A 50941-nucleotide genomic window follows, 5' to 3' on the forward strand; every position below is an offset into this window, starting at 1 on the left:
CCAATCTGGAATTCTTATATTGTGATGAAAATTTCTTGACAGAGTTGGATATCTCTCAAAATCCGAACTTAATTGAGGTTTATTGTGATTGGAACTTTTTGACATCATTGGACATTAGCCAAAATCCTGATTTATATTTGTTGTGGGCTGACCATAATGTCATTAGTGGATTTTTTGATACTTCAAACAATATTTCACTCACATCTTTAACCATTGCATATAACAATATTACTGCTTTGGATCTCTCACAGAACGTGGAACTCATAAGCTTTGGAGCAAGCGACAATCCTTTGGAGTCTCTTGACGCCCGTAATGGCAACAATGAGAATATTGCTATATTTGTAGCAACCGAAACCATGGGGCAATTAAAATGCATCCTCGTGGACGATGCCAGCGCCAGCTATCTGGACGATTGGCTAAAAGACCCGGGGACAACCTTTGTAAACAACCAAGCAGAGTGCGATGCGCTGGGCGTGGCAGCGGCAAGACCTCAAGATTTTACCATGTATCCTAACCCGGCAACCATCGAGGTTATCTTAAACCTTCCCAATCCCCGGTTTGATGGGTTGGTCGTTACCGTGGCCAACAACTTAGGGCAGGTTTTGGAAAGGAAAGAGCTATTGGAAAACACAACGCTTATAAAATTGGATGTTTCGGGCTATGCAGCAGGCGTCTATTTTGTAACCCTAAAAGCCGGCAATGGTATTGCTACCAAAAAGTTGGTGGTGCATTAAGGTTGTGATTCTTTAAATTATTAAAAGGAGCTGTAACAGGCTCCTTTTTTATATAGACGTTTTAAAAGAATAATTTAAAAACGTTTTCAAATTTTCAGAATCAACCTGCTTAAAAATTTCATTGGTAGCTGTTTCCTTAAATGCTGGAGGCACCAAACCAAGTTCTTTTGCTTTTTCAATGTAATAATCGGCTTTTGTGGGATGGTTTGGGTATACAGCATTAAATACTTTTCCGAAGGCATCTCGCTTTAAAATTTCAACCAAAATATTAATACAGTCGTCGCGATGAATTAGGTTTACCGGCGCATTACCATTGGCCAAATCTTTACGGCCCGCCAAGTATTTTGCAGGTTGTCTGCTTCCGCCAATTAAACCACCAAAACGAATCACAGTGGTTTTAATTTCATCGCTGTTAAGGAATAATTCTTCCACTTGCCGAAGCTGTTTTCCGGCAATTGTTTGTGGTTGTGGGTCATTTTTTTCGGTTACTTTGCCTTGGGCATCGTCGTACACAGAAGTACTGCTTACCAAAATAACTTTTTTAACTGCAGATGCTTTCACAGCTTCTAGTAAATGCGTCATTTTTAAAACATAGTCGGCACCCGTGTTTTTCCGAAGTCCGGGCGGAATCATAATTATATAACTGTCTGTGTTGTTTAATAAGGCTTGTATTTCGCCTTCAATGCCTTTTTCAGAAATTTCAACCGGAAAAGCATTAAAGCCGTTTTGCTGAAGCATTGTGGCTTTTTGAATGGTTGAAACCGAACCTTTAACAGTATAATTTAATGCAGACAAACGATAGGCCAAGGGTTGTCCGAGCCAACCCAAACCTGTAATTGCGATAGTTTTACTCATTTTGTGGGGATATAAAGTTGATTGAATCTAAAACTTTTGGTTTAAGCGAATCTACAGAAAATGTTCGTTTAACCATAATTGCATCGGTAATTACAAAAGGCTTCGGCATCGTGTAAGTTGGTCTTTCTGCAATTTCAAATTTTGGGTTTGTCATTAAATCGAACGAATACTCCATTACTTTAAATGAAACTGCCGCATCTTTTTCAACTGAAAAATCCACTTTTAAGGAATCATTTTTTGAAACGTAATAATTAACAAGCGCATTATTCTCTGTGCCGCGATAGTCGTTAGATACTTTTGAAATTGGCATCGTCTGCCCATTAAATTCCAAAGATTTAAAAACCGTATTGCCCACAGGATATAAATCTATTTTATTTACACTTCGCTTAGGAACAATTACAAATTTCATGTTCCGAAGGTTTTCAACTAAAGTGTCTTTTTCCAAAATTATTTCGAAATCTGCAATGTTTTTTTCGGGAGCATCAGCCGCATAACTGAAATTTGCTCCGTATTTATTATACGCTGTTTCGTTTACAACTTTGGAAGCATCTTCGGGATTTTCGCCCAAATATTGCTGCGTCCATTCGTCAATTTCTCTATCGTAAGTAAGCCAATACGTTTTGTTTAAATCTGCATTTTTGTAATAAACGAGGCTGTTTGGCTTTCTTCGTTCTTCGGAATAATCACTTTTTGAATGCGCTATTCCGAAGAAAAGTACAGCAAACAGCAAACACAGCACTGAAAGCAACCCTTTGCGATTATAATACCCGAAAACTGGCCATAGCAGCGCAAAAAGCAAAACCGTAAAAACACAACTAATAACCAGCATTTTTAAGCCCAACCCTACGGGGAAAAATTGAATGAGCGGCGCAAATAAAAAGAGTGCGGGAATTGCCAAAAGCGTCATCGCCAAAAGATTGGGGCGCTCCGTCCGAAGCATTATAAAAAACGACAACAATCCAAAAAACACAGGAATAATGAAGTACGCGGCGCCTTTCAGAATTATAAATACCACTACATTTATAAGTAACCAAAACAGTAGCGGCGCAACATAAAATGCAGGTTCGTTAAATTTTTGAGTGAATTTTTTATAAACTGCAAACGTAATAGCCAGCGAAAGAAACACGAAAAACGCAATATACCAATGTCCGTTATAGGTAAAACCTTGTTGTATTTCGGTGTATTGTGGGTAAAGTGCCAAAATCAATTTCCACCCAAAATAACCCAAAATGCCACAAACAATCAATGAAAGTAAAAATGGAACAAAGCTCAAACCGATTGATTTCCCGTTTAACTTTTGTTTCTTTAATCCGTAAAAAATTAAAGCTATAACTAACAAAGTTGCCAAAATGAGCATCGGTAAAATCCACGAAAACGGGTAGCTTATCATTTTTACCAACGGAAAATTTACATAAACATCGTCTGTTTCAGACTTTAAAGTAGAGAGATCGGCATCGGCAAAATAATGAATTAACGGCAGCAGATAACTGCCTTGATGCATTAAACTATTCCAGTCTAAATGATACATATTATCATTGGCTGTGTGATAGTTAAAATGGTTGTCAATAAAGGCGAAGAAGAAACTATCAATGTCGCCATCTTCTCTAAAAATAGTAGAATCAGTATCGTTGGGCAGCATTTTGTAAACGCTGTACATTAACGAAGAAGCTACAGGAAAATCTGGGTTAGCAGCGATAAATTCTTTCACCAAATTTGAATTTCCACGGTTGGTTTCTAAAATCATATTGCTTGGGCCACTTGTGCCACGTGCTTCAAAATTGAGCACCAAACCTACGTTTTCTGTCCAAGGATGTTTGTTTACGAATAGTTTAGCACCGTCCAACCCCAGCTCTTCTGCATCGGTAAAAAGAATAATAATATCGTTTTTTGGTTGCTTACGCGAAGCCAGATATGCACGCACACTTTCTAAGATTGTTACCAAACCACTACCGGCATCGCTGGCGCCAAAAGAAGGTACAAGTGCGCTATCGTAATGTGAGAGCAATAAAAGCGCCTTACCAGCTTCGGCACCTTTAATTCGGGCTACAATATTTACAGGTTGGTCGAGTGTTTTAGATTCTGGGTTAAGGCTGTATCCTGCCTGAATATGTGGTTCGAGTCCTAACTTTTGCAATTCAGCAATTAAAAATTTTCGCACATCTTCATGTGCTTGAGAACCCACATAATGTGGTGCTGCTGCAATTTTTTCAAGAGGTATGAGCGCTCTGTCAACGGAGAATTGGGTAGCCGATAGTTCTTCACTCTCGTCGTAGTGCGGAGTTAATGAATAAAAACTGTAGAATATGACGCTAATAATAAGCAGAAGCGAAAGGATGGCACCAACTTTTTTCATGGTTAAAGGTTTATGCTGTTAAAAGTACAATTTTAATATCGTTAAGCTTAATGTTACAGATTATTGATGCCCCTGCTTAATACCTTTCCATTATTCATATTTAATAATTTTCTGCGCCGAGAAGTTAATTTGATAAAAATGATTATATTAGAAGTTCGCAAAAATTTGATATTATGGGAATTAAAAGTTTTATTGGCAGAAGGGCGAAGCCCAAAAAAGGTTCATCGGAAAAGGTGAAGGTTTCAGATTATATGACCCGCAACCTAATTACCTTTAAGCCCGAACAATCTATTTTAGAAGTAATGGAGGTTCTTTTGAAAAAACGAATTTCTGGCGGCCCAGTGGTTAACGATCAAAATGAACTGGTGGGGATTATTTCGGAAGGAGATTGTTTAAAAGAATTGAGCGATGCTCGCTATCACAACCATCCAATGGAAGATGTAAAAGTGGAACAACACATGATTAAAAATGTAGATACCATAGATGGCGAAATGAACGTGCTTGATGCAGCTAATAAATTCTTGGAATCAAAACACCGTCGTTTTCCTATTTTGGAGAACGGAAAACTCGCTGGGCAAATTAGCCAAAGTGACGTACTGCGCGCCGCAATGAAATTAAAAGGTCAGACGTGGTAATTAAGCTTCTTCTTTAAAAATAATTTCTATTCGCTTATCTGGAATCAACCACATTAAAGCAACCAAAATATAGAGTACACCAGCAATCCATGGATTTAAGAAAGATCCAATGATTGCAACGGTGTAAATTATTGGTGATGCCTTTCCTTTTATATCTTTTCCCAAAGCTTTATTCAAAATTGAATCCTTCCCCTGTACAGCCAAAATACTTCGTTGTAAAATAAAATAGGCAATGGCAGCCATTAAAAGTACGCCGCCGTAAAGTGCCATTGGCAATTCGGCAAAATTATTCTCGCCTATCCATCCCGTAACAAAAGGAATCAACGATAACCAAAACAACAAATGCAGATTTGCCCAAAGAATTCCACCGTTCACTTTATGTACGGCATGCATCATATGGTGATGGTTGTTCCAATAAATTCCCACGTAAATAAAGCTTAAAACATAACTAAGAAATACGGGCAACAGGGGTACCAAATCACTTATTTCAGTTCCGTGCGGCACCTTCAATTCCAAAACCATAATTGTAATAATTATGGCGAGCACCCCATCGCTAAAGGCTTCGAGTCTGTTGCTATTCATTTTTTAAACTTTTATGGTTTTCATAAAGATAACACCAAAATATTTTAAAATTAATAATATAAGATTGTCTTAATTATTAATATTTTAATATTTAACACTTTCCGTTCCGTCATTAGTAAATATTTAACTTCAATTTTAAAACCGTAGACGGTAAGCTTACGTAAATCTAGTAATAAACAATAAAACTAATACCGTTATGAAAAACAAAATGAACAATCGAGATGTTAACCCTGCTCCTAATGGACGCAGACGATTTCTAAAAATTGGAGGAGCTGCCGTAATTGGTACTGGGCTATTTTTTATGACCGGGTGTAGCGATGATGATGAAATTTTAATGGAAAACACCCCACCAGATGCCTTTGATTTAGGAGGCGGAAATCTAGGAATTTTAAATTATGCGTATGCGTTAGAACAATTGGAGGCAGCCTTTTATACTAAGGTTATCCAAGGCAGTTATTATAGTAATGCACCCGCAAGTGAAAAAATCTTATTTAAAGATATTTATAATCACGAAGTAATCCATAGAGATTTCTTTAAAACCGCTATCAGCGCAGCCGTAGACCAAAGCAAGGTTTTACCTGAATTAGAATTTGATTTCTCCGCAGTTGATTTTAGTAGTAGAGATGCGGTTCTTGGACTTTCACAAGTTTTGGAAGATACCGGTGTAAGAGCTTATAATGGCGCCGGACAGTTAATTGACGCAACCGATTCTGCCGGACAAACATATTTATTGCTAGCCGGGAAAATTGTTTCCGTAGAAGCCAGACACGCCTCTGCAATTAGAGATTTAATAAATCCCGGATCTATGGATTTTGCGGGCGATGATGTTTTAATAGGTTTGGGCGGAACAGGTCCTGCTTTTGATAAAGCCGCAGCACCAAAGACAATTTTAAATGAAATAATAGCCACTGGTTTCTTAAAAACTGCTTTTACAGCATTTAATTTACCGAACTTCTAAAATTAACTATCAATCTTAAAAAATAATATTATGAATTTTATAAAAATCTTAGACATCCTTTCAAACGACAAGCTTTTAAATGAAAAAAGCTCGAGAAGGGATTCATTTCAACAGTTTAAAAATGTAGGTAAAAATGTTGCAATGGCATCTATACCTTTCGCACTAGCCGCCACAAGTTCAAAAACAAAAGCAGCAACCAACGCAATGCCTTCCGCAGCCATGATGGCGTCTAATGAAGACGTGTTAAAATTTGCTTTAACCTTAGAATATTTAGAGCGCGAATTTTATCAATTGGGGTTAGACAGCGGCGTTATTCCAGAAGCCGATCAAACGGTATTTAACACAATTTCTAAACACGAAGATGCACACGTAGATTTTCTACTCGCCGCTTTAGGTTTAATGGATGGTGATTTAAAACCAACCTTCGACTTTACCGGCGCACCCGGTGGATTAAACTTAGACCCGTTTAACGACTACCCCACTTTTATGGCGCTTGCGCAAGGTTTTGAAGATACCGGCGTTCGCGCGTACAAAGGACAAGCGGGTGCCTTAGCAAACGATGGCGCATTATTGACTTATGCATTACAGATTCATTCCGTAGAAGCAAGACACGCCGCACAAGTACGAAGAATGCGCGGTGAAAAAGGTTGGATTACAAAATCGCAAAATACCTTACCAGCTCCTTTTGCCGCTATTTATGGAGGTGCTACTCCTGAAAGCAATACCGTCCAAGGCGGCGTAGATTTAAGTGGTTTATTTGGCGCAGCTGGTGGAGATGATGCCGTAACAGAAGCTTTTGACGAACCATTAACTATGAATGAAGTACTAACCATTGGCGGTATTTTTATAGTTTAAAAACATCAGAAAACTTTATCATTAAATATGAATCCCGGAAATCCCGGGATTTTTTTATTCGAATAAATGACAAATAAAAATTTTGTTTGAAATAGTTGAATTGTAGTGGCAGCAACCAACAAAGTCGTTTTTAAACGTTTACAAACAACTATAAACGAAAGTAAATAAGTAACAACCAACTACTATTTGGAAGCCAATGTAAGTTTGTCCTGTCGAATAAAACGAAGTTCGATAGTATCAATTGTTTAACATTAAAATTTAGAAATTATGAACGCACTTAGAAACAAAGTACAGTTGATTGGAAGATTGGGACAAGACCCAGAAATTGTAACATTTGCCGATGGCAACAAAATGGCAAAATTCTCCATGGCCACGGATGACAGTTACAAAGACAAAGATGGTAAAAAAGTAGAACGCGCCTACTGGCACAACGTGGTTGTAAAAAGACAAGGCCTTGTAAATGTAGTTGAAACATACATTACCAAAGGCCAAGAAATAGTAATTGAAGGAAAACTTACAAACCGTTCGTGGGATGATAAAGAAGGCAACAAGCATTATATTACTGAAGTATTTTGCAACGAGCTAGTCATGCTGGGGGGCAAATAAATTGACTGGCTAATCAAGCCCTCACTTTTTGTGAGGGCTTTCTTTTCTTAAAGTTTGAATCGTTATTTTTACAAAAAATGGAAACAACCACCCAGCACAATATTCTCGATTTGCTCAAAACGCATTTCGGCTACGATAAGTTTCTTCCCAATCAGGAAGAAATTATAAATAATGTATTAGACCAAAAAGACACCATTGCAGTTATGCCCACAGGCGGCGGTAAATCGCTATGTTTTCAACTGCCAGCTTTGGCTTTGGAAGGAACGGCGATTGTAATTTCGCCACTCATTGCTTTAATGAAAGATCAAGTAGATGCGTTAAAAGCAAACGGAATTTCTGCGACTTTTTTTAATAGTTCGCAGCCTTTTGAAGAACAGCAACAAGTTTTAAAAGACCTGCAAAACGGAAATCTAAAGTTGTTATATGTAGCCCCCGAAAGTCTTCCGCAGTTAAATTTTATTCTTAATTCAATTAAAATAAGTCTTTTTGCAGTAGATGAAGCACACTGTATCTCCAGTTGGGGCCACGATTTTCGACCGGCATATACGCAGCTTAAAAGTTTGAAAGAACAATTTCCAAAAGTTCCTCTCATTGCTTTAACTGCTACGGCAGATCGTGCCACACAAGTAGATATTGCAACCCAACTTGCTATTCCGAATGCCAAAAAGTTTATTGCTTCCTTTGATAGGCCAAACCTTTATTTAGATGTTCGCCCGGGTCAAAATCGCAATAAACAAATTTTAAATTTTATTGCAAAGCGCGGTAAACAAAGTGGAATTATTTACTGTTTAAGCCGAAAGAGTACTGAAAAACTTGCAGCCACACTCAAGTCTCAAGGCCACGAAGCCGAAGCTTACCACGCCGGACTTACTTCTGAAGAAAGAAATACCATTCAAGATAATTTTTTAAACGACCGAACACCAATTATTGTAGCTACAATAGCCTTTGGAATGGGCATCGATAAAAGCAACGTACGCTGGGTTATCCATTACAATATGCCTAAAAATATTGAAGGTTATTATCAGGAAATTGGGCGTAGCGGAAGAGACGGTTTAACCGCACATACCCTGCTTTTTTACAGTTTTGCCGATGTTATTATGCTTCGGAAATTTGCCGAAGGCACCGAAACGGAAACCTATCAATTGGCTAAACTAGAAAGGATGCAGCAATTTGCCGAAGCGCTGAGTTGCAGAAGAAAAGCCTTGCTTGGGTATTTTGGAGAACATATTACAGAAGATTGCGGCAATTGCGATATCTGCAAAACCCCACCCAAATATTTCGATGGCACGCTCATCGCTCAAAAAGTGTGCTCCGCTGTGGCAAGATTGCAGGAGCAGGAAGCATTGGGAATGGTTTTAGACGTGCTCCGCGGCGCACAAAATGCACAGGTTTTTGATAAAGGTTACCAAAACATAAAGACCTTTGGCGCCGCAAAAGATATTGCTTGGCGCGACTTGCAGCAATATGTTATTCAACTTTTAAATCAGGGGGTTTTACAAATTTATTTTCACGAAAATGGTCGATTGTTGCTTACCCCACTTGCAAAAAAGGTTTTGTTTGAAGACAAAAAAGTACAATTGGCAAACATCATTAAAGAAGTGGAAAAAGTGAAACTTGAAAGAGCTCCACGAAAACGCGCCGATCTTTTCGAAAAGCTAAAAACACTTCGCTCAAAGTTAGCACAAGAAATTAGTATGCCTGCATATATCGTGTTTAGCGACGCAGCTTTGGAAGATATGGAGCACAAAAAACCGCGAACTCGCGAAGAATTTGCAGCCATTTCAGGGGTTGGGGAGGCGAAACTTGAAAAATATGCAGACGATTTCCTAAAGGTTATCAATCGGCATTTAGACAGTTTAGAAAGTAATTTGCCCACCCACGAACGCAGCTATAAAATGTTTATTGAAGAAAATCTTTCACCTTACGAAATTTCACAAAAACGCGGACTTTCAGAAGATTCTATTTATAGTCACTTTATAAAAATGCACAAAGCTGGAACAGAAATAGATTGGTTTCAATTTATTTCTTCGGAAGAAATTCAGAAGATAAAAAAGGCAAAAGAAACACTAGCAAACCCCGATGCATTAAAACCCTATTTTGAATATTTTGAAGCTGAAATGCCGTATTGGAAGATAAAATTGGGTTTGTATTTATAAGCATTAAAAAAAGTGTAGTTTTAAAAGAAAATTTCCTGCGCCGCCCTAAAAGTATTCGCATGCGCCTCAATAATCGTTTTTATTTCGGGAGAATAGCCGCCACCCATACTTACTTGAACGGGAATATTTAAATCTTTGCAAATCCCCAAAACAAAACGATCGCGTTTTTTGCAGCCTTCCACAGTACAGTTTAATCTGCCTAATTTATCGGTTTCTAAAATATCTACTCCGCTTAAATAAAAGATAAAATCTGGCTGCTGTTTTTCTATCAGCTTGGGTAAAATTTCGGTTAGTTTCTGAAGATAAACTTCATCACCACTTCCATCGGGAACGGCAATGTCTAAATCACTTTTCTCTTTTTTAAACGGATAATTCCCTGCGCCGTGCATTGAAAAAGTAAAAATAGAATCATCATTTTCAAAAATTTCAGCCGTGCCATTGCCTTGATGCACGTCTAAATCAACAATTAATATTTTCTTAGCAAAGCCCTTTTTTTGAAGATATCTGGCCGCAATTGCTTGGTCGTTTAGCATGCAAAATCCTTCGCCGTGGTTAGCATACGCATGGTGCGTGCCGCCGGCAATATTCATTGCAATTCCATGTTTCAACGCATATTCGCTTCCTTCAATCGTGCCTTGTGCAATGCGGAGTTCTCGTTCAACGAGTGTTTCAGATAAAGGAAAACCTATTTTTCTCGCAGCTTTTTTATCGATTGTTAAATTTATTAAACTTTCAAAATATTCGGAAGTATGAACCGCAATAATATCTTCTTCAGAAGGCATTTTTGGCGCAAAGAAATTTTCGGATGTACAAGTTCCTTCGTGTAATAACTGCTGCGGCAATAGCTCATATTTCTCCATAGGGAATCGGTGACCTTTGGGCAAGGGGTATTTGTAAATGGGATGATAAGCAATTTTGAGCATGCTAAAATTTAAGTGAAACGATTAGCCAAAAAGTTTAAAACCTAACAAATATCATATTTTAAAAAGAACAGTTGCCCGACTTTTGTAACGATTTTTAAATTTTGTGAAATGACTATTTCCGGAAAAATAGAATTGATGGCTCCTGCGGGAAATTTTGAATCGTTGCAAGCAGCTTTAGACAATGGCGCAGATTCGGTTTATTTTGGCGTTGAACAATTAAATATGCGCGCCCGAGCGAGTATAAATTTTACAATTGACGATCTTTCTGAAATTGCAAAAAGGTGTAAAAAGAAGGGTGTTAGAACGTATATTACTCTAAATACAATAATTTACGATCACGATCTTTCAGTAATAAAAACTATTTTAAACGCTGCAAAGAAAGCCGAAATTACCGCCGTTATTGCAATGGATCAAGCCGTGATTGCGTATGCAAGACAGATTGAAATGGAGGTTCACATTTCAACACAAATAAATATTACGAATATTGAAACGGTTAAATTTTACGCACTGTTTGCCGATACCATGGTGATGAGCCGCGAATTGAGTCTGCGACAAGTGAAGAAAATAACCGATGAAATTGAAAAAGAACAAATTAAAGGGCCTTCGGGAAATTTGGTTGAAGTTGAAATTTTTGGTCACGGCGCACTCTGTATGGCTGTTTCGGGAAAATGTTATCTGAGTCTTCATTCGCATAATTCTTCAGCCAATCGCGGAGCATGCAAGCAAAATTGCCGAAAAAAATATACGGTTATCGACCAAGAAACTGGTTTTGAAATTGAATTAGACAACGAATATATGATGTCTCCAAAAGATCTGTGTACAGTAGATTTTCTGGATCAGGTAATTGAAACTGGTGTAAAAGTCTTAAAAATAGAAGGCCGCGGTCGCGCTCCAGAATATGTAGCTACCGTTATAAAAACATATCGTGAAGCGATTGATGCATTTTACGACGGCACTTATTCCGAAGAAAAAGTTGCGCAATGGATGACCCATCTTGCAAAAGTGTATAACCGTGGTTTTTGGGGCGGCTATTATTTGGGTCAAAAACTGGGCGAGTGGAGCAATACCGAAGGGTCTCAAGCTACGCAGAAAAAAGTGTATATTGGCAAAGGAGTGCATTATTTTCCAAAATCGAAAATTGCCGAATTTAAGATTGACGCCTACGATTTAAACTTGGGCGATAAAATTTTGGTTACTGGTCCAACTACCGGCGCCAAGGAATTTGAACTTTCCGAAATGTTGGTGAACGATGAGCCACTTACCACTGCAAGAAAAGGTGATTCCTGTACTATTCCTACTCCTTTTAGAGTGCGTCCATCAGACAAATTGTATAAAATAGTTGCTTCATAAATGGTTGTGATAACGCTTCAACGGAACAAATGTATTGGCTGCAATTACTGCGTGGAGCTGGCTCCAGCCTATTTCAGAATGTCTAAAAAAGATGGCAAAACAGTACTAATTCATTCCGAAGAAAAAAGAGGATTTTATACATTGAAAATTACAGATAATACCGAATTTGAAACCTGTGAACTTGCCGCAAATGCCTGCCCAGTGAAAATTATTTCAACTAAATTAATTTAACTCTTTGAAACAACTTCGGTGGTTTTAACATCTCTTCCTATAACAGGAATTTTCTTTGTGTAGAAAGTCACCCGAATTCCAAATAAAAGAATAATACCGCCAATAATCATTTGTAGCGTTACTTCTTCATTTATAAACATCCAAGCAAAAATTGTCGTTAAAACTGCTTGTCCCAGTAAACTTACCGAAACACGGGTTGCACGCATGTGTTTTGTAGCATAGCCTAAAAGTAGCCACGCTGCCAATTGGCAAACCAATCCTTGAATTATTAACGAAATCCAACCCATTTCGCCAAAACCTGTAAATGGTTCATTCATAAAAAAGCTCAATATTCCCAAGAAAACCGCAGAAGTTAAAGTACTTAAAGTTATAAACGGAAACACCTCAACATCGTAAAGCACAAATTTACTCACCAACATATAAACGGCATAAAACACACCCGAAAGAATTGCAAATACAAAAGCCAAATTGAAATCTAAATTCACAAAAAAGTGAAATCCAACTAAGGTTATCATCCCAAGAATTGCGATGACCGTTCCAATCCAAAAGTTGCGTGTTGGTTTATTTTTTAAAAAGAAAAACGCGCCAATTCCTACCCAAACGGGAGAGAGATTTGTGAGAAGTGTGGCTTGTGTAGCTGTAGATTCTTGAATGGCGATGTTCCAGACTGCCACGTCTAAGGCGAATATAGCGCCACATAACATGGTGAGTAAAAGCAATTTTAACGAAGGAATTTTAAATTTTCCCGATAACAGAGCGAAAGGTACCAAAGCCGCTGCGGCAATTGCCATTCTATAAAAAGCGGAAACGATGGCTGGCGACAACTTAAGTTTCACCAAAATTGGAAAAATAGAAATACAAATAATTCCAATGACAAGGGCAACTCTAGGCTTTGTCATAAAAATAAAATTGAAGAGATTAATAATAAAGTCGGCAAAATTAATCTTTATAAATCGATAAAAGTCAGTTTATAAAGTGAAGAATAGCACTTTTAACTTAAAATTAATTTTAACGAAGAAATTTATAAAAGTGAAGAAATTTAAATATTCACAATTAAATTATAACAAGCTGATTTTCAGCTTTAAAATTTTTCATTATATTTATAATCCTCCCCAATAAATTGATAATCAAACAAATTATTTAAATGAAATTATTATGTTAGGAGAAACTATCAAAATTGCATTGGGTGAATTGGGTCAAAAAGAAATTAAAGGCGCCGATCACAACGAACGTATTTTAGAATATCAAGAAATGACGGGGTTAGACTTTGGAAATGATGAAGTTGCTTGGTGCAGTATTTTCGCTAATTGGGTGGCGCTACAAGCTAATTTACCCAGATCTAATAGTGCTATGGCTAGAAGTTGGTTAAACGTTGGTGAAAAAACCGACTGGCCGCAACCGGGTGATATTGTAGTTTTTTGGCGAATAAGTAGAAGTAGCGCATTTGGCCATGTAGGATTCTTTTTAGGATACACCAAAAGCGGAAAATCTATCTATTGCATAGGAGGTAATCAAGATGATGAAGTAAATATTCAAACCTTTCCAATAACAAAAGTCGTTGAGTTTAGAAGTCTCAAAGATAGTTTTGAAAAAAGTTTAAATATTCCTTCGGGTTATTTACGAAAAGGTGATAGTAGTGAGAATGTAAAGCTTTTACAGAAAATTCTTATAAAATTAGAGTTCTTAAACGGCAGTGCAGATGGTGTTTTCGGGCCAAAAACGGAAGCTGCCTTAATAGCCTTTCAGCAAAGTAGAAATATTACCGTAGATGGAATTTACGGCAGTCAATCTAGAAATGCATTCAAAGACGCACTAAATCTTTAAACTATTTATGCAACTTTAATTGAATACGTTTTCTGTCAACATCAACATCCAACACTTTTACAATTATTTGCTGGTGTAAGTGCACGTGTTCACTTACATCAGAAACATAGGCGTCGGCGAGGTTGGAAACGTGAATTAAACCGCTTTCTTTAATCCCAATATCTACAAAACAACCAAAATTGGTGATGTTATTTACAATTCCGGGCAGCAGTTGACCTTCCTGCAAATCGGTTATTGTTTTAATATTTTGGTTGAAAGTAAACACCTTTGCTTCCTCGCGAATGTCTAGCCCCAGCTTTTCGAGTTCTTTTATGATATCTTTTAAAGTGGGAAGCCCTGTTTTTTCTGAAGTATATTTTTCGAGATTAATTTTTTGAAGTAATGCTTTATTGCCAATCAATTCTGAAACTTTTACACCTTCATCCTTCGCCATCTTTGAAACTACCGAATAACTTTCAGGATGCACTGAAGAATCATCCAACGGGTTTTCACCATTTTTTATCCGAAGAAATCCTGCTGCTTGTTCAAACGCTTTTCCGCCCAAACGAGGAACTTTTTTAATTTCTTCCCTTGTAGAAAATGCGCCGTTTTCATCGCGATATTTAACTACATTTTCCGCCAATTTGGAGCCAATTCCAGATACATAACTCAACAAGGGAACACTGGCAGTATTAATATTTACACCCACCGCATTTACACATAAAGCAACCGTTGAATCCAACGAACTTTTAAGTTTTGATTGGTCCACATCGTGTTGATACTGCCCTACGCCAATGGATTTGGCATCAATTTTTACAAGTTCAGCAAGTGGATCTTGCAAACGGCGACCGATGGATACAGCACCCCGAACGGTAACATCGAAATTCGGAAATTCATCCCGAGCAATTTTAGAAGCTGAATAAATAGAAGCTCCTGCTTCGCTCACCACAAAAACCTGCATTGGATTTTTAAAGTGAATTCGCTTAATAAATTGTTCCGTTTCCCGTGAAGCTGTTCCGTTTCCTATCGCAATTGCTTCAATTTTATGGGCATCGGCTAGCGAGCTTATTTTTTTCATCGCGCCCTTTACATCATTTTTCGGAGCGTGGAGAAAGATGGTTTCGTTGTATTCTAAACCACCCTGCGCATCGAGACAGACAACTTTACAACCACTTCTAAAACCTGGATCAATCGCCAAAACGCGCTTTTCCCCCAACGGAGAACCGAGTAATAATTGTTTTAAATTTTTGGTAAAAACATTAATCGCCGTTTCATCGGCCTTTTCTTTAGCGGCAGAAAGGGCTTCGTTTGAAAGTGCTGGAAATAACAATCGTTTGTAACTATCTTCAATCGCAAGTTTTATTTGTTTTGAAGCGGCATCGTTAGACTTTACAACGCGGTCTTCAATTTTAGAAAGTGCTTTTTCATTGTCAAGTTCTATTTTTAAACGAATAAATCCTTCGGAAACAGCACGTAAAATGGCAAGCAGCCTATGCGAAGGAATTCGATTTAAAGGCTCATTCCAATCAAAATAATCACGAAATTTTTGTGCTTTTTCATCGTGGGCCATTTTCTTTGCAACCTTTGTTGAAATCGCCGCAAAACGTTCCAGCTGCTTCCGAAGCATATTGCGAATATCGGTTCGTTCGTTAACCCATTCAGCAATTATGTGGCGTGCCCCTTCCAGTGCATCTTCTTCAGACTTTATTTCGCCTTTTACATATCTTGAAGCGAGCGAAGAAATTTCAGAATTTGAAATACTACGGGTCTGCGCCATTATTATTTTTGCCAATGGCTCCAAACCGTTTTCGCGTGCCGTATCTGCTTTGGTTTTTCGCTTCTTTTTAAAGGGCAGGTACAAATCTTCCAAAGTAATTAAGTCTGTTGCTGCTTCAATTTTCTTTTGAAGTTCGGGCGTCAAATTCTCTTGTTCTTCCAAAGTTTTTAGGATAGCAGCTTTTCGTTTTTCAAGTGCTTCAAATTGTTCCTTAAATTCTACAATTTCGCCAATTTGCACCTCATCGAGATTTCCTGTCAACTCTTTTCGGTAGCGAGAAATGAAAGGAATAGTACAGTCTTCGTTTAAAAGTTTGACGGTATCTTCAACACTTTTTTTTGGGAGTTGAGTTTGGGAGGTTATAAAGTTAAGTAGGGCCACGTGCATTGTTTGGGTTTTCCGCAAAAGTAGTTATTCTACACTCCATGACCAACGAAGGACTACGTTCACTCATTGTAATATATCGCCCTTTCAGGGCTTTTTCATTCTGTGACTAACATCAAGGGGCGGTGCCCCTTGTTGGGATATTACGCCCCTTTGGGGCTAGACTTGAATGTGTCTTGTTAGAACATTACAACTTTCTTAGGTGTAATAATCCCGCCGTATCTCTGACAATACGTCTTACGTTGCATAGACCTTAAAAGAGTGAATACCTCATCGATGTCGAAGTCTAAGAGACGATGCCCATTTGCGATATTACGCGCTCTTTGGGACTGGACTTGCATATGTCTTGTTAGGACATTAGCACTTTCCGAAGTGTATAAATCCCACCGCATCTCTGGTAATATGCTCTACGCTGCATAAGCCCTAAAGGGACGTAGTGCCCCATCGATGCGGCAAAGCCCATCGACTAAGGGCTCAGCCCCCAAAGCCCTGAAAGGGCGCAATACAAGCATCCGGTGTCAACCTATTCCCACACATACCGTTCATCATAATTCACCTTATACTTTTTCAAAAATGTTCGAAATTCATTCTGAAATGTTTTCTTTTTATGATGTTGATGCTGATTGGCAATATATCTTATTACGATATCAACTTGAGATGGGTTTACCGAAAAAGCACCATACCCATCCTGCCAGTAGAAATTTTTATATTCCGGCCCCTTAGTTTTAATCCATTTAGAGGAATGTGATTTTACTTTTTCAACTAACTTCATAAGCGGTATTTTTTTAGAGAGCCTACAAAGAATATGTACATGGTCTGTGTAACCACCTACTTTGATTACTTGAGAGTCAAATTTGTTGCAAATACCACCGAGATAGCTATGTAGTTCTTCCTCGACTGGCGGAAATATTAAAGGTTGTCGATGCTTCGTGCTAAAAACAATATGAATGTAATTTTTTACTAGTGATTGCCCCATAATAATATATATTTACTTTTCAGAAGTCTTATTTTTAGCATGCCAATTATATAATCAACCAATTTGCATGTTGGAAAAAAGGATTTTTTAAAACCAACATTGTGATTTCGAAAAAAACCTAATTATTCCTAGACTTGAAAAGGGCAATGACGTTTTACTAAAACAGGTTGGGCTTAGTTTATAGTCGCCCCATTCTCAACCCCATCAGTATCGGGATTCATAAATACTAGTTTCCCTTCTGCGTCTTCTGTCATTAGAATCATTCCTTGACTTTCTACGCCGCGAAGTTTTCTTGGTGCTAGATTTACTAAAACGGTAACTTTTTTACCAATAACTTCTTCAGCTGTAAAACTTTGTGCAATGCCAGAAACAATAGTACGCACGTCGATTCCGGTATCAACTTTTAGCACAAGAAGTTTATCGGCTTTCGGCATTTTTTCGGCTTCAATGATTGTTCCCACTCGCATATCGAGTTTCATAAAATCATCAAATTGTATTGTTTCTTTTTGTGGCTCTACTTTTTTATTGGCAGCAGCCTGTGCTGAGCTTGTCGAAGCATTCATCTTTTTACTAGCTTGTAATTTATCTAATTGGGCTTGAATTTGTTCGTCTTCTATTTTGCTGAAAAGCAATTCGGCTTTGTTTATTTTATGACCTGTTTTTAAAAGCTCTGTATTTTTTGAAATATCATTCCAACGAAGTGAAGTCTCGACTGCGCTCGACTTGACATTCAACATTAGTTTTAATTTCTCTGAAGTAAACGGCAAAAACGGTTCGCTTAAAACTGCCAATGCCGAAGCAATTTGCAACGCAACATACATAACCGTTTTGGTACGCTCTTCATCGGTTTTAATGGTTTTCCAAGGCTCTTCATCGGCTAAGTATTTATTCCCGAGTCGAGCTAAATTCATCATTTCTGCTTGCGCTTCGCGGAAGCGATAACGCTCCAGTGAACTAGCAATTACAGAGGGATAAGCAGTTAATTCGTTTAAAGTTTGTTTGTCTATTTCAGAAAATGAGGCGGGTTGTGGCACAACGCCTTCGCAATATTTATGTGTTAAAACTACTACACGGTTTATAAAATTTCCGAAGATAGCTACTAACTCACTATTATTTCGAGTTTGAAAATCGGCCCACGTAAAATCGTTATCCTTTGTTTCGGGGGCGTTTGCAGTTAAAGTGTAGCGCAACACATCCTGCTGATTTGGAAAATCTTCCAAATACTCGTGTAACCAAACTGCCCAGTTTTTACTGGTTGAAATTTTATTGCCTTCAAGATTTAAAAATTCGTTTGCAGGCACATTTTCTGGTAAAATATAACTACCCTCAGCTTTTAACATCGACGGAAAAATGATACAGTGAAATACAATATTGTCTTTCCCGATAAAATGAAGCATTTTGGTATTCTCGTTTTTCCAATAATCTTCCCAATTTTTACCTTCTCGGGCGGCCCACTCTTTGGTTGAAGAGATATATCCAATAGGCGCATCAAACCAAACGTAAAGCACTTTTCCTTCGGCACCTTCAACAGGAACGGGTATTCCCCAGTCCAAGTCGCGCGTTACAGCACGCGGACGCAAACCATCGTCTATCCAACTTTTGCACTGCCCGTAAACATTGGTCTTCCAATCTTTTTTATGGTCGACTAAAATCCATTGTTTTAAGAAATCTTCGTATTCATTTAAAGGTAAAAACCAATGCTTGGTTTCTTTTAAAACAGGCACATTTCCAGAGATTGCACTTTTCGGATTAATTAAATCGGTAGCGTTTAAACTCGAACCACATTTTTCACATTGGTCGCCGTAAGCTTCCTCATTGCCACATTTTGGGCAGGTACCTGTAATATACCTATCTGCTAAAAACTGATTGGCTTCTTCATCGTACAGTTGTTCGGTAACCTCTTCGGTAAATTTACCGTCTTCGTATAATTTCTTAAAAAATTCGGAAGCGGTTTTATGGTGAATTTCGGCAGAAGTACGAGAGTAATTATCAAAAGAAATCCCGAATTCTTCAAAACTTTTTTTAATTATTCCGTGGTATTTATCCACCACCTGTTGTGGCGTAATTCCTTCTTTCTTCGCTTTTATAGTAATTGGCACCCCGTGTTCATCGCTACCACAAATAAAGGCTACGTCTTTATTTTGAAGTCTTTGGTAACGTGCGTAAATATCGGCGGGTACGTAAACACCGGCTAAATGCCCTATATGCACTGGGCCGTTGGTGTATGGTAATGCTGCGGTAATTGTATACCTATTTGGGTTCTGCTCCATATTTTTTTTTGAAAGTACAAAAGTACATATAAATGTAGTAATTTGTGGGTTTAAATAGCATCATGATAACACCTATAACCTTAAAAAAAGGTGATACAATTGGTATTGTTTCAACCGCACGAAAAGTTACCAAAGACGCGTTGCAACCAGCAATAAAATTTCTGGAAAATTGGGGCTTAACTGCAGAATTGGGAAAAACCATTGACGCCGAAAATCACCAATTTGCTGGCAGCGACAATTTACGAGCCGAAGATTTCCAAGCTATGTTGGACAATCCAAAAATTAAAGCTATTTGGTGTGCCCGTGGCGGTTACGGTACCGTTAGAATAATTGATAAAATTGATTTTTCAGAATTTAAAAATAATCCAAAATGGATTATTGGGTATAGCGACATGACGGTTTTACACGCGCACATTAACAATTTAGGGGTTGAAACCTTACACGCTCAAATTTTTTTAGGAATTGAATCGAAATCAAAAGAAGCGGCCCAATCCATTAAAAAAGTGCTATTTGCTGAAAGTTATAACATTCAGTTTAAACCTACATCACCTGTTGAAAATAGTAGTTTTTCTGGAGAATTAATTGGAGGAAATTTGTCGGTTTTATATTCTCTTTTAGGAAGTCCTTCGGCTATTGAAACGGATGGAAAAATTCTTTTTATTGAAGATTTGGATGAATACTTGTATCACATAGATAGAATGATGATGAATTTAAAGCGAAGTGGAATACTAAAAAATTTAAAAGCACTTATTGTTGGCGGAATGACCGATATGAATGACAATGCCATTCCCTTCGGAAAAACTGCGGAAGAAATAATTTTTGACACTGTAAAAGACTATGATTACCCAGTAATTTATAACTTTCCCGCCGGACATATTAATGATAATCGAGCTTTAATTATGGGAAGGAAAGTAACTTTAGAAATTCAGAATTCTCAAGTAACTTTAAGTTTTAATTAAAAAAATCCTCGCAATTTCGGGAAATGATATGGCCAGTCACAACGAATTAGGAAAATTAGGAGAAGAATTAGCCGCTCAATATTTACTTCGAAACGGTTATAAAATTTTACGTCGCAATTTTTATTTTGACAAAGCTGAAATTGATATCATTGCCCAAAAAGAAGAAAGTACTGTGGTAATTGTAGAAGTAAAAACAAGAAACAGCGATTTTTTTGGCGATCCGCAGAGTTTTGTAACGCCTGCAAAAATTAAACTTTTGGTAAAAGCAGCAAACGAATATATTGTTTCAAACCAACTTGATGTTGAAGTTCGTTTTGATATAATTGCCATTCTGAAAAATAAAAAACAAGAACGATTAGAACATTTTGAAAATGCTTTTTATCACTTTTAAACCAATTCCATATAGACCTAACAGGTTTTCAAAACCTTGTAGGTATTTATAGAAACTTACCAGAATCGTATTTGTTCCACTTCATCAATCTATTTCTCGTGTGCTTTCATCCTTCAAAAATTCTTCAATTTTATAGAGCAAAATAATTTGTAAAATCATAGCCGGGATTAGAAATGCAAGTCCCAACCACGCCATAAAGACAAGCGTAAACAATATTCCACTTACTACTTCAAAGCCCCCGGCAATTTCCGGAATTTTCCCGAAAGGTTCTTTCAATCGCATCAATGCCAAGCCAAAAATAACACTGCCAATGCCACAGAAAATAGATTGTGTAACAATTACGTATTCTATATTAAACAACTCAAAATATAGCGAAACCATATCGTAACCGTAAAACAAAATGGTTGTGCCAATCAAAAAGAAACCGCCTATTTTCAATAAATAATTATTGAAGATTCTTCCGCTCAAAACAAATCCCCATAAAAAATAAATAAACACCAGCATCACAATAAATTTCAAACTTATATATGCGCCTTTGGAAATAATCAATTCACCTTCCTGAAATCTGGCATAGTCAACGGCAAATTCAACAAAGCCGGAAAGAAAATAAATGATCCCGCAAATCCACGCAAGTCTTATATAAAACGCTGAAAACGCTGCATCTTTTAAATTGAATTTTTCAAAAAGAGAAGCCTCGGATTCTTGCAGATTTTCCAAATCTTCACCCAGCGCATTTAAAATAGTTTTCAAGGTAAAACTTCGCGGGGTAACTTCGCCAGCTTCAATTCGCTGAATGGTTCGCACATTAATGTTGCACTGCTTCACAAGTTCTTCCTGCGTAAAACCTTTTTGCTTTCGGAGTTCCAAAATTTTTCGACCAAGTTCGGGTTGTTTCATTATTTAAAATTTTATGAAGCAATAGTACGGTGCTAGTAAAGATAGTGCAATATTTTCAAGTGAATTAAACCCGACATTTACCCGACATTCGTTGATTTTAAAGGAATTGGTTTACTTTCGAACAATAGTAAATTTACTTTCAGGATTCATATTTGTTGGAAAAACCCGCAATTTTTTTACATTATCCGGATCAACTTTATACAGAATAACGAAAGGAAATTTTTTAATAGGAACTTGACGAAAATATTTATAAACCAATTGGAAAAGAAAAGTATTTCGCGATAAATAATCCATTATTTTCTTTATTTCAAAAAGTAACGATTCAGATATTTTAATTGATATTTTTGAATACCAATCGTATCCTTCGGCAATGTCGAATTTGGCATCTTCTTCTATCAAAATTTGATAGTTACTCATTGGGTCGATGCTTCACATAATTTTCAACCTCATCCCAAGTATGAAATACTTCTCTGCCTTGATTTTCTTTTTCTGAAGCAAAATCCAAAGCTTGTTTTTGAATTTCAGATAATTCACTTCTATTTTCAAACCAATCTTCTGGCAAAAGCGCAGCAAGTTTCGCTCTTTCAGAAATACTCAATTCTTGAAAAGCTTCGGCAAGTTGTTCAATAGAAAGATTTTGTGTTGTCGCCATAAATCAAATATACAAAATGAAATGCTACTTTATTCCGAAAACGGCTCCAAAGCCCGAAGCGCTTTATCTACCGAAGAAATTCCTTCAAAAGTTAACAATAACCGCAAGCCGTTGCGGGTTTGTTTTTCTTTCATCGTTACTTTTTGTGGATGGCTTTGCACGTATTGCAGCACTTTTGTGAAAGTTGGACTTTGATAAAAAGCACTTTGTTGGTCCGCTACAAAATAACCAACCATTTTTTTCTGTTTCATTATTAGGCGTTCCAAGCCCATAGAAATCGCAAGCCATTTTATGCGAACGCTGTTTAATAAATCGTCGGCTGGTTTGGGTAATTCTCCAAAACGATCCAGCAATTCTTTTTCAAATTTCTGAAGTTCGGCTTCGTTTTTAAGCTCGTTCAGTTTTGTGTAAAGATTTAATCTTTCTGTAATATTATTGACGTAATCGTCTGGAAACAGCAATTCAAAATCGGTATCGATTGTCATTTCTTTTACGAAACTTTTCTTCGGCCCTTCCGTTTCTTCGTATAGATTCTTAAATTCCTTATCTTTTAACTCTTCAATTGCTTCAGATAGAATTTTTTGATAGGTTTCAAAACCAATTTCGTTGATAAATCCGCTTTGTTCGCCACCCAACAAATCGCCTGCGCCACGAATTTCCAAATCTTTCATCGCAATGTTGATTCCGCTTCCCAATTCTGAAAATTGTTCCAAAGCCGTTATTCGCTTTCGCGCTTCGTCTGTCATCGCAGAATATTCTGGAGTGATAAAATAACAGAATGCTTTTTTATTGCTTCGCCCAACGCGACCCCGCATTTGATGAAGGTCTGAAAGGCCGAAATTATTAGCATTGTTGATGAAAATGGTGTTCGCATTTGGAACGTCCAATCCGCTTTCAATGATTGTTGTGGAAACCAAAACATCAAATTCATTATTCATAAACCGAAGCATCAAATCTTCTAGTTTTTTACCGTCCATTTGCCCGTGCCCAATACCAATTTTGGCATCTGGCACTAATCGCTGAATCAATCCTGCGACTTCTTTAATATTTTCAATTCTATTGTGAACAAAGAAAACCTGACCCCCGCGTGAAATTTCATAACGCACCGCATCGCGAATACTTTCTTCCCCAAAACGAATAACGTGCGTTTCCACAGGATAGCGGTTTGGCGGCGGTGTAGTAATTACCGAAAGGTCGCGCGCAGCCATCAAACTGAACTGCAACGTACGCGGAATGGGCGTCGCCGTTAACGTAAGCGTATCTACATTTTCTTTTATGGTTTTCAATTTATCTTTTACTGCTACGCCAAACTTTTGCTCTTCGTCAATAATTAGAAGTCCCAAATCCTTAAATTCCACTGCTTTATTAACCAATTGGTGTGTGCCAATAACAATATCGAGTTTGCCATTTTTCAATTCCTCCAAAACCGTTCTACGCTCTTTTGCCGTTCTAAAACGATTTAGATAATCCACTTTAACGGGCATTTCAGAAAGTCGTTCAGAAAAAGTTTTAAAATGCTGAAATGCCAAAATAGTTGTTGGCACCAAAACCGCTACTTGTTTATCATTATCAACCGCTTTAAAAGCTGCGCGAATTGCGACTTCCGTTTTTCCGAAACCTACGTCGCCACAAACCAAACGGTCCATTGGGCGCTCGTTTTCCATGTCCTTTTTTACGTCTTCGGTCGCAGAGCTTTGGTCTGGCGTGTCTTCGTAAATAAAAGATGACTCCAATTCGGCTTGCAAATAACTGTCGGGATCAAACGCAAAGCCTTTTAATGTGCGACGTTTCGCATAAAGTTCAATTAAATTGAAGGCAATTTCCTTTACACGCGTTTTTGTTTTTTGCTTTAACTTTTTCCACGCATCGCTGCCCAATTTGTAGATTTTGGGCTCCTTTCCATCTTTACCGTTGAATTTTGAAATCTTGTGAAGACTGTGAATACTGAGATACAAAATATCGCGGTCGCCATAAAAAAGTTTGATGGCTTCCTGCATCTTTCCTTCAACTTCAATTTTCTGCAAACCGCCAAATTTTCCAATCCCGTGGTCAATGTGCGTTATATAATCGCCCACCTCAAGATTGGTAATTTCCTTTAAAGTAATTGCCTGCTTTTTGGCGTAACCATTTTTAAGCTGAAATCTGTGATAACGCTCAAAAATTTGATGGTCGGTGTAACACGCTATCTTTAAATCGGTATCAATAAATCCTTGGTACAGTGGAAAAACAATGGTTTCAAATTGCTCAACATTTTGTTGGGCATCTTCAAAAATATCTTGAAAGCGTTTTGCTTGCTGTTCGCTACTACAAAAAATATAATTTTTTATTCCCTTTTCAGTATTGTCATTTAAATTTTCAATTAGCAAATTAAATTGCTTATTGAAAGACGGTTGTGGCTTTGTTGAAAACGAAATTGTATTAGGATTTGAAATAGAACTATTCCCAATTCTAATTGTTTTAAAACCTTCCAATTGCAACTTCAACAAATCTGAAGTTGCGAATAATTCCGAAGGCTCTGCGCGTTTTATTTCAGAATCTATAGCGTTATAGGCTTCGGTAGCTTTTTTAAATAAATTGTCAATTGCACTACTAAAAAGTTCTTCATTTTTTAAAAAAACCACTGTTTTAGAGGCAATGTATTTTAAAAAACTTTCGCGATTTTCATCTATTCTTTTATTCTCAACATTCGGAATGATTGAAACCTTTTTTACTTGTTCCAAAGAAAGCTGTGTTTCCACATCGAAGGTGCGAATGCTATCTACATCGTCACCAAAAAATTCTATTCGGTACGGTTCATCGTTACTGAAACTGAACACATCCAAGATTCCACCACGGACAGAAAACTCGCCGGGTTCGGTTACAAAATCGGTTCTTTTAAAACGGAACTCAAACAAAAGCTCGTTTACAAAATCTATTGACAATTGGTCATTAACGGCAATTTTTAAAGTATTTCGCTCCAATTCTTTTCGCGTAACCACTTTTTCAAAAAGTGCTTCGGGATAGGTAATGATAAATGCCGGTTTTTTGCGCGAATTTATTCGGTTTAAAACCTCGCTTCGCAACAAAACGTTGGCATTATCGGTCTCCTCTATTTGGTATGGGCGGCGATAGCTTCCGGGATAAAAAAGCACATTTTTATCTCCCAACAGATTTTCTAAATCGTTTAAATGGTAGGCTGCTTCCTCTTTATCGTTTAAAATTAGTAGAAAAGGAACTTCAGTATTCCGAAAAGTTTGCGCCAAAACCATTGAAAGCGCTGAGCCTACAAGGCCTGAAACCGTAATATCGCGGCTTCTACTCCGCTCAGCCACCGAACTTTTTTGGTCATTGAGCGGAGCCGAAATGGCAATAGTTTCCCCCAGTTTTCGTGTTTGCGAAGACCGTGAATAAAATGAAGTAACAATTTTTTTATGCATTGAGCTGCAAATTTAATCCAAACCTAACAGGTCTCAAAGATCTGTTAGGTTTTTAATAGCAACTTTATCATTTTGCTAACACACAGCTCTCAGTTGAATCTGTAATTTTAGTTGAAATTGAATAAAAACAATAAACCTCGAAGATTTATAAAACCTTTGAAGTTGAAGAAATCTCAAAGAATGGCAATAAAAGAATACGATGTTTTTGTAATAGGAACCGGAACCGCGGGGAAAACCGTGGCTTTCGACTGTGCTGCCGAAGAAATGAAAGTAGCAATTGCCGATAACCGTGAATTTGGCGGCACCTGCGCCAATCGCGGTTGTGACCCTAAAAAAGTTTTGGTGGGAATAACGGAAGCTATTCACCTTTCAGAATGTTTGGAAGGTAAGGGAATTGTTACCGTTCCAAAAATAGATTGGGCGGCGCTGCAGGAATTTAAATCTACGTTTACAGATGCGGTACCCGCTTCCACAGAAAAGAAAATAAAAGAAGCTGGAATTGATATGTTTCATCAATCGCCAAAATTTCTCGATGAAAACACGCTTTCAGTTGAAGGCAAAACGGTTAAAGCGAAAAAAATAGTAATTGCAACCGGGCAAAAACCAATGGAACTAAAAATTCCCGGGAGAGAACATTTAATGATAAGCGATGATTTTCTGAATTTGAAAGAGTTGCCCGAAAGCATTGTATTTGTTGGTGCGGGTTATATTGGAATGGAGTTCGCGCATATTGCGGCGCGTTGTGGTGCAAAGGTTACTGTTATTGAATTTGGCGACAGACCACTTCATCTTTTTGAAGCAGCTATTGTGTCGCATCTTACAAAAGCTTCGGAAGAACTGGGTATAAAATTTATTTTTAACGCAAAGGTTTCCGCAGTTGAAAAACTTCAGAAAAATTATAGGGTTTCATTCCAAAAGAACGGCAAAACAGAATCTGTTGATACGCGTATGGTTTTTAATACCGCCGGCCGCGTGCCATCAATTGACAAACTCGATCTTGAAAAAGGATATAAAATTACAGTGGAATATAAAAGCGTTCCCAAATGGTTTAATGCAAAACGCATTAGCGAAAAAGTGTATGCTTATAAAACCATAGTAGATAAGGACCGTAACCTGATTTTAGGGGCGCATATTATTGCTTCGGAAGCTGGAGAAATGATAAACCTTTTTGTTTTGGCAATGTGCGGAAAATTAACCACTGAAAATTTAAAAGCCATGATTTTTGCGTATCCAACTTGGGGAAATGATATTAAGGGAATGGTTTAAAAATGTGAATGAATTTATTTTGTAAAATTCTACGCACGTTTTTACACGATTAGCTCAAAAAAAAGAGGCTACCCTTTACAGATAGCCTCTTTAATTTTATAGTATTCAGAAAAAATTATTGCTTCACAAATCGAACAACGCTCGATTTGCTATCAGAATTAAGTTTTACCAAATACGTTCCGGAAGCTAAACCAGAAACATCAATTTGCCCAACTTTTTGAATTTCGGAAGCGTAAACTTTTTTACCCAAAACATTAAAAATAGTAACCTCATAGTTTGAAGAAACATCGTTTAATGCAATAGTAATTTGCTCTTTAGCTGGGTTTGGATATAATCGGAAATCTATATTTTGAAATTCATCAGTTCCCAAAATAATATTGTCGTAACGAGCTACAAGAATATCAGAAGCGCCGCTATTAAAAGAGTTTCCTGCCAAAATAATTTTATCGTCAGGCTGAAGTGCAATCGCACTTGCGTAATCTTCGCGACCGTTAAAATCTGTGCTTACCATTCCGTCTGTACCAAAAGTGTTGTCCAAACTTCCATCTGTATTAAAACGTGCCATAGCTAAATCGTACACATTATTAAGAATAGTGTAACCAGCAATAATTACTTTTCCATCTGATTGAATCAGCATATCGTCTGAATAGTTAGAGCCATCTACAATACGCGCAATAGCTACACCATCGGTGCCATAGGTAGTGTCTAAAGAACCATCTGCGTTTAAACGCACAACCGCTAAATCATGTTTTAGACCTATATTGCTAATCCATTTATGACCACCGATTAAAATCTTGCCATCGTCTTGTACTGCAACAGCTTCACCGAAATCGTTTCCGCTACCAATGTTAAAAGCAACCATTCCATTGGTTCCAAAAGTATTATCAATAGTACCATCTGCATTTAAGCGAGCAGCAGCAAATTGATAAACAGATCCAATCGCGAATCCACCCAAAACAATCTTACCGTCGGCTTGAAGCGCCAAATCTCTATTATAGCTTGGGAAACCAAATTGAGCCATAGACCAACCATTAACACCAAAACTTGTGTCTATTGTTCCGTCTGTATTAAATCTTGCCACTGTAAAATTATCATCTGTATATCCACCAACTAATATTTTACCGTCATTTTGAATAGCTACTGTTTCAGAAACATCTGTAGAATTGTCGGCGATAGAAATACCATTTGTGCCAAAAGTATTGTCAAATGTTCCATCAGCATTAAAACGAATTACAAATATATCGCCAGTCACATTGTCCCAAGTGTAACCACTTACAACAATTTTTCCGTCGTTTTGTAGTGCAACATCTGTAGCAAATGATTTTACAGGACCTACAGCAACTACCTGCGAGCCGTTGGTTCCAAAAGATGTGTCTAATGTGCCATCAGTGTTGTAGCGAGTGGCAAAAGCCTTGTAATTTGATGCTTCACCGGCCTGACCCACAACAATAATTTTACCATCTGGTTGCACAATAGAACCTTTGGAGTAGTTGTACGTACCATTAACCACGGTGGTTACAAAACCATCGGTGCCAAAAGAAGTGTCTAAAACTCCCGACTGGGCATAAGAAAGGGATGTTACTGCCAAAAGCAGAACTAAAGAATAAAGTTTGTTCATTTTATTAGGTTTTAAAATTTTCGCCGAAGATATCATTTTTTAGTTACCAAACTTCACCAATTCTGGCTTTAATCTCTGTGCCTCAAAGGGATGAGCACAGTTAAAAAATTCGAAAAAAGTAGAAAACAATAATTTTTGAAATACGCTTTCAGAATTATTATCTTAATATTTTAAAGGTTTCTCTTTTTTAAAATGCTTCTTTTACGAATTTTTGAATATGTTAAAAAACACTTCAAAATTAATTTAACACAAATTTAATACAACGTTGGTTCGGTTATGTCCGAACCAATCGTATTTTTGCCGCTTAAATTTTTTGAATTAATTCATATTGTGAGTAAAAAAGAAAAGTTAGTAGAGAGATTAGGGGTGCACCTTGAAAATAAGGAGCAGATAGCACCGTTGGCTGCCCGCATACTTTCAAAACTTATTTTAACCGGAAGAAGAGGGATTACCTTTGAAGATTTGGTTTGCGATTTATGTGCAAGCAAAAGCACAATTTCTTCGCACTTAACCAATTTACAAGCTACTCAACGAGTTACTTACTTTACAAAACCTGGCGACAGAAAAAAATATTTTATCCTTTCGCCAGATGCCATGATTAAGTCGATGACAGAAATGTTACAAAATTGGGAATTAGAAAGTGTACTGCATCGTGAAGTGATGGTTTACAAAGAAGAAATTAATAGTTCATTACCTGAAAATTCCGACGAGAAATTTGAACTTGACTTTCATAAAGATTACATCAGTTTTCTGGAGCAAGCAAGTGCTTCTATTAAAAAATTACGAGAAAAATTAGCCGAAAAAGAATAAAAAATCAACTTATTAAAATCAACAATGAAAAGTAAAAATCTATATTACGCACTTCCCCTAATTTTTGGGTTTTCGTTATTATTAGCTTCCTGCGGAGACAAGAAAAACGCACAGCAGGCACAATTTGGGCAACAAGCTCCAACCTTGCCTGTAGTAAGTGTGCCTACAAAAACCGTGACAGCTTATACTTCATATCCTGCAAGTATTGAAGGAATTGTAAACAGTGAAGTACGGGCTAAAATTTCGGGTTATATAACAGATGTTTTGGTAGACGAAGGTCAAAAAGTAAACAAAGGTCAAACCCTTTTTAGGTTAGAAACCCAAGTTTTAAACCAAGATGCCGCTGCGGCTCGTGCCAATGTTAACGCTGCCCAAGTTGAGGTTGATAAATTGAAACCTTTGGTGGAAAAAAACATTATTAGCAATGTGCAATTGGAAACGGCAAAAGCCAAATTGCAACAGGCCAAAAGCAGTTATAATAGTATTGCTGCAAACATAGATTTTGGAAACATAAAAAGCCCTGTTGATGGTTTTGTGGGATCTATAAATCTTCGGAAAGGTGCTTTGGTAAGTCCATCGTCGCAAATACCTATGACGACGGTTGCAGATATTAGTAAAGTATATGCCTATTTTTCAATGAATGAAAAGGAATATTTAGACTTTATGCAGAATGCCGAAGGAAAAACTATAGAAGAAAAAATAGCAAAACTTCCTAAAGTGCGATTATTATTGGCAAACGGAAGCTTATACGAAGAAGAAGGAACCATTGAAACTATTAATTCACAGGTTAATGCCAATACGGGTTCTATTTCGTTTAGAGCCATTTTCGACAATCCATCTCGAATTTTAACAAGCGGCAACAGCGGAAAAATTCAAGTGCCAAAAACCTATACCGATGTAATTGTAGTGCCACAGGAAGCTACTTTTGAACAGCAAGGGAATATTTATGTGTATAAAGTAGGAAAAGATAGTACGGCTACTTCTTCAAAAATTGGTACTTCAGCGGCAGTTGAAAATCTTTATGTGGTAACTTCTGGATTAGAAAAAGGCGATGTAATTGTTGCAAAAGGTGCAAATAAATTACGTGGTAATTCAAAAATAAATCCACAGGAAATGCCTTTCGATAGCATTGCAAAACCTACCGAAACTTTATTTAGATAACCGTTTCAGAAATAAAAAACCATGATAAAAACATTTATAAATAGACCCGTACTTTCTACGGTTATCTCAATAATTATAGTGATTCTAGGTATTTTGGGACTTACTAATCTTCCCATTACCCAGTATCCAGATATCGCTCCGCCCACTATTCAGGTAAATGCATCGTATCCCGGTGCCAATGCTGAAACAATTCTTGAAAGCGTGATTATTCCGTTGGAAGAACAAATAAACGGGGTGGAAGGAATGACCTACCTTAGCTCTACCGCCACCAATAATGGAACCGCTTCCATTAGTGTATTTTTTGATCAGGATATTGATCCAGACATTGCCGCGGTAAATGTGCAGAACCGTGTGGCACGCGCCAACTCTTTGTTGCCACAAGCCGTACTACAAACTGGGGTTACTGTTTCAAAACAGCAAACTTCGGCATTGATGTTCCTTTCTTTCTATAGCACCAACACAGATTACGACGATACGTATCTTCAAAATTATTTAAAAATAAACGTTATTCCAGAATTACAAAGGGTTAACGGGGTTGGAGATGTAAGCGTTTTCGGTGGAAAGGATTATTCTATGCGAATCTGGTTAAACCCACAAAAACTTGCAGCTTATAGTTTAATGCCATCCGATGTTGTAGCAGCATTGAAAGAACAAAGTCTTGAAGCTGCTGCTGGTTCGTTGGGTGAAAATAACGGAGAAGCTTTTTCGTATACCATAAAATACCCAGGGCGTTACAAAACCGAACAACAATACAGCGACATTATTATAAAAGCTTTGGGCAATGGCGATTTCTTAAAATTGAGCGATGTAGCTAAAATTGAACTCGGTGCACAGTCTTACTCAGGTGGTTCGGTAACAAACGGCTATCCAGCGGTAAATATGGGTATCTTTCAAACTAAAGGTTCTAACGCACAGGAAATTATTGATGCAATTAAACTGGAGCTTGTAAAGGTAGAGCGCGATTTGCCTCAAGGCATTACGTATTATATTCCGTATGATACCAATAATTTTTTGAACGCTTCTATTCAAAAAGTGGTTACTACTTTAGTTGAAGCCTTCCTTTTGGTTTTCCTCGTTGTTTTTATCTTTTTACAGGATTTCCGTTCTACGTTAATACCTGCAATTGCGGTTCCGGTTTCAATTATTGGTACGTTTTTCTTTTTAAATTTATTCGGGTATTCCATAAATCTACTTACACTTTTCGCACTTGTATTGGCAATTGGTATTGTGGTGGATGACGCAATTGTGGTCGTTGAAGCCGTCCACGCAAAGATTGACGATGGCGAAAAAAGTGCCAAAAGAGCATCTGTGAATGCAATGCGCGATATTACGGGAGCAATTGTTTCCATTACCTTGGTGATGTCTGCGGTATTTATTCCCGTTACTTTTATAAAAGGACCAACGGGTGTATTTTATGAACAATTTGGTGTAACCTTAATTGTTGCAATATTAATTTCTGCCGTCAACGCTTTAACCTTAACACCTGCATTATGTGCCTTGTTTTTGAAAGGTCACGACGAAAAACAGAACAGCAACAAACCTGGATTTATTCAGAAATTTTTCAACAGTTTTAACAGAGGGTTTAAAGCTACCGTAGATAGATACGGAAGATCGGTTCATTTTCTGTACAGACATAAATGGATTACCGTCCTCATTTTACTTTTAACAGTAGGTGGTATTTATTGGTCTTCTTCAGTTACAAAAACAGGATTCGTTCCCGATGAAGATCGTGGTATTATTTTTATGAATATGGAACTTCCGGCGGGTTCGTCTATAGACCGAACGCACGAAGTAAACCAAATTCTATATTCTAAAATTAAAAATCTACCCGGAGTTCAAGGTGTATCGCTAATTGACGGACGTAGTTTAATTAGTGGCGCCGGAAGCAACTATGGACTAGGATTTATTAGACTTGACAATTGGAACGATCGAAAAGAAGATTCACTTTCGGCACAAGCAATTACGGGAATGCTTTTCGGGGTTGCAGCACAAATACCGGAGGCACAAATTATTTTCTTCTCGCCACCGAGTATTCCTGGATTTGGTAATTCAGCAGGTGCAGAAGTAAATCTGTTAGACCGTTCCGGCGGAAGTTTTACAGATTTAGATAAAGCCAATCAAGAATTTATACAAAAACTTACCGCACGTCCCGAGATTCAATATGCGCAATCCTCGTTCAACACGCGTTATCCACAATATGAAATGACACTCAATGTGCCATTGGCAAAGGAAGTAGGCGTTTCTGTGCAAAGTATTTTTAATACACTGCAAGGTTATATAGGAAGTATTTTCGCAGCAGATTTTTCCCGCTTCGGAAAACAATACCGTGTTTACGTGCAAGCATTGCCGGAAGATAGAGCCACAGAAAGCGATTTGAACAGTATTTACGTGCGTACTGCCAGCGGCGAAATGACGCCAATAACGCAATTTGTTTCATTAAAAAGGGTTTACGGGCCGCAATCGGTAACGCGTTTCAACCTGTTTAATTCAACAAAAGTAACCGCCGCTTCGGCTCCGGGTTATAGTTCGGGTGATGTAATTAAGGCCGTTGAAGAGGTTACCAAAACCCTTCCGAGTAATTTTGATATTGCATATTCCGGTCTTACTTTAGAAGAAAAAAACGCGGGCAATCAAACAACAACCATATTTATATTATCGTTGGTTTTCGTTTACTTTTTGCTAGCGGCACAGTACGAAAGTTATTTATTGCCTTTCGCTGTTTTACTTTCTTTACCAGTCGGGGTTTTTGGCGCATACATTTCAACACAACTCATGGGCTTGCAGAACAATATCTATTTCCAGATTGCTTTAATAATGCTCATTGGGCTATTAGCCAAAAATGCTATTCTTATTGTTGAATTTGCCCTACAGCGAAGAAAACACGGCGAGTCAATTCTCGATGCTGCGATCGATGGAGCCGAAGCCAGACTGCGACCAATACTAATGACTTCCTTTGCCTTTATTTTTGGGTTGATGCCTTTGGTGTTCTCAAGTGGCGTGGGTGCAGCAGGAAACCGATCTATTGGTACCGGTGCGGTTGGCGGACTATTTATTGGTACTGTTTTAGGCGTATTTGTGATTCCAATTCTCTTTATTCTCTTTCAATGGTTGCAAGAAAAAATGTCTGGCGCACCAACAGATAATCAAGAGATTTCCGAAGAACATTTAGTTGTTGAAACAGGTGATAAATTAATTGAAAATAACGAAAACAATGAATAATCAAATAAATTCATTTTTAAAAGATTCAAAAATCAAACAGATGAAAACAAATAGAATTTATTCATTCCTGTTGGTTCTAAGTATTCCGTTTATCTTAGTTTCATGTTTTGCGGCAAAAGATTACGAACGACCACAAGTAGTAAACGAAGCCAATTACAGAACCGATAATCTTCCAGTAGACACCTTAACTATTGCTTCACTTTCTTGGAAAGAATTGTTTACAGATCCCATACTTCAAAATTATATTGAAGAAGGACTGCAAAACAATATGGATATTCGCGTTGCGCTTCAGCAAATTCGAATAGCTGAAGCATACGTAAAACAGGGCAAGGCTGGTTATTTTCCTTCGTTAAGTGGCAAAGCGCAATACACCCATCAGGAATTGCCAGCTACAAATCAATTTGGCGATATTTCTTCAATTGGACAATACGAATTAAGCGCCGGTCTTTCTTGGGAAGCCGATATCTGGGGAAAAATACGCAGTAATCAACGTGCTTTTCAAGCCTCGTATCTGCAAAGTTTTGCAGCGCACCAAGCCGTAAAAAGTAGATTGATTGCAAATATCGCATCGGTTTATTACCAATTGCTGGCTTTGGATGAACAAATAAAAGTTACCGAAGAAACCATAAATACGCGTTCCAGAGGTTTGGAAACAACCCAAGCTTTAAAAGAAGCCGGAAACGTTACCGAAGTAGGTGTAAAACAGACCGAAGCACAATTGTACAACGCCCAAGGAATTTTAATCGATTTAAAAAACCAAGCGCGTTTATTAGAAAATACAATGTCCATATTAATGGGAAGCGCGCCGCGAATGGTTGAACGCGGGAGTTTAGAAAATCAAAACTTAGAAGTGGCTTTAAAAACCGGTGTTCCCGCTCAATTACTTCGAAATAGACCCGATGTAATTGCTGCCGAATACAGTTTGATGAATGCCTTTGAGCTTACAAATGTAGCGCGTGCTAGTTTTTACCCATCGTTAACGCTTTCGGCGACGGGCGGATTTCAAAATATGGAAATTGATAAACTTTTTAGCGCTAACTCGTTGTTTGCAAGTATAATTGGTGGTTTAACGCAGCCTATTTTCAACAAGCGTCAAATTCGTACACAATACGAAGTTTCGCAAGCAAAACAAGAACAGGCATATTTAGATTTTAGATATGCCATTATCAATGCCAGTAAAGAAGTTTCGGATGCACTGTACAGCTACGAAGCAGCCACCGAAAAAATTGCGGTTAAGGAGAAAGAATTTAAAGCCTATACCCTCGCGACCGATTTTTCTGAAGAGCTTTTAAACAACGGTTTCGCAAATTATTTAGAAGTATTGACAGCGCAGGAAAACGCGCTAAATTCCAGTTTAAATTTAATTAATGCAAAGAATAGCCAACTGCAATCCATCGTAGATTTATACGAAGCTTTGGGCGGCGGCTGGCAATAGTTTTTTCATAGTTTTTTTATTGTTGATAGTTGAAAATCTGTCTTGAATTTTTCAAGGCAGGTTTTTTTTTAGCATAACGGAAAACCCTTCCCCGCCCATCATTAATAGAGTGCAGGGTGCTTGGTCAGAAAGCTTGTACGTTTATCGACGAAGTAATAGTTCAATGATTTAACTTTGACAAAGTTTAAAACATTATCAAAGTTGAATTATATACAAATTGAAATCTGCGCAAATAGTTTTGAAAGTGCCAAAGCCGCGCAACTTGCAGGCGCAAACCGAATAGAACTTTGCACCGAACTTTCGGTGGGCGGTCTTACGCCAAGCCACGGTTTAATTGAAAAAGTGATTTCAGAATTAAATATTCCTACCCACGTTTTAATTCGTCCGCGAAGTGGAAATTTCACCTATTCCGAAGATGAATTTGATGTGATGCTGCGCGATATTGCATTCTGTAAAAAGTTGGGTTGTGCAGGAATTGTAAGCGGATTTTTAACTTCGGAAAACAAAATTAATTTAAAAAAAACGAAACAAATGATAACCGCTTCCGAAGGAATGGAATTCACTTTTCATCGAGCGTTTGATTGGGTTGAAAATCCTTTGGAAGAACTTCAAAATCTAATGGATCTAAAAGTGGATAGATTACTTTCTTCAGGTCAAAAACCTACAGCAATCGAAGGGATTTCACTGCTGAAAGAACTTCAAAATATTTCAAAAGAAGAAATGGAAATTATGCCCGGCGGCGGAATCAATGTAGAAAATGCCTTGAAATTTAAAGAAGTTGGATTTAGAAGTATTCATCTTTCGGCAACAAACAAAAAGCAAGTACTTACGAAAAAACCGAAAGTTTCTATGCACAGCGATTCTTTTTTTGAAGAGGGAATTATTGCAACATCAAATGTCGAAACAATTGTGAAAATTTGTCAACTTTTGGATTAGCAAACTGCCAACTGTTACTTTCTTCAAATCCAATTTTTAAAAGGGTTTTTACTCAATTGCGAATTGTAGTATTTAATATTGCCGGTAACTTCCTCACCCAGCCATTCGGGTTTTGAAAAAGGTTCATTTTCTGAACCTAGTTCTATTTCGGCTATAATTAATCCTTCGTTTTCACCTTTAAATTCATCCACTTCAAAAGTATGGTCTCCGCTTGAAACTTCGTAACGTGTTTTTTCTATAATGCCCGGTTCACAAAGGTGAAGCAAATCTTCGGCTTCAGAAAGTGAGATTTGTTTTTCCCATTCAAAACGCGAAAGACCCGACTTGTTAGCTTTGCCCTTTACAGTTAGAAAACCGTCATTTGCTCGTGTTCGAATTCGTACCGTGCGCTCCGGATTTGCATTTAGAAAACCTTGTACAATGTGCGTGCGTTTGTGGGCTTCATTTTTAAAAGCTTCTGAAGTCACTAAAAATTTACGTTCTATTTCCTGCATTTATTTTGAATATAAAAACGTTTCAATTAACAATCCCTTTAATTTTTTCTGATGTAATAATTTGTTCAGAATAACCATCTTTAGCTAAAACAAGCATCGCTTTGGCAATGGTTTCGGCTTTAATCATTTTGTATTTCTTCGGAATTAAAAATCCAATAGTTTTCATAAAAAAAGTCGCAATTTCTTCGCCCAATCGGCTTTCGTTTCGGTCACCAACAATTAATGAAGGCTGAAGAATATACGTGTTTTCAATGTTTTGTTGTAAAACATCACGTTCCATTTCGCCTTTTACTTTATTGTAAAATATACTGCTTTTTTCATCTGCCCCCAATGCTGAAATTACGATAAACTTTTCAATCCCGTTTTGTTTTGCAAGTTTTGCAGCGGCAACGGGTATGCCGTAATCAATCTTTTTATAGATTTCTTTGTCGGGTGTTTTGGCTTTTGTGGTGCCAATACAGCAGAAAACAACATCTGCTTTAAATGCTTCGGAATGAGCTTCCAATTGAAACATATCTATTAGATGTTCTTCAATTTTTGGGGAATTGTTTTCTACGGAACTCCTAGAAAAAAGTTTTATTTTTTCAAAGGAAGCATCTGTTAAAAGCTTCTCTAATAAAATACTTCCTGTGAGTCCTGTGGCGCCTAAAATGATTGCTGATTTCATAGTCTAAATATACCAACAAGGTTTTGAAAACCTTGCGGGAAGTTAATAAAACCTCAAAGGTTTTCAAAACCTTCGGGGATAGGAATTCAGGTTTTTGAAACCTGTTAGGTTTTGATTACTTAAAAGACAGTAAATTTACCGTATGCTAAACGAAATGCCCTTGCGCAAAATTATCCACATAGACATGGACGCTTTTTATGCGTCTGTTGAGCAGTTGGACAATCCTGAATTGCGCGGAAAACCGTTGGCGGTGGGCGGAAGTTCTGCCCGCGGGGTGGTGGCAGCTGCAAGTTATGAAGCTAGAAAATTTGGTATTAGAAGCGCGATGAGCGGCGCGATGGCTATAAAACTTTGTCCCGAATTAATTTTTGTAAAAACCAATTTTGACCGCTACAAAGAGGTTTCAAAACAGATTAGACAAATATTTTTAGAATTTACCGATTTGGTGGAGCCACTATCGCTAGATGAAGCCTACTTGGACGTAACCGAAAACAAGAAAGGCAATCCCAGCGCCACGATGATTGCTGAAGAAATTCGAAAAAGAATAAAAGAAGTAACTGGCTTAAATGCCTCTGCGGGAATTTCCATCAATAAATTCGTTGCAAAAATAGCAAGCGACATCAACAAACCCAACGGGCAAAAAACATTGGGACCGGAGGAGGTTGAGCCGTTTTTAGAAACGCTGGATGTGAAGAAATTTTACGGCGTAGGGAAAGTAACGAAGGAAAAAATGTATCGTTTGGGCATTTTTACCGGGAAGGATTTAAAAGAAAAATCGCTCGAATTTTTGGAGGAAAACTTCGGAAAAAGCGGTGGCTTTTATTATAAAGTGGTTCGCGGAATTCATAACAGCAAAGTAAAACCCACACGAATTCAAAAATCATTGGCAGCGGAACACACGTTTTCTGAAAATATCTCTTCGGAAATTTTTATGATGGAAAGACTTGATGAAATTGCTTCCGAGGTTGAAAATCGTTTAATTCGAAGCAAAATTGCAGGAAAGACTGTAACCTTAAAAATTAGATATCGCGACTTCACATTACAGACGCGCAGTAAAACGATTCCACAGTTTATTTCTTCCAAAGAATTGATTTTAAATGTAGTTAAAGAATTGTTATATCAGGAAAAAATGAAGGAGTCGGTACGGTTGTTGGGAATTTCAATTTCGAACCTAAACAACGAAACTTCAAAGAAAAAGGAAGTTTTAAAAGAATCAATTGATGTGCAATTGAAGCTCGAATTTTAGTCCCACCTTGAAAAGAGAGGAACTCAGCTCCACTTCTAGATTATTGAGCGTAGCCGAAGAATGGAGGGGTTGGAGAGGACATAAAACCGAAAATTTTATATGAAAAAAAGACTACGTATCTTTAAACTAATTTAAAACTTCAGCTTATGAAAACCGTAGCTTTTTCCATCCTTGCCCTTGCAGGTTTCACCTTTCTATTTTCCTGTAAAAACGACGCCAAAACTAACGAAGAAACACAAACTGTTGTAACAGATTCCATCCCTACGGAAACTGCGCCCGATGCTTTGTATGTTACTGCTGTAAGTGGTTTGACCTTGCGGGAATTTCCCAATCTGCAAAGTGCGAAACTTACCGTAATGCCTTTGGGTACGAAAGTGAAAATTGTAAATGCCGAAGGAAAAACAACGATGAATGTAGGCGGAATTGATGGCGCAATGGACGAAGTGGAATTCAACAACCAAAAAGGGTTTGCCTTTAACGGTTTTCTGTCGAAATTTTTCCCTCCCGGGGAAGATGCTTCGGCAAAGCTTTATGCTGAAGAATTGAGAAAGGATTTTCCGAAGGTAAGCTATTCCGAAGCTACGGGCGGAACGGCGAGCAAGCCCACCAAAACCGAAACATTAATACTCCCTACAAACAAATGGCATGAAGCGTTTTTTACGGCGCAGCAGCTTTTTGATATTCCGCGGCAGTTTGCTTTTCCGAACCCAAAGGGAGCCAATAGCGAAACGCAACAAAATAACGATAAAAAGAAGGGCGATTTTATTAGCGAACTTCAAATTTCCCGAAACGAAAATGTGCTTCAGAAAATAGTGTACTTTTACAAAACTACCGGGTTTGGCTATACCGTAACCATTACCGAGGAAGCGGAGGGGATGAAACTGGAAAAGGTGGAGGTGGCGGATTAAAACTATTAACTTTGACAAAGATTTGGACATTGTCAAAGTTTAAATTTGGACGATCTCAAATTTTGAGGCCGTCTTTTTACACAAAAAAATATGATAAGATATTTATATATAATTGCCATTATCCTACTTAGCTTTAAAAGTTTTGCACAATTTGGCCCCCAACAAATAATTACCCAAACTGCAAATGGAACCCAAATAATAGTAGCAGCAGATATAGATGGCGATGGAAATTCAGATTTAGTATCTGCAAATAAATTTGGCAATTCAATTACGTGGTATAAAAACTTGGATGGCCTTGGAACTTTTGGTTCAGAAAATTTGATTGCTACTTTAAACGAAACGACATTCGTTTCTGCTGCTGATATTGATGGAGATGGTGATATTGATCTGATGGCTGTTGCATATTTTATTGATTCGGTAGTTTGGTATGAAAACTTAGATGGTAATGGGGATTTTAGCTCTCAAAAAATAATAAGTGATCAAGCGGATGGAGCATCTTCCTTGAGTATAGCAGATATAGATGGTGATGGCGACATGGATATAATATCAGCTTCAGATTTTTTAGGTTTGGCATGGTATGAAAACCTGGATGGGCAAGGGAATTTCAGCACTACTAAAATTATTGACAATACAATTAGCAATTCGCGTTCTGTTGTAGCAGTGGATATGGATGATGATGGGGATGTGGATATTCTAGGTAATTCATCTGATACAGAAAGGATATTTTGGATAGAAAACATGGATGGAATTGGTACTTTTGGTATACGTCATTCCATTAATGAGATTGGATCTTATTCAAATGTCATCTTTGCCGCTGATGCCGATGGCGATGGCGATATGGATGTTTTTTCAGCATCACCAGGGGATAATGAGGTGGCTTGGTACGAAAATTTGGATGGCTTGGGCAATTTTGGCCCAAAAAGCACGATAACCGATACCTTGGAAAATGCTTGGACGGTTTTTGCAGCCGATCTAGACAACGATAGGGATATTGATGTATTGGCAACTAGTGTTGAAACTTTTGGCGGAGAAATTGTCTGGTTCGAGAATTTGGATGGGCAAGGAAATTTCAGCACGAAAAACACGATCAGTACCGAAGTGCAATCGCCCCGTTCCGTTATAGCAGCAGATATTGATAATGACGGCGATATGGACGTGATAGCTTCTTCCCAAAACGATGACAAAATAGCGTGGTATGAAAACCTGACCATTTTAGGTGTTGAGGTAAACCAAATCGATACCATAAAGATCTACCCAAACCCTACTGATGGTTTACTCTATATAGATGCTAACACCGAAAGTATTATAGGCGCTGCGGTTTTTGATATTTTGGGCAAAAAGGTGCTTCAATTGCAAGGAAACAAGCAACAAGTGGATATTTCGAGCCTTGAAAGCGGTATGTATTTTTTAAACCTAAAAACCGAAAGTGGGCAATTCAACCAAAAAATAATCAAGAAATAGCATTTTCAACTTTGACAAAGTTCAAAACTTTGTCAAAGTTTAAATTTACATTACCTGCGACACACGTAGCGTATTTACCATTCCCTTATCTACAATGGGCATAGCCGCAAGATTGATTAAATAATCGCCCTTGTGTACAAAGCCGCTTTCAAAAGCTATACGGTTTACGTCTTCCACGGTTTCATCGGTACTTACGTATTTATCGTAATAAAACGCCTTTACGCCCCAAAGTAAATTTAAGCGGGCCAGAATGCGTTTGTTGCTGGTAAAGGCCAAAATATGCGCTGAAGGCCGCCAGGCCGAAATTTGGAAGGCGGTATAACCACTATTGGTTAGAGTACAAATGGCCTGTGCCTCAATCTCGTTGGCCATAAGTGCAGCGTGATAGCAGATAGATTTTGTGATGTATCGATTGGTCTTTATTTGTGGTGGCTCTTGGGGTACGCGTATCAATTCAGAATTTTCTACGCTTTTTAATATTTTGGCCATGGTTTTAATTACGGCCACAGGATAATTACCCACAGAAGTTTCACCAGAAAGCATTACGGCATCGGCGCCGTCCATCACGCTGTTTGCCACATCGTTCACTTCGGCACGGGTTGGTGTAAGCGAGGTTATCATCGTCTCCATCATTTGGGTGGCAATGATTACCGGGATGCGCGCTCGTTTTGCGGTAAGCACCAATTCTTTTTGAATAAGCGGCACTTCCTCGGCAGGCACTTCTACGCCCAAATCGCCACGAGCTACCATTAATCCGTCGCAATAGGCAACAATTTTGTCAATATTCTGGACCGCTTCGGGCTTTTCAATTTTGGCAATGATGGGTATTTTGTATTCTGAATGGGCTTCAATAAGTGCCTGTAATTCTTTTAAATCTTCGGCGTGGCGTACAAAGGAAAGTGCCATCCAATCTACTTTTTGTTCAATTGCGAAAACAGCGTCTTGTTTGTCTTTTTCGGTAAGGGCCGGAAGCGAGATATTGGTATTGGGCAAATTTACTCCTTTTTTGGAACGCAACGGCCCGCCTTGGATTACCATAACTTTTACTTCATCCTTATTGTTTGTATCGAGTACTTCAAAAATTAATTTTCCATCGTCTAATAGTACCCTTTCACCTTTATTTACATCTTTAGGAAAGTTGTCATAATTCATATAAACTTTTTTCCTATTGCCTTCAAATTCTTCGCCGGTACAGAAAAATAGTTCGTCGCCCGGTTGTACTACCACTTCTTCCTTCATCATTCCAACGCGCAGTTTAGGGCCTTGTAAATCGGCCAAGATGGCTACGTGGATATCTAATTCTTCCGAAAGTTCGCGTATGGTAACAATTGTATTTTTAACCGTGCTGTATTCGGCGTGTGAGAAATTTACTCTAAATACATCTACGCCTTCCAAGATCATATGTTTAATAACTTCTCTCGACGCTGTAGATGGCCCAAGTGTGGCAACTATTTTTGTTCTTTTTTGGTTTAACATTTAATCGAAAATTAAATTGTTTTTAGATTTTATATTGTCTATTTCAACCGAATAGGCAGAAATAACTTGTTTAATTTCATTTAATTCTGAAAGTATCTTTTTTAAGGGTACTGTTTCAAAATCTGAATAGATTTTTAAAAAATAATCTACTTGTTTTAATTCGGGCAACAAATAATGTATGCTAGATTTTTCGGTTACCAATTCGGCAAAAAGCCCTCCCGAGCTTTGTAAACTTGCTCCAACCGATTTACATTTATTAGCAACTAAATAAAAGTGAGTGTACTTTTGAACATCTTCAAACTCAAACAAAGGAAATGTAATTAATAATCCTTCGGTTGAAAAATCTAAATCTGAACGTTTTCGGTGCAATCTCATATCGAGATGTTTATTCAGTAAAAACGCCAGTTTATAATCTTCTTCACTGCAATGAATTGCTATAAGTGTAAAAGGTTCTTCAAAATCGTCGTCTAAAATTAATTTATGATTTGCCATCTAACTTATTGTTTGGCTGGCAGAACTTAAGTAGCTGCCATCTCATGCAAAAATAAACAACTTTGCAAGCATAAACTAAGATTGCAAGTTGGTTGGCTTAAATTTGACAGAAATATAACGTTTACGGTTAAGGTTTTTCAGAATCTACCTTAATGTGAAGTTTATAAAACGCTCTTTTCGCGGCTCGCTCTTCGGCTTTTTTCTTTGAAGTGGCGCGGGCTTTGGCTACAATTTCGTCGTCTAATTTTAATCGAACGGCAAAGTGTTTTAATTCGTCTTTACCGGTGTCTTCGTAAATTTCAAAGTTAAAATCCTTTTTGTTTTTTTGGCACCACTCAATAAAAAGGCTTTTATAGCTAATAACCTTCCCTTCGAGTTTTTTAATATCTACGTAGGGTTTAATCACTCTTTTTTGAATGAATTTTTCGCAGTATTTAAATCCGCGATCCAAATAAATAGCGCCTACCAATGCTTCAAATACATTGCCGTAAATATTACCGCTAAATTGTTGCGTTGGAATTGTAGTTTTTAAAAATTTTATCAAGTTTAAATCGCGGCCTAATTCGTTTAGGTGCTCGCGACTTACTACTTTACTTCGCATTTTTGTTAAGTAACCCTCGTTGCCATCTGGTACTTTTTTAAACAAGTGGGCTGCGATTACCGCGCCAAGCATAGCATCGCCTAAAAATTCGAGTCGTTCGTAATTTTGGGGTAAGCCGCTCGGGTTTTTTTCGTTTGTTGAACGATGGGTAAATGCGGTTTGGTAAATTGTTAGATTTTTTGGCTTAAACCCTAATATTTTCTTTAGGGAATTAAAAAATTCCCCGTTTCGCTCTGGACGGGAAGAAAATATGTTTTTAATAGAAGCCATTTAATTCTTTAGGCATCGAGTTTTTTAAAGAGTACACATGCGTTATGCCCGCCAAACCCAAAGGTATTGCTCATAGCAACTTTAATGTCTCGTTTTTGCGCTTTATTAAGCGTGAGGTTTAGGGACGGGTCAATATTTTCGTCTACCGTGGTGTGATTTATTGTTGGTGGAACGATGCCATTTTCCATTGCTAAGATAGAGGCAATTGCTTCTATTGCACCTGCGGCACCCAATAAGTGCCCGGTCATAGATTTAGTTGAATTAATATTAATGTCTTTTGCGTGTTCACCAAAAACATTTACAATTGCTTTTAATTCGGCCACATCTCCAAGTGGCGTTGAAGTACCGTGCGTATTTATAGTATCTACTTGGTCTGAACTCATATTGGCATCGCGCAACGTGTTAAGCATAACGCGTTCCACGCCAATGCCGTCTGGGTGTGGTGCCGTCATATGGTAAGCATCGCTGCTCATACCACCGCCAATTACTTCGGCATAAATTTTTGCGCCACGTTTTTTCGCGTGTTCGTACTCTTCTAAGATTAAAGCTCCAGCGCCCTCACCCAAAACAAAACCATCTCGGGTTGCATCAAAAGGTCGGGATGCGGTTTCGGGGCTTTCGTTACGGGTAGATAATGCATGCATAGCGTTAAAGCCACCCATTCCGGCTAGCGTTACAGCCGCTTCGCTACCACCAGTAACAATAACGTCGCAATGCCCCAACCGTATATAGTTGAGTGCATCAATCATTGCATTGGCAGAGGATGCGCAGGCAGAGACCGTGGTATAGTTCGGGCCCATAAAACCGTGCTTTATGGAGATATTTCCTGGCGCAATATCTGCAATCATTTTTGGAATAAAGAAGGGGTTGAAACGTGGTGTTCCATCCCCTTCAGCAAAGTTTATAACTTCATTTTGAAAAGTTTCTAGCCCACCTATTCCGGCTCCCCAAATAACACCAACGCGAAATTTATCAACCTCATCTAGGTTAATTCCTGCATCTTGTATTGCTTCATCTGAAGATACTAAGGCATATTGGGCAAAGCGGTCTAGTTTTCGAGCTTCTTTCCGGTCAAAATGATCTTCTGCATTAAAATTCTTCAATTCGCAAGCGAATTTAGTTTTGAACTTTTCAGCATCAAAATACGTTATGGGCGCACAGCCACTTTTCCCGTTAACAAGGCCATCCCAATATTCTTTAATATTGTTGCCAATAGGGGTAAGGGCGCCAAGGCCTGTAACTACAACTCGCTTTAATTCCATAGAAGAATTCTTATTTTGCTGCTTCTATATAGGAAATTGCTTGACCTACCGTTGCAATATTTTCTGCTTGGTCGTCTGGAATCTGGATATCAAATTCTTTTTCAAATTCCATGATTAGCTCTACCGTATCTAAGGAGTCGGCTCCTAAGTCGTTAGTGAAGCTCGCTTCGTTTACAACTTCGTTTTCGTCTACACCTAATTTGTCTACGATAATCGCTTTTACTCTTGATGCAATGTCTGACATAATTCTTGATTTTTAAATTTAATTATAAGTGGCAAAAATAAAATATTTTAATTGAAAACACCATTTAATGTTGAAAATGTGAACTTGATGATTTTAACCACTTCACACTCATACATTTTTTGACCTACCAATTTAAACATTTTTGGGCGAAGTAAAACCCTATTGCCTTACTTTTGTGTTTTATTTGTTAATATTTACTTCAAAGAAAAACTTTTGGAAACGGAAATGAAGAAGCGGATTGTAATTTTTGCATCGGGTAGTGGCACCAATACCGAGAACATTATTAAATACTTTCAACGAGCCCAATTTGCCGAGGTCGTTCAGGTGCTTTCAAACAAGAAAGATGCCAAGGTTTTAGAACGTGCTAAAAATCTGAACGTTGCGGCAATTTCTTTTTCGAAAGATGAATTATTTGCAAGTGAAGGAGTTTTAAAAATTTTGAAAGAAACCAAGCCAGACATCATTGTTTTGGCGGGTTTTCTGTTGAAATTTCCTGAAATAATTCTAAAAGAGTTTCCAAATAAAGTAATAAATATTCATCCAGCATTGCTGCCAAAATACGGCGGAAAAGGAATGTACGGCAATTTTGTCCACGAAGCAGTTGTAAAAAATAATGAAGTTGAAACTGGAATAACCATTCATTATGTAAATGAAAATTACGATGAAGGGGCGATTATTTCACAGAAAAAAGTAACCCTTTCAGATAACGAAACACCAGAAACTGTTGCCGAAAAAATACATAAGTTGGAATACGAATGGTTTCCGAAAATAGTTGAAGAAGTTTTACGAAAAACATCCACCCCTAACCCCTCCTTCAAAGGAGGCGAACTATAAAGTTATGGCGAGTAAAAAACAAAAATTTTACGTAGTCTGGTTCGGGAATCCCGCTGGTATTTTTGGCAGTTGGGAGGAGTGCAAACGCTCCATTCAAGGGGTTAAAGGCGCACAATACAAAAGTTTTGAATCTTTTGCCGAAGCCAAAAAAGCTTATAATAAGGAGTACGCCGATTATAAAGGAAAAAAGTCGAAAAAGACACTTTCAAAAGAACAGCTTCAAAAAATAGGCGAACCCAATTTATATTCCATTGCTGTAGATGCAGCTTCTAGCGGCAACCCCGGTAAGATGGAATATCGCGGGGTTGATACCCAAACGCACAAACAACTTTTTCACCAAGGGCCATTTCAGCAGGGAACTAATAATATTGGGGAATTTTTAGCCTTAGTACACGGCTTGGCATTTCTTCAAAAAAAGGGAAGCGACCGAATTCTTTATACTGACTCACGGATTGCAATGGGCTGGGTGAAGAAGAAAAAATGCAATACAAAACTGAAGCCATCTGCAAAAAATAAAGTTCTTTTTGAATTGGTTGCCCGCGCCGAAAATTGGCTAAAAACCAATACATACGAAACGAAAATCGTGAAATGGGAAACCAAGGCTTGGGGTGAAATTCCTGCGGATTTTGGGCGGAAGTGAAACATACTATAAGATTCTTTCAAAGCTGTTAAAAGCTCATTCTGTTCTAATTAATTTAATTAAATTTGCACCTCATTTCAAAAATCTTTTATGAGCAAACTCGTAATCGTTGGTACCGTAGCTTTTGATGCTATTGAAACTCCTTTCGGAAAAACCGATAAAATTCTTGGCGGTGCTGCTACCTATATAGGTTTGGCAGCTTCGCAATTTAATGTTGATGGCGCAATTGTTTCTATTGTTGGGGGCGATTTTCCAAAAGAAGACCTTAAAATGCTCGAAGAAAACGGAATGGATATTTCGGGCCTTGAGGTTGTAGAGGATGGAAAAACCTTCTTTTGGAGCGGAAAATATCACAATGATATGAACACCCGCGACACTTTGGTAACCGATCTAAATGTGCTTGCAGACTTCAATCCACAAGTACCACAAGATTATCGCGATGCCGAAGTGGTTATGTTAGGAAACTTACACCCGCTCGTCCAACTAGGTGTAATTGAACAAATGAATGTGCCTAAACTAATAGTGCTTGACACCATGAATTTCTGGATGGATAGTGCTTTGGAAGATTTATTGAAAGTTATTGCCAAAGTAGATGTAATTACTATAAACGATGAAGAGGCAAGACAACTTTCAGGCGAATATTCATTGGTAAAGGCGGCGCAAAAAATAATGGAAATGGGTCCAAAATATGTGGTAATTAAAAAAGGGGAACACGGCGCTTTGCTATTTAGTGAAGACGATGTTTTCTTTGCACCAGCTATGCCGTTGCGCGAAGTTTTTGATCCAACTGGCGCGGGCGATACATTTGCTGGTGGTTTTACGGGCTATTTAGCTAGAACAGGCGATTATAGTTATAACAATATGAAGAATGCTGTAATAAATGGTTCTGCCCTTGCCTCGTTTTGTGTAGAAAAATTTGGGCCGGAACGATTGCTCACGCTTACAAATAAAGATGTGCATCAACGCATTCAACAGTTTAAAAGCTTAACACAATTTGATATCAAATTAACCTAAATACGCGCCCTGAATTTTCAGGGCGTTTTTTGTACATTTATATAGTTTCAGAAAAATTATGAGCGACGCCTTAAAACACGAATGTGGAATTGCACTAGTAAGACTGTTGAAACCCTTGGAATACTACAAGGAAAAATACGGAACGGCTTTTTACGGGGTAAACAAAATGTATTTAATGATGGAAAAGCAGCACAACCGCGGACAGGACGGTGCGGGTTTTGCCAGCATTAAAATGGATGTAAATCCTGGGGAACGCTATATTAGCCGCGTTAGATCAAACGCCGCGCAGCCAATTCAAGATATTTTTTCGCAGATTAACGAACGAATAAATTTAGAGTTTTCGCAACATCCCGAATATAAAGACGATGTTGCCGCTCAAAAAAAGAACATACCCTATATAGGTGAACTTTTTCTTGGCCACGTGCGTTACGGAACCTTCGGCTTAAATAGCGTTGAGAATGTTCATCCTTTTTTACGTCAGAATAACTGGATGCACCGCAACTTAATTATTGCGGGAAATTTCAATATGACGAATACCAACGAGCTTTTCGACACACTTATAAAACTGGGAATGCATCCAAAAGAAAAGGCCGATACCGTTACCGTGATGGAAAAAATTGGTCACTTTTTAGACGATGCAGTGCGCAAGCTTTATAAAAAAGCAAAAGCCAAAGGTTTAAGCAAACAAGAAGCTTCACCATATATTGCCAAACATTTAAACGTAGCAAAGATCCTTCGTAGATCGGCCGCAGATTGGGACGGAGGTTATGCAATGGCCGGACTCCTTGGGCATGGCGATGCTTTTGTTCTTCGCGATCCTGCAGGGATTCGTCCCGCGTATTACTATCAAGATGACGAGGTAGTTGTAGTGGCATCTGAACGTCCAGCAATCCAAACGGTATTTAATGTTCCTTTTGAAGAAGTTAAAGAACTTGAGCCTGGAAACGCAATAATAATAGAGAAAAATGGAAAGATGAAACTCTCAGAGATTCTGCCTCCTTTAGAACGAAAATCCTGTTCCTTTGAACGTATATATTTTTCTCGCGGAAGTGATGCCGAAATATACCAAGAACGGAAAATGCTTGGGAAATTAGTGATGCCAAAAGTATTGGAATCAATTGATTATGACACAGACAATTCGGTTTTTTCATTTATTCCGAATACAGCCGAAACTTCCTTTTATGGCATGTTAGAAGCAGCCCAAGACGAATTAAACAAGCAGAAAAATGAGGCTATTCTCAAGGAACGAGATAGCTTAACTGAAGAACGCCTTCGCGAAATACAAGCTCATAAAGTTAGAACTGAAAAAATTGCCATTAAAGACGTAAAACTCAGAACTTTTATTACTGACGATAGTAGCAGAGACGATTTGGTAGCGCATGTTTACGACGTAACCTACGGTGTAGTAAAAACCGATGATAATCTTGTTATTATTGATGACAGTATTGTTCGCGGCACAACTTTAAAGAAAAGTATCTTAAAAATGCTCGATAGGCTTAACCCCAAGCAGATAGTTGTAGTATCTTCAGCGCCGCAAATACGATATCCAGACTGTTACGGGATTGATATGGCACGTCTTGAAGATTTAGTAGCATTTCAAGCAGCTTTAGCGCTTCATAAAGATCGTGGAACTTATACTATAGTTGAAGACATCTACCAGCAATGCAAGAAACAAGTGGCAATGGAAGATGCTGCTGTTATCAATCACGTCAAAAAACTTTATGCGCCGTTTTCAGATGAAGAAATTTCAGACAAAATAGCTGAAATTATTAGTGAAGAAAATATAAAGGCTAAAGTGAAACTTATCTTTCAATCTGTAGATGATTTACACAAAGCATGTCCAAAAAATCTTGGTGATTGGTACTTTACAGGTAATTATCCCACAGCTGGAGGCAACCGAGTTGTTAATAGAGCCTATATCAATTTCTTCGAAGGAAATCCAGAACGCGCCTATTAATTTTTTAATTTTTTAACACCGCAAACACCGTTTAACGGAATTCTAATCCACTTAAACGAATTTGTTGATTCACAATATTTTAAGGCCAAAAGTTGAATTATATTTGGGCTTACCATTAGGCGTAAGTAGGTTAGGTCTATGGTAAGATTTGGGGCAAAAAAGGTAGATCGAAAGATCTGCCTTTTTTCATGCCCCAAATTCGGGGTGGCGAGCTTTCAAATTGTCTTTATCAATTCAAAACCTTTATGCGAGGCGTTTTTCCAACTCGCATTCGAAAGTTTGCATTTTATCACTTCTACTATGGATTACTGTTAGCGTGATTGGCGAGCTTTCGAAATGTCTTTATTAATTCAAAACCTTTATGCGAGCCGTTTTTCCAAATCGCATTCGAAAGTTTGCATTTTATCACTTCTACTATGGATTATTGCTAGCGTGATTGGCGAGCTTTCAAATTGTCATTATTAATTCAAAACCTTTATGCGAGCCGTTTTTCCGAATCGCATTCGAAAGTTTGCATTTTATCACTTCTACTATGGATTACTGTTAGCGTGATTGGCGAGCTTTCAAATTGTCTTTATTAATTCAAAACCTTTATGCGAGCCGTTTTTCCAACTCGCATGCGAAAGTTTGTATTTTTTTGGTTTCAATTCGAATTTCTAATTGAATGAGTTGCGAGTTTTTAAACATTTTTATCCGAACAACTAATTTTTGGTCGTTGTATAGAATCTTTAGAAAGCTCTGGAATATTTCAGGCTACTATTTCTTCAAGCGGCTGAAATTGTAAAGGTTGCTCATCATCTATTAAACGCAACCTATATTATATTACGGGAAATTTCCAAACTCAAAAAAGTTTACCATTTAATAATTATCACTTTCAGGACTTGGATGAGTTGTGTTAAAATATTAACTAAACCAATCAACTTCAATTCCAGATTTAACGAATAGAGCGTTTCATCGAATAAACAAGCGTTTCGTCTAAAAGCAAAATTTGCAATCAGATAATGTTATATATTTGAGCATACCATTAGCATAAGTAGGTTAAGTTCATGGTAGATTTGGGGCAAAAAAAGACAAACACTCGTTTGTCTTTTTTTATACCCAAATCTGAACGGGGTGGCGAGCATCCGATGTTTTATTACAAAGTTCTAAATATCAATCGAGCCGTTT

General features: G+C 37.8%; 44 protein-coding genes. 24 read left to right on the forward strand and 20 right to left on the reverse strand.

Going from position 1 to position 50941, the window contains the following annotated elements; translation table 11 throughout:
- On the forward strand, nucleotides 1-734 hold a 734-nt coding region (locus K8089_RS13005), incomplete at its 5' end, for a T9SS type A sorting domain-containing protein (RefSeq protein ID WP_237603728.1).
- A gap of 48 nt (nucleotides 735-782) precedes the next feature.
- Here K8089_RS13005 and K8089_RS13010 read toward each other — a convergent pair.
- Together K8089_RS13010 and K8089_RS13015 are read right to left on the reverse strand one after the other, a co-directional pair.
- A complete protein-coding gene (locus tag K8089_RS13010; RefSeq protein ID WP_237603729.1) occupies nucleotides 783-1589 on the reverse strand; it encodes an NAD(P)H-binding protein in 807 nt (268 codons plus the stop codon).
- Nucleotides 1582-3942 (reverse strand): M28 family peptidase, encoded by a 2361-nt coding sequence (locus K8089_RS13015; RefSeq protein WP_237603730.1) that lies wholly within the window; start codon nucleotides 3940-3942, stop codon nucleotides 1582-1584. The genes K8089_RS13010 and K8089_RS13015 overlap by 8 nt, the downstream gene beginning before the upstream one ends.
- 173 nt (nucleotides 3943-4115) lie before the next feature.
- Here K8089_RS13015 and K8089_RS13020 point away from each other — a divergent pair, with 173 nt between their 5' ends.
- Nucleotides 4116-4577 (forward strand): CBS domain-containing protein, encoded by a 462-nt coding sequence (locus K8089_RS13020; RefSeq protein ID WP_237603731.1) that lies wholly within the window; start codon nucleotides 4116-4118, stop codon nucleotides 4575-4577.
- Here the strand turns inward: K8089_RS13020 and K8089_RS13025 are convergent, their stop codons facing one another.
- Nucleotides 4578-5159, reverse strand: coding sequence for a TMEM175 family protein (locus K8089_RS13025; protein ID WP_237603732.1), 582 nt, complete (start codon nucleotides 5157-5159; stop codon nucleotides 4578-4580).
- 196 nt (nucleotides 5160-5355) lie between these two features.
- Between K8089_RS13025 and K8089_RS13030 the strand changes: the two genes are divergently transcribed.
- The 4 genes from K8089_RS13030 (at nucleotide 5356) to recQ (ending at nucleotide 9734) form a co-directional block, all read left to right on the forward strand.
- Complete coding sequence (locus K8089_RS13030) at nucleotides 5356-6117, forward strand: ferritin-like domain-containing protein (RefSeq protein ID WP_237603733.1); 762 nt, start codon at nucleotides 5356-5358, stop codon at nucleotides 6115-6117.
- Nucleotides 6118-6147: 30 nt separating this feature from the next.
- Nucleotides 6148-6972, forward strand: a complete 825-nt coding sequence (locus tag K8089_RS13035) for a ferritin-like domain-containing protein (RefSeq protein ID WP_237603734.1) — start codon at nucleotides 6148-6150, stop codon at nucleotides 6970-6972.
- 267 nt (nucleotides 6973-7239) lie between these two features.
- A complete protein-coding gene (locus K8089_RS13040; RefSeq protein ID WP_237603735.1) occupies nucleotides 7240-7578 on the forward strand; it encodes a single-stranded DNA-binding protein in 339 nt (112 codons plus the stop codon).
- A gap of 77 nt (nucleotides 7579-7655) precedes the next feature.
- Nucleotides 7656-9734 (forward strand): DNA helicase RecQ, encoded by a 2079-nt coding sequence (recQ, locus tag K8089_RS13045; RefSeq protein WP_237603736.1) that lies wholly within the window; start codon nucleotides 7656-7658, stop codon nucleotides 9732-9734.
- Between the two features lie 20 nt (nucleotides 9735-9754).
- Here the strand turns inward: recQ and K8089_RS13050 are convergent, their stop codons facing one another.
- Nucleotides 9755-10657 (reverse strand): histone deacetylase family protein, encoded by a 903-nt coding sequence (locus K8089_RS13050; RefSeq protein WP_237603737.1) that lies wholly within the window; start codon nucleotides 10655-10657, stop codon nucleotides 9755-9757.
- Between the two features lie 108 nt (nucleotides 10658-10765).
- Here K8089_RS13050 and K8089_RS13055 point away from each other — a divergent pair, with 108 nt between their 5' ends.
- Both K8089_RS13055 and K8089_RS13060 read left to right on the forward strand, forming a co-directional pair.
- Nucleotides 10766-12007 carry a peptidase U32 family protein gene (locus tag K8089_RS13055; protein WP_237603738.1) on the forward strand — a complete coding sequence of 414 codons (1242 nt, stop codon included), beginning with the start codon at nucleotides 10766-10768 and terminating at the stop codon, nucleotides 12005-12007.
- Complete coding sequence (locus K8089_RS13060; protein ID WP_237603739.1) at nucleotides 12008-12238, forward strand: ferredoxin; 231 nt, start codon at nucleotides 12008-12010, stop codon at nucleotides 12236-12238.
- On the opposite strand, the gene K8089_RS13065 is transcribed toward K8089_RS13060, so the two are convergent.
- Complete coding sequence (locus K8089_RS13065; RefSeq protein ID WP_237603740.1) at nucleotides 12235-13137, reverse strand: DMT family transporter; 903 nt, start codon at nucleotides 13135-13137, stop codon at nucleotides 12235-12237. The genes K8089_RS13060 and K8089_RS13065 overlap by 4 nt on opposite strands.
- Nucleotides 13138-13393: 256 nt before the next feature.
- Here K8089_RS13065 and K8089_RS13070 point away from each other — a divergent pair, with 256 nt between their 5' ends.
- Nucleotides 13394-14062 carry a C40 family peptidase gene (locus tag K8089_RS13070; RefSeq protein WP_237603741.1) on the forward strand — a complete coding sequence of 223 codons (669 nt, stop codon included), beginning with the start codon at nucleotides 13394-13396 and terminating at the stop codon, nucleotides 14060-14062.
- Nucleotide 14063: 1 nt separating this feature from the next.
- Here K8089_RS13070 and K8089_RS13075 read toward each other — a convergent pair whose 3' ends face one another.
- The 3 genes from K8089_RS13075 to metG form a co-directional block, all read right to left on the reverse strand.
- Nucleotides 14064-16205: a Tex family protein gene (locus K8089_RS13075; RefSeq protein ID WP_237603742.1), complete on the reverse strand. Its 2142-nt coding sequence runs from the start codon at nucleotides 16203-16205 to the stop codon at nucleotides 14064-14066.
- Between the two features lie 520 nt (nucleotides 16206-16725).
- Nucleotides 16726-17178, reverse strand: a complete 453-nt coding sequence (gene tnpA / locus K8089_RS13080; RefSeq protein WP_237603743.1) for an IS200/IS605 family transposase — start codon at nucleotides 17176-17178, stop codon at nucleotides 16726-16728.
- 173 nt (nucleotides 17179-17351) lie between these two features.
- Nucleotides 17352-19448 carry a methionine--tRNA ligase gene (gene metG, locus K8089_RS13085; RefSeq protein ID WP_237603744.1) on the reverse strand — a complete coding sequence of 699 codons (2097 nt, stop codon included), beginning with the start codon at nucleotides 19446-19448 and terminating at the stop codon, nucleotides 17352-17354.
- A gap of 62 nt (nucleotides 19449-19510) precedes the next feature.
- Here metG and K8089_RS13090 point away from each other — a divergent pair, with 62 nt between their 5' ends.
- Nucleotides 19511-20407 (forward strand): S66 peptidase family protein, encoded by an 897-nt coding sequence (locus K8089_RS13090; protein ID WP_237603745.1) that lies wholly within the window; start codon nucleotides 19511-19513, stop codon nucleotides 20405-20407.
- Between the two features lie 28 nt (nucleotides 20408-20435).
- Nucleotides 20436-20798, forward strand: coding sequence for a YraN family protein (locus K8089_RS13095; RefSeq protein WP_237603746.1), 363 nt, complete (start codon nucleotides 20436-20438; stop codon nucleotides 20796-20798).
- 84 nt (nucleotides 20799-20882) lie between these two features.
- On the opposite strand, the gene K8089_RS13100 is transcribed toward K8089_RS13095, so the two are convergent.
- From K8089_RS13100 to mfd, 4 genes are all read right to left on the reverse strand, one after another.
- Nucleotides 20883-21695 (reverse strand): helix-turn-helix domain-containing protein, encoded by an 813-nt coding sequence (locus K8089_RS13100; RefSeq protein WP_237603747.1) that lies wholly within the window; start codon nucleotides 21693-21695, stop codon nucleotides 20883-20885.
- A gap of 111 nt (nucleotides 21696-21806) precedes the next feature.
- A complete protein-coding gene (locus K8089_RS13105; RefSeq protein WP_237603748.1) occupies nucleotides 21807-22112 on the reverse strand; it encodes a type II toxin-antitoxin system RelE/ParE family toxin in 306 nt (101 codons plus the stop codon).
- Nucleotides 22105-22347: a hypothetical protein gene (locus K8089_RS13110; protein ID WP_237603749.1), complete on the reverse strand. Its 243-nt coding sequence runs from the start codon at nucleotides 22345-22347 to the stop codon at nucleotides 22105-22107. Before K8089_RS13110 ends, K8089_RS13105 begins: the two co-directional genes overlap by 8 nt.
- A 29-nt stretch (nucleotides 22348-22376) precedes the next feature.
- Nucleotides 22377-25763, reverse strand: a complete 3387-nt coding sequence (mfd, locus tag K8089_RS13115) for a transcription-repair coupling factor (RefSeq protein ID WP_237603750.1) — start codon at nucleotides 25761-25763, stop codon at nucleotides 22377-22379.
- Between the two features lie 162 nt (nucleotides 25764-25925).
- Between mfd and K8089_RS13120 the strand changes: the two genes are divergently transcribed.
- Nucleotides 25926-27029, forward strand: coding sequence for a dihydrolipoyl dehydrogenase family protein (locus tag K8089_RS13120; protein ID WP_338149259.1), 1104 nt, complete (start codon nucleotides 25926-25928; stop codon nucleotides 27027-27029).
- A gap of 115 nt (nucleotides 27030-27144) precedes the next feature.
- On the opposite strand, the gene K8089_RS13125 is transcribed toward K8089_RS13120, so the two are convergent.
- A complete protein-coding gene (locus tag K8089_RS13125; RefSeq protein WP_237603751.1) occupies nucleotides 27145-28647 on the reverse strand; it encodes a T9SS type A sorting domain-containing protein in 1503 nt (500 codons plus the stop codon).
- A gap of 276 nt (nucleotides 28648-28923) precedes the next feature.
- Here K8089_RS13125 and K8089_RS13130 point away from each other — a divergent pair, with 276 nt between their 5' ends.
- From K8089_RS13130 to K8089_RS13150, 5 genes are all read left to right on the forward strand, one after another.
- Nucleotides 28924-29457 carry a GbsR/MarR family transcriptional regulator gene (locus K8089_RS13130; RefSeq protein ID WP_237603752.1) on the forward strand — a complete coding sequence of 178 codons (534 nt, stop codon included), beginning with the start codon at nucleotides 28924-28926 and terminating at the stop codon, nucleotides 29455-29457.
- A gap of 24 nt (nucleotides 29458-29481) precedes the next feature.
- The gene (locus K8089_RS13135; protein WP_237603753.1) at nucleotides 29482-30618 is read left to right on the forward strand and encodes an efflux RND transporter periplasmic adaptor subunit; all 1137 of its coding nucleotides are present in this window, start codon (nucleotides 29482-29484) and stop codon (nucleotides 30616-30618) included.
- A 21-nt stretch (nucleotides 30619-30639) separates the two neighbouring features.
- On the forward strand, nucleotides 30640-33837 hold the full coding sequence (locus K8089_RS13140; protein ID WP_237603754.1) for an efflux RND transporter permease subunit: 3198 nt from the start codon (nucleotides 30640-30642) through the stop codon (nucleotides 33835-33837).
- A 40-nt stretch (nucleotides 33838-33877) separates the two neighbouring features.
- Complete coding sequence (locus K8089_RS13145; protein ID WP_237603755.1) at nucleotides 33878-35272, forward strand: efflux transporter outer membrane subunit; 1395 nt, start codon at nucleotides 33878-33880, stop codon at nucleotides 35270-35272.
- A 210-nt stretch (nucleotides 35273-35482) separates the two neighbouring features.
- Nucleotides 35483-36208, forward strand: a complete 726-nt coding sequence (locus tag K8089_RS13150; protein ID WP_237603770.1) for a copper homeostasis protein CutC — start codon at nucleotides 35483-35485, stop codon at nucleotides 36206-36208.
- Nucleotides 36209-36231: 23 nt separating this feature from the next.
- Here the strand turns inward: K8089_RS13150 and K8089_RS13155 are convergent, their stop codons facing one another.
- Together K8089_RS13155 and K8089_RS13160 are read right to left on the reverse strand one after the other, a co-directional pair.
- Nucleotides 36232-36702 (reverse strand): CYTH domain-containing protein, encoded by a 471-nt coding sequence (locus K8089_RS13155; protein WP_237603756.1) that lies wholly within the window; start codon nucleotides 36700-36702, stop codon nucleotides 36232-36234.
- 22 nt (nucleotides 36703-36724) lie between these two features.
- Nucleotides 36725-37369, reverse strand: coding sequence for an NAD(P)H-binding protein (locus K8089_RS13160; RefSeq protein WP_237603757.1), 645 nt, complete (start codon nucleotides 37367-37369; stop codon nucleotides 36725-36727).
- A 142-nt stretch (nucleotides 37370-37511) separates the two neighbouring features.
- On the opposite strand from K8089_RS13160, the gene dinB reads away from it, so the two are divergent.
- The 3 genes from dinB to K8089_RS13175 all read left to right on the forward strand — a co-directional run bounded on the left by dinB (nucleotide 37512) and on the right by K8089_RS13175 (nucleotide 40984).
- Nucleotides 37512-38615, forward strand: coding sequence for a DNA polymerase IV (gene dinB / locus K8089_RS13165; protein WP_237603758.1), 1104 nt, complete (start codon nucleotides 37512-37514; stop codon nucleotides 38613-38615).
- Nucleotides 38616-38761: 146 nt separating this feature from the next.
- Nucleotides 38762-39523: an SH3 domain-containing protein gene (locus tag K8089_RS13170; protein WP_237603759.1), complete on the forward strand. Its 762-nt coding sequence runs from the start codon at nucleotides 38762-38764 to the stop codon at nucleotides 39521-39523.
- A gap of 90 nt (nucleotides 39524-39613) precedes the next feature.
- Nucleotides 39614-40984, forward strand: a complete 1371-nt coding sequence (locus tag K8089_RS13175; protein WP_237603760.1) for a T9SS type A sorting domain-containing protein — start codon at nucleotides 39614-39616, stop codon at nucleotides 40982-40984.
- Between the two features lie 45 nt (nucleotides 40985-41029).
- On the opposite strand, the gene pyk is transcribed toward K8089_RS13175, so the two are convergent.
- From pyk to K8089_RS13200, 5 genes are all read right to left on the reverse strand, one after another.
- Nucleotides 41030-42460, reverse strand: coding sequence for a pyruvate kinase (gene pyk / locus K8089_RS13180; RefSeq protein ID WP_237603761.1), 1431 nt, complete (start codon nucleotides 42458-42460; stop codon nucleotides 41030-41032).
- A complete protein-coding gene (locus K8089_RS13185) occupies nucleotides 42461-42952 on the reverse strand; it encodes an IPExxxVDY family protein (protein WP_237603762.1) in 492 nt (163 codons plus the stop codon).
- A gap of 127 nt (nucleotides 42953-43079) precedes the next feature.
- On the reverse strand, nucleotides 43080-43823 hold the full coding sequence (gene rnc, locus K8089_RS13190; RefSeq protein ID WP_237603763.1) for a ribonuclease III: 744 nt from the start codon (nucleotides 43821-43823) through the stop codon (nucleotides 43080-43082).
- Between the two features lie 8 nt (nucleotides 43824-43831).
- Nucleotides 43832-45085 (reverse strand): beta-ketoacyl-ACP synthase II, encoded by a 1254-nt coding sequence (gene fabF, locus K8089_RS13195; protein ID WP_237603764.1) that lies wholly within the window; start codon nucleotides 45083-45085, stop codon nucleotides 43832-43834.
- 10 nt (nucleotides 45086-45095) lie between these two features.
- A complete protein-coding gene (locus K8089_RS13200; RefSeq protein ID WP_014781833.1) occupies nucleotides 45096-45329 on the reverse strand; it encodes an acyl carrier protein in 234 nt (77 codons plus the stop codon).
- A 225-nt stretch (nucleotides 45330-45554) separates the two neighbouring features.
- Here K8089_RS13200 and purN point away from each other — a divergent pair, with 225 nt between their 5' ends.
- From purN to K8089_RS13220, 4 genes are all read left to right on the forward strand, one after another.
- Entirely contained in the window at nucleotides 45555-46163 is a 609-nt protein-coding gene (gene purN, locus K8089_RS13205; RefSeq protein ID WP_237603765.1) for a phosphoribosylglycinamide formyltransferase, read from the forward strand.
- A gap of 4 nt (nucleotides 46164-46167) precedes the next feature.
- Nucleotides 46168-46803, forward strand: coding sequence for a ribonuclease H1 domain-containing protein (locus K8089_RS13210; RefSeq protein WP_237603766.1), 636 nt, complete (start codon nucleotides 46168-46170; stop codon nucleotides 46801-46803).
- A gap of 90 nt (nucleotides 46804-46893) precedes the next feature.
- Nucleotides 46894-47817, forward strand: coding sequence for a PfkB family carbohydrate kinase (locus tag K8089_RS13215; RefSeq protein WP_237603767.1), 924 nt, complete (start codon nucleotides 46894-46896; stop codon nucleotides 47815-47817).
- Between the two features lie 58 nt (nucleotides 47818-47875).
- A complete protein-coding gene (locus K8089_RS13220; protein WP_237603768.1) occupies nucleotides 47876-49774 on the forward strand; it encodes an amidophosphoribosyltransferase in 1899 nt (632 codons plus the stop codon).
- The last annotated feature ends 1167 nt before the right edge of the window (nucleotides 49775-50941 follow it).

The organism is Aequorivita vitellina, assembly GCF_022008365.1.
Taxonomy (GTDB): domain Bacteria; phylum Bacteroidota; class Bacteroidia; order Flavobacteriales; family Flavobacteriaceae; genus Aequorivita; species Aequorivita vitellina.

Coding starts and splice junctions, on each gene's coding strand:
- K8089_RS13075 (WP_237603742.1), bottom strand. CDS start 16,205: ATGCACGTGGCCCTACTTAACTTTATAACCTCCCAAACTCAACTCCCA.
- K8089_RS13030 (WP_237603733.1), top strand. CDS start 5,356: ATGAAAAACAAAATGAACAATCGAGATGTTAACCCTGCTCCTAATGGA.
- K8089_RS13065 (WP_237603740.1), bottom strand. CDS start 13,137: ATGACAAAGCCTAGAGTTGCCCTTGTCATTGGAATTATTTGTATTTCT.
- K8089_RS13050 (WP_237603737.1), bottom strand. CDS start 10,657: ATGCTCAAAATTGCTTATCATCCCATTTACAAATACCCCTTGCCCAAA.
- mfd (WP_237603750.1), bottom strand. CDS start 25,763: ATGCATAAAAAAATTGTTACTTCATTTTATTCACGGTCTTCGCAAACA.
- K8089_RS13055 (WP_237603738.1), top strand. CDS start 10,766: ATGACTATTTCCGGAAAAATAGAATTGATGGCTCCTGCGGGAAATTTT.
- K8089_RS13135 (WP_237603753.1), top strand. CDS start 29,482: ATGAAAAGTAAAAATCTATATTACGCACTTCCCCTAATTTTTGGGTTT.
- K8089_RS13215 (WP_237603767.1), top strand. CDS start 46,894: ATGAGCAAACTCGTAATCGTTGGTACCGTAGCTTTTGATGCTATTGAA.
- K8089_RS13140 (WP_237603754.1), top strand. CDS start 30,640: ATGATAAAAACATTTATAAATAGACCCGTACTTTCTACGGTTATCTCA.
- K8089_RS13025 (WP_237603732.1), bottom strand. CDS start 5,159: ATGAATAGCAACAGACTCGAAGCCTTTAGCGATGGGGTGCTCGCCATA.
- K8089_RS13040 (WP_237603735.1), top strand. CDS start 7,240: ATGAACGCACTTAGAAACAAAGTACAGTTGATTGGAAGATTGGGACAA.
- metG (WP_237603744.1), bottom strand. CDS start 19,448: ATGGAGCAGAACCCAAATAGGTATACAATTACCGCAGCATTACCATAC.
- K8089_RS13020 (WP_237603731.1), top strand. CDS start 4,116: ATGGGAATTAAAAGTTTTATTGGCAGAAGGGCGAAGCCCAAAAAAGGT.
- K8089_RS13210 (WP_237603766.1), top strand. CDS start 46,168: ATGGCGAGTAAAAAACAAAAATTTTACGTAGTCTGGTTCGGGAATCCC.
- K8089_RS13175 (WP_237603760.1), top strand. CDS start 39,614: ATGATAAGATATTTATATATAATTGCCATTATCCTACTTAGCTTTAAA.
- tnpA (WP_237603743.1), bottom strand. CDS start 17,178: ATGGGGCAATCACTAGTAAAAAATTACATTCATATTGTTTTTAGCACG.
- dinB (WP_237603758.1), top strand. CDS start 37,512: ATGCTAAACGAAATGCCCTTGCGCAAAATTATCCACATAGACATGGAC.
- purN (WP_237603765.1), top strand. CDS start 45,555: ATGAAGAAGCGGATTGTAATTTTTGCATCGGGTAGTGGCACCAATACC.
- K8089_RS13130 (WP_237603752.1), top strand. CDS start 28,924: ATGTCCGAACCAATCGTATTTTTGCCGCTTAAATTTTTTGAATTAATT.
- K8089_RS13015 (WP_237603730.1), bottom strand. CDS start 3,942: ATGAAAAAAGTTGGTGCCATCCTTTCGCTTCTGCTTATTATTAGCGTC.
- K8089_RS13090 (WP_237603745.1), top strand. CDS start 19,511: ATGATAACACCTATAACCTTAAAAAAAGGTGATACAATTGGTATTGTT.
- K8089_RS13010 (WP_237603729.1), bottom strand. CDS start 1,589: ATGAGTAAAACTATCGCAATTACAGGTTTGGGTTGGCTCGGACAACCC.
- K8089_RS13095 (WP_237603746.1), top strand. CDS start 20,436: ATGGCCAGTCACAACGAATTAGGAAAATTAGGAGAAGAATTAGCCGCT.
- fabF (WP_237603764.1), bottom strand. CDS start 45,085: ATGGAATTAAAGCGAGTTGTAGTTACAGGCCTTGGCGCCCTTACCCCT.
- K8089_RS13220 (WP_237603768.1), top strand. CDS start 47,876: ATGAGCGACGCCTTAAAACACGAATGTGGAATTGCACTAGTAAGACTG.
- K8089_RS13145 (WP_237603755.1), top strand. CDS start 33,878: ATGAAAACAAATAGAATTTATTCATTCCTGTTGGTTCTAAGTATTCCG.
- K8089_RS13035 (WP_237603734.1), top strand. CDS start 6,148: ATGAATTTTATAAAAATCTTAGACATCCTTTCAAACGACAAGCTTTTA.
- K8089_RS13100 (WP_237603747.1), bottom strand. CDS start 21,695: ATGAAACAACCCGAACTTGGTCGAAAAATTTTGGAACTCCGAAAGCAA.
- K8089_RS13125 (WP_237603751.1), bottom strand. CDS start 28,647: ATGAACAAACTTTATTCTTTAGTTCTGCTTTTGGCAGTAACATCCCTT.
- K8089_RS13160 (WP_237603757.1), bottom strand. CDS start 37,369: ATGAAATCAGCAATCATTTTAGGCGCCACAGGACTCACAGGAAGTATT.
- recQ (WP_237603736.1), top strand. CDS start 7,656: ATGGAAACAACCACCCAGCACAATATTCTCGATTTGCTCAAAACGCAT.
- K8089_RS13060 (WP_237603739.1), top strand. CDS start 12,008: ATGGTTGTGATAACGCTTCAACGGAACAAATGTATTGGCTGCAATTAC.
- K8089_RS13170 (WP_237603759.1), top strand. CDS start 38,762: ATGAAAACCGTAGCTTTTTCCATCCTTGCCCTTGCAGGTTTCACCTTT.
- K8089_RS13105 (WP_237603748.1), bottom strand. CDS start 22,112: ATGAGTAACTATCAAATTTTGATAGAAGAAGATGCCAAATTCGACATT.
- K8089_RS13110 (WP_237603749.1), bottom strand. CDS start 22,347: ATGGCGACAACACAAAATCTTTCTATTGAACAACTTGCCGAAGCTTTT.
- K8089_RS13200 (WP_014781833.1), bottom strand. CDS start 45,329: ATGTCAGACATTGCATCAAGAGTAAAAGCGATTATCGTAGACAAATTA.
- K8089_RS13070 (WP_237603741.1), top strand. CDS start 13,394: ATGTTAGGAGAAACTATCAAAATTGCATTGGGTGAATTGGGTCAAAAA.
- rnc (WP_237603763.1), bottom strand. CDS start 43,823: ATGGCTTCTATTAAAAACATATTTTCTTCCCGTCCAGAGCGAAACGGG.
- K8089_RS13155 (WP_237603756.1), bottom strand. CDS start 36,702: ATGCAGGAAATAGAACGTAAATTTTTAGTGACTTCAGAAGCTTTTAAA.
- pyk (WP_237603761.1), bottom strand. CDS start 42,460: ATGTTAAACCAAAAAAGAACAAAAATAGTTGCCACACTTGGGCCATCT.
- K8089_RS13185 (WP_237603762.1), bottom strand. CDS start 42,952: ATGGCAAATCATAAATTAATTTTAGACGACGATTTTGAAGAACCTTTT.